Below are 47,663 nucleotides of genomic sequence, written 5' to 3' on the forward strand. Positions count from 1 at the left end.
AAATATCGCAGAATATCAATGGTTTTTAAAAATTTATTTCACGGATTCAGGTATAAACTAACAGACCGTGCCCGCAACGCGGCACGGCCTGCACCAGCACTACTCCTGCACACAGGTTACCCTGGTATACCCGCAAATCTCACAGCACCAGATCACTGCTTCCTGGCAGTTGACAAAGTCCAGATCGTATATGTCCACGATCATCTGCGGGCTGGCGGTTTTTACCGGTATCAGCCGGCTGCGGCAGTTTACACAAACCAATCTCCTGCTCACCCCTGTAGTGATGATTTTCACTTACTGCTATATTACCACAATGCCAGTCCAATGGCAAATGTGGTTCAACCCACCATGATCATAAACACCCGGCAGGCCGGGTCCTGACGCAGCTGGCGAACCAGTTCGGGCATTTCCCGGGCCGGATTCATATCGCTCAGCCGCACTGCCAGAAAACCTTCCCAGCCGGCATGGTAGCTGAAAGGCTCCTGCGGCCAGAGCACACTCTCCCGCCACTGCAGCGGCCAGTATTCCTCAAAAGCGCTCACCAGCTGCTCTATATTATCCGCATCAGCAGGCACCGGCCAGTAGCCCGTGATCTCGCCCCCGGCGAGAATGCGCCGGTCGTCATTTCACCCCGACTCGTAAAAGTATATGGCTACTTTGCGGGCCAGCCCCAGGGCCGCCTGCACCGCCTGCCCGTCCATGGTGGCAAAAGCCACCGGCAGACCCCGGACCTGGATCTCCAGGGCCCGCTGCCAGGACCGGCAACCCACCGCAGCAAAAATCACCGGCTGCAAATTCATCACTCTCCCCCAAATATACCCGTCAGTAACGTTATCTAACATGCTATAATAAAATAGTCTAAGTTAACAATATTTTCAGGAGAAGTTTTTTATGCACTGGAAAGATCTGCTCAGCCGCCTGCCCGGTTTGCTGATCCCGGCCGGGCCAAACACCGGCCGGCTGCTCATCGACGAGGAGCAGTACTATCACGCCGCCGTGCTGCTGCCCCTGCTGCGGTACGACAGCGGAGAGCCGGCCGTGCTTTTTGAGGTGCGGGCGGCCGAATTAAACCGCCAGCCCGGCGAAGTCTGTTTTCCCGGCGGCCGCCTGGAGCCGGGCGAACCGCCCCACCTGGCCGCCCGGCGGGAAACCTGTGAGGAGCTGGGCATAGCGCCGGAACAGGTGGAGATACTGGGTGAGCTGGGCCGGCTGGTCATCCCCTACGGCATACTGCTGCACCCTTATGTGGGCATCATCCACACCGCCGACTTGCGGCCCGCCCGTCAGGAGGTCGCCGAGGTGTTCACGGTTCCCCTGCAGCATCTGGCCGAAAATCCGCCCGGCATTTCCCGCTTTGAGGTGGCCACCCGCTATGCCGCCGACTTTCCTTTCCACCGTATTCCCAGCACCTACGGCACGGGCTGGCAGAAAAGAGCCGCTTTTCCCATGTACTATTTTACATACCGGGATTACTTTATCTGGGGCTTCACTGCCAAAATCCTCTTTCATTTCTGCCAGCTGCTCTGGCCCGCCCATCCGGTCTACAGTAGGAGGAGTTAAAAAGTGCTGAAACTGGTACTATGTTTAACCAAACCGGCCGGTGCCAGCTGCCGCCACATGCTTTACCAGGCCCTGTGCCTGGAGGAGGAGTTCGCCGGTCAGCTGGAAGTGGTGCTGGATGAAGTGAGTGCCGCCGATCTGTCTACCGACCTGTCCCTGCGGCCATATTATGTGCTGGGCGACCAGGTGATTGGCAAAACCGCCACCCTGGACAAACTGCGGGAAATTATCCGCCAGAAGCTGTCCGCCCAGCTGCCGGAAACCATCAAGGTGTCCCAAACCCTCAAAGTTTTTTGAACTCCTGCAGGATAAAACCAGGCCGCGGCGAAATCCAATGAACAGAATAATTACACCTGCAGGAGGTATCTTGTTGTGAGTAAAAAGATCGCCATTATCACCTGCGCCAAAATCCGCGACATCCACTGCATGGCCTGCCTGAAATGCTTCAAGGCTTCCGAGAAAAAAGACGGCGAATTTGCCCGCTACGATGACGATGTGCGCGTGGTGGCCATGTTTGGCTGCGGCGACTGCCCCGGTCTGGTCATGCCCAAATCCCAGCTGGTGATGGAAATGGCCGACTACCTGGATGTGGACATCGACGCCATCCACCTGGGCACCTGTATGGTCAAGGCCAACCAGACCGCTGCCTGCCCCATCAACCTGGAAAAAATATCCCAGATGCTGCAGAACAAGTTCGGCAAGCCGGTGGTCATCGGCACCCACAATTACTAATTTTCCACACCCGGCCCGGCCGGCCCGGGACAGGGCTTTTTTCAGCAACCAGGTTTTTTCAGCCATGAATAAAAGCACGGCAGCCTGTTCTGCCGTGCTTTTTTGTATTACTGTTCAGCCTGGCGGCGCAGCCCCAGCACCTCATCCCAGATCAGATGGGCCAGTTCCAGCTTGTCCATTTGCGGCACATCCTGCACCCGGCCGTCGGCGTAGAGCAGCTTGACTATGTTGGTATCACTGCCGAAACCGGCTCCCGGCACGGTCACGTCATTGGCCACAATCAGGTCCAGGTTTTTGCGGCGCAGCTTTTCCGCGGCGTTTTGCAGCAGGTCGCTGGTCTCGGCGGCAAAGCCCACCAGGGTAACACCGGGACGCTTGTGCCGGCCCAGCTGGCCCAGGATGTCCGGGTTTTTCTCCAGCTCCAGCACCAGCGCTGCCTCGCTTTTCTTAATTTTGTGTTCCGCCACCCGGGCCGGGCGGTAGTCGGCCACGGCGGCTGCTTTGATCACCACATCCATCCGCTCGTAAACGGCCAGCACCGCCTCCAGCATCTGCCGGGCGGTTTCCACTCGCACCACCTCTGCTCCCGGCGGGGGGATCAGAGCGGTGGGGGCGGTCACCAGGGTCACCCGCGCGCCGCGCTGCAGGGCGGCCTGCGCCAGAGCATAACCCATTTTGCCCGAGCTGCGGTTGGAGATGTAGCGCACCGGATCAATGGGCTCCCGGGTGCCGCCCGCCGTCACCAGCACCTGCAATCCGCTCAGGTCGCCCTGCGGCTGCAGCAGCCGGCAAATTTCCTCCAGAATCACGGCCGGTTCCGGCAGCCGGCCCTGGCCCACCGTGCCGCAGGCCATGCGCCCGCTGGCCGGTTCCAGGATGTGATAGCCGTAAGAGCGCAGTACCTGCAGGTTTTTCTGCACCGCCGGATGCCGGTACATGGCCGCATTCATGGCCGGGCAGACCAGCACCGGACAGGTGGCGGCCAGCGCGGTGGCGGACAGCAGGTCGTCGGCCAGACCGGCGGCCAGTTTGGCCAGCACGTTGGCGGTGGCCGGTGCAATTACCAGCAGGTCGGCCCGGCTGGCCAGATCAATATGGGGAATGGCAAAGTCCGGCGATCCGGCAAACAGATCCTGGTGAACCGGGTTGCCGGTCACCCCGGCGAAGGTCACCGGTCCCACAAATTTTGCCGCGGCGGCGGTCAGTATAACGTGCACCGCGGCACCCCGGGCAGTCAGTTTACTGGCCAGATCGGCCACCTTGTAGGCGGCAATGCCGCCGCTGACCCCCAGGGTAATCTGTTTCCCCTGCAGCATCATCACTCACATCCGTTATTTAATGCCCTGTCTGGTACGGCGGTAGGCGATCCGGCCCGCCATGATCTCTTCCAGGGCCAAAGTTACCGGCTTTTTTTTCACCGGCTGTTCCTCACCGTTTTTTTCGCTGTCCCGGCGCTCGGTCAGCATCCGCGCTCTTTTGGCGGCGACCACCACCAGCGTGTAGCGGCTGTCCACTTTGTCCATCAGATTGTCCAGACTGACCTGGTTCATGCTGCATGCTCCCCCCACGCTAAGGATTTTTCCAGCCCGCGGGCAATCTGTTTCTTACCGTCCGGCATTTCTCCGCCCTGATGATGCAGGCCACCGTTTCCACCGCCGTGGCCAGGTGGTCATTGATCACCAGATAGTCATAGCGGGAGATCAGTTCCAGCTCACCCAGCGCCACTCCCAGGCGCTCTTCCACCGCCCGGCTGTCTTCCGTACCGCGCCCCAAAAGGCGCTGCTTGAGGGTCTGCCAGTCGGGAGGAAGCACGAAAATCAGTACGGCGGCCGGATAAGCCTGCCGGACCTGCAGTCCCCCCTGCACATCGATCTCCAGCACCACATCGCGTCCCTGGGCCAGCATGGTTTGCACCGGCTCGCGCGGTGTGCCGTAGTAATTGCCCAGATAGGTGGCCCACTCCAGAAAGCCGCCAGCCAGCATGCGCTCCTCGAAGTCTTTCCGGCTGAGAAAGTAATATTCGCGCCCGTGCTCTTCGCCGGCCCGGGGCGGCCGGGTGGTGGCCGAAATGGACAGGCTGACCTGGGGATAGCGCTGGCAGAGATCGCGGCAGAGCGTGCCCTTTCCCGCTCCGGACGGGCCGGAAATTACCAGCAACAAACCTTCCGACATGGGTTATTCGTCCTCTTCACCATTGTGGTCATGGCTCTGGCTGGCTCCCACTTCCCTGGTGTACAGGCGATGGGCCACGGTCTCGGGCTGGACGGCCGAGAGTATTACATGCTCGCTGTCCGTGATGATCACCGCCCGGGTGCGGCGTCCGTAAGTGGCGTCCACCAGCATGCCCCGCTCGCGCGCATCCGAGATGATCCGTTTGATCGGGGCCGATTCCGGACTGACAATGGCCACAATCCGGTTGGCCGACACGATATTGCCAAAACCAATGTTAATCAGTTTAATCTCCACGTCTTCCACCTCAATCTTTGCTACTCCAGGTTTTGCACCTGTTCGCGGATTTTTTCCAGCTCGCTCTTGATTTCCACCACGGTGCGGCTGATCGGCAAATCAGATGACTTGGAGCCAATGGTATTAACTTCCCGGTTCATTTCCTGCAGCAGAAAATCCATTTTGCGCCCCACAGTCCCCTCCTGGTTCAGGATGACTCTGGCCTGCTCCAGGTGGCTGAAAAGGCGCACCAGTTCCTCGGTGATGCTGCAGCGCTCGGCATACAGGGCCACTTCCTGCATCAGGCGCTGCTGATCGGGCAGATTGTCCGGCAAAATCTCGGCCAGACGCTGTTCCAGGCGCTGGCGGTATTCGTCCACCACCAGCGGGGAGCGGGCCTGGATTTCCCGGGTGTAACCCGCCACCAAATCAAGGCGCTGCAGCAAATCAGCCCGAAGTTTATCTCCTTCCACGCGCCGCATTTCCAGCAGCTGCTCCAGCGCGCCCCTGACGGCAGTTTCCAGTACACCCCACAGTTCCTCCACATCCACTTCGGGCTCAATCAGGCTGAGCACTCCCGGACGCGAAAAAAGGTGCTCTGGCTCAATTGAGGAAGATATACCGAGCTCTGTCAGGGTTTCCCTCATTGCCTTATAATAAGCCGCCGCCAGTTCTTTGTCAACTTGCACGGCGGCATTTTTTTCCCCGATGTCTTCTACGGAAATATAGCCATCCACCCGGCCCCGGGCCACGGTCTGCAGAATCATGCGGCGGGCCCTTTCTTCCAGCACCAGGGAATTGAAATTGCGGGGAAAACGCAGGTGCACCTCCACATAGCGGTGGTTGACGGTTTTCAGTTCCACCACAAATTTTTTGCCGCACCCGCTGGCCTCACCCCGTCCATAACCAGTCATGCTGTAAGGCAATTGCATCACTCCAGTTTATATGATCAATTTTCCGGTACAGTGACGGTCCCGCGGCAAAGAAAAGTGCAGGAATTTAGAACAAACCATACTTCCTGCACTCCCGTTTCAGAAAATTATTTTATCCCTGCCAGCAGGGCGGCAATCCTTTCCAGGCCCTGCGCAATCTTTTCCATAGATGTGGCATAGGACAGACGGATAAACCGGTCATCACCAAAGGCCACACCCGGCACCAGGGCCACTTTGGCTTCCTCCAGCAGAAGATCAGCCAGGTCGGAAGCGTTTTGCACCACTCTGCCCCGGTAAGACTTACCGAAATAGCTGCTCACATTGGGAAAGAGGTAAAAGGCTCCCCCGGGCTGACGGCACTGCACACCGGGGATCTGGCGGATTTTCTCCAGCATGAAGTCGCGCCGCCGGTTAAACTCCACCAGCATTTCCTGCAGCGGCTGCTGGGTGCCCGTCAGGGCAGCCACACTGGCGGCCTGGGCAATCGAGGTGGGGTTGGAGGTGGAGTGGCTCTGCAGGTCGGCCATGGCTTTGGCCACAGCCGGCGGCGCCGCAGCATAGCCAATCCGCCAGCCGGTCATGGCATAGGCCTTGGAGACACCGTTGATCACCACGGTCAGCTCCTTGAGCTCGGGGCTCAAAGCGGCAATGCTCACATGCTCCAGCCCGTCGTAGAGCAGTTTTTCATATATTTCATCAGAAATAATGACTATGCCGTGCTTGACCAGCACCTCGCCCAGCGCCGCCAGTTCCAGCCGGGTATACACCGACCCGGTGGGGTTGGAGGGGCTGTTCAGGATGATCAGGCGGGTGCGGGGGGTAATGGCCGCTTCCAGCTCAGCCACCGTAAGTTTAAAATCGTTTTCCTGGCGGGTGGGCACAATCACCGGCTGCGCTCCGGCCAGTTTAATCTGCTCCAGATAGCTCACCCAGTAAGGTGCGGGCAGGATCACTTCATCGCCAGGCTGGCAGAGCACCTGAAAGGCATTGTACAGCGAGTGCTTGGCACCACAGGAAACCACTATCTGGCCCGGCTGGTACTCCAGGCCGTTGTCCTGCTTGAATTTGTTCACAATGGCCTGCTTGAGCTGGTCGGTGCCGGCCACGGCCGTATATTTGGTCATGCCCTTTTGCAGAGCTTCTATAGCCGCATCTTTGATGTGCTGCGGGGTATCGAAGTCGGGTTCGCCCACGCCAAAGTTGATCACATCCAGCCCCTGGGCGATCATTTTCTTGGCTTTGGCATCAATGGACAGGGTGGGAGAAGGGCTGATGCCCAGGGCGCGTTGTGCCAGGTTCATTTTATATGAGTCCTCCTTGCTGAATGATCATGTTTCCCCCAAATCTATTCTTAATGCAGCCGGTGGGCCGTTCCAGGGCCAGGTCCGCACCGGCTGCTAAAAGCTGACCGGCCCGATATGCTTCTTCAGGCGCTCCACCGCCTCTTGCAGGCGAACGGTGGGCAGGGTCAGAGACATGCGCACATACCCCGCCCCGCTGGGACCGTAGCCCGTACCGGGCGTGAGCACCACGGCGGCCTTTTCCAGCACGGCTTCGGCAAAACTTTCCGATGTGTAGCCCCGGGGCACGGGCGCCCAGATGTAGAAAGTAGCCCGCGGCTTCTCCAGCTGCCAGCCCATTTCATTCAGGGCGTCCACCAGCAGGTCGCGCCGCTCCTGATAAACCTTTTGCATCTGGAAAACAAAGTCCTGGGGCGCGGTCAGACCGGCCATGGCGGCATACTGCACGGCCTGAAACTGCCCGGAATCCAGGTTGGACTTGAGCCGGCCCAGCGCTTCCACCACAGCCGGATTGCCGGCGGCCCAGCCGATGCGCCAGCCGGTCATGTTGTAGGCTTTGGAGACCGAGTTGAACTCTATACCCACTTCGCTGGCTCCGGGGAACTGCAAAAAGCTGGGCGGCCGGTAGCCGTCGTAGGAAACCTCGGAATAGGCCGCGTCGTGGCAGACCAGGATGTTGTATTCCCGGGCGAATTCAATCACCCGCCGGTAGAAGGCCTCGTCGGCCACCGCGCCGGTAGGGTTATTAGGATAATTGATGAACATCATTTTGGCCTGCCGGGCAATGTCGGCGGGGATGGCCTCCAGATCGGGCAGGAAGCCGTTTTCCCGGGTTAAAGGCATGTAGTAGGGCCGGGCACCGGCCAAAATGGCCCCGCCCGCGTAGACCGGATAACCCGGATCGGGCACCAGCACAATGTCCCCCGGATCCAGGTAGCACCAGGAGATGTGGGCAATGCCTTCCTTGGAGCCAATCAGGGAAACCACCTGGGTTTGGGGATCCAGTTCCACCCCAAAGCGCTGTTTGTACCAGTCAGCTACTGCCTGCCGGTAGGAGAGCAGGCCCACGGAAGAAGGATACTGGTGATTCTCGGCCACCCGGGCCTGGCGGCAGAGCTCATCAATGATATAGTCGGGTGTGGGCAGGTCGGGGTCGCCGATGCCCAGGCTGATGATATCCACCCCGGCCGCTCTTTTGTCCGCAATCAGCCTTTCAATACGGGCAAACAAATACGGAGGTAGATTTTTGATGCGTTGCGCTTCGGCAAAGGGCAAGTTTGCTCATCCTTTCCTGCTAGATTTCCATTGGCCAGGCGACCGGCCAGGAGTGATATGACTGCGGCCAGTGTCAGCTACCAGCCCGCCCCTACACGCCGGGCAGCAGAGGATCGGTGTAATTGCCCGTAAATACAGCAGTGGCCGGTCCGGTCATATAGACACGCCCGTCATCGGCCCAGTGGATGTCCAGCGCTCCGGCCGGCAGGTTGACCCGGACACGCCGCCCGGTCAGGCCGTTCAAACTGGCCGCAACAGCTGTGGCACAGGCTCCGGTGCCACAGGCCAGGGTGGAGCCGGCGCCCCTTTCCCAAACCCGCATGCGCACCTCATCCCGGCCCAGCACCTGCACAAATTCCACATTGGTTTTGCGGGGAAAAGCCGGATGGTTCTCCACCTGCGGCCCCCATTCGGCCAGAGGCACCTGCGCCACATCGGGCACAAAAATCACACAGTGCGGGTTACCCATGGAAACGCAGGTAACTCTGAACTCCTGACCGGCGGCAGCCAGCGGTTCGTCCACCACCCGGCCGGCCGGTCCCTGCATGGGAATCTGCCCCCGCTCCAGACGGGGCTGGCCCATATCCACCCGCACGCCGCTGACACTGCCGTCGGGCGCAAGGACTATTTCCGGGCGCATGATGCCAGCTCCGGTCTCCACCTCCAACAGCCGCTTTGGCACCAGACCCTGGCTGTAGAGGTACAGGGCCACACAGCGGATGGCATTGCCGCACATTTCCGCCTCACTGCCGTCCGAATTGATGATCTGCATCCGCACATCGGCCGTTTTTGATGGGCGCAGCAGCACCAGGCCGTCCGCCCCGATCCCGAAGTGACGGTCGCAAACCCGCCGGGCCAGACCGCTCAAGTCGGCTTCCCGGCAGGGCGGTTCGGGCTGCCCCAGCCAGTTGACCACGACAAAATCATTGCCCAGACCATGCATTTTGATAAACTGCAAACTCGTGCCACCCCTTGTTCATAAAGAAAGACAGGACAGGCCGGCGCATGGACAACCCCGCCGTCCTGCCTGCTTTTTCCGGCTTGACATCCCTTTACTTTATTCATTAAAAATAGCCCGTTTCCTGCTTAATTATGTCCTTTTAGACCCGCAGATACATAATTTTTTCTCTCAGGCGTTTTTGCAGCATTTTGTATACTGTACCCAACAGAAGCGACAGTGCGGTCACCAGCAAGATCAACCCCCACTGGGCGGCAGGAAGGGGCACCACATGGAAAAGCCGCTGCAGCAGAGGAACATAGTTCACCAGCAACTGCAGTGCCGTGGAAACCCCTACCGCCAGCAGCAGGTAGGGATTGCTGGTCAGGCCCACTTCCCAGATACTGTGATGCTCCGAACGGCAGCTGAAAACATAGAACAGCTGGAAGAAAACCAGTGTATTGAAAGCCATGGTGCGGGCCAGATCCAGCTGGTGGGTTTGATACCAGGCCAGGACAAAGATCAGCAGTGTGCCCGCGGCAATCAGCATGCCGCTGCCCAGAATCCGCCAGCCCAGCCCCCCGGCAAAGATGCTCTCCCGCGGCCGGCGGGGCGGCCGGTACATGATGTCCCGGTCGTAGGGATCCATACCCAGGGCCATGGCCGGCAGGCCGTCGGTAACCAGGTTCATCCAGAGGATCTGCATGGGCAGCAGGGGCAGCGGCAGGCCGGCCAGCACCGCCACAAACATCACCAGCACTTCACCCACATTGCAGGACAGCAAATAGCGGATGAATTTGCGGATGTTGTCATAAATCCCCCGCCCTTCTTCCACCGCGGCCACAATGGTGGAGAAATCGTCGTCGGCCAGCACCATACCGGCCGCCTCCCTGGTCACATCGGTGCCCGACTGGCCCATGGCAATGCCGATATCGGCCTTTTTCACCGCCGGCGCATCGTTGACACCGTCCCCGGTCATGGCCACCACGTGGCCGTTTTCCTGCAAAGCCCGCACAATGCGCAGTTTGTGCTGCGGTGACACCCGGGCGTACAGGCTGACTTTATCGGCCCGGGCACTCAGCTCCTGATCGGATAGTCGGTCCAGTTCCTGTCCGGTGAGAATCTGATCTCCCCGTCCCAGCAGCCCAATTTCCTGGGCTACCGCCTGGGCCGTCAAACTGTGATCCCCGGTAATCATCACGGTCTTGATACCAGCCCTACGGCACAGCGCTACCGCCCCGCTCACCTGGGGCCGCGGTGGATCGTACATGCCGGCCAGACCCAGAAAGACCATCTCGCGCTCCACAGTATCCGGCGAATACTCCCCTTCCCCGGACGGCAGCGGGCGCCAGGCAAAAGCCAGTACGCGCAGGGCCGCGGCGGCCATCTCACTGTGCTGTTGGATAATTTCTTTCCTGATTTCATCGGTGAGCGGGACTATCTGCTCACCCCGGCAGACCTGGGTGCACAGCTCCAGCAGTACATCGGGCGCCCCTTTGGTGTAGGCCACCGGGCCGGTCTTTTCCCGCACCAGCACGGTCATCCTCTTTCTTTCCGACTCAAAGGGCAGCTCGGCCAGGACATCTTCCGGCTGGAGCAGCTTTTCCCGCCAGTAGCCACAGCGGGCCGCCATCACCAGCAGCGCCCCCTCGGTGGGATCGCCCTGCACCTGCCAGCCATCGGCCATTCCGGCCGCCCGGCTGCGGAAAAAGCCGCCTATGGACAGTCCGCCCTTTTTCAGCAGCGCATTGTTGCAAATTGCCGCCGCCTGCATTAACAGCTGCCAGTCCCGGCCTTCCCGTCCCTGCAGCAGTTTTACCCGGCCGCGCGGCTCATATCCCTGGCCGGTGATTTCGGCCCGGGTGCCGCCCGCCGTCACCACCTGCCGCACCTGCATCTTGTTCTGGGTGATGGTACCGGTTTTATCCGCGCAGATCACCGTGGCACAGCCCAGCGTTTCCACGGCCGGCAAACGGCGCACGATGGCCTGGCGGCGGGCCATGCGCTGCACTCCCACCGCCAGCACTACAGTAACAATGGCCGGTAGCCCTTCAGGAATAGCCGCCACCGCCAGGCTCACCCCGGCCAGGAACATATTGTAAAGCGGCGCCCCCCGGTAAACCCCCAGCACTACCACAGCAGCACAGATCAGCAAGCAAAAGGCCACCAGGTAGCCACCCAGCTGCGCCAGCCGGCGCTGCAGGGGCGTGGACTCCTGCTGCGTCCCGGCCAGCAGGCGGGCTATCTGCCCCATTGCGGTAGCCAGCCCGGTAGCCACCACCACCCCCCGGCCGCGCCCCCGGGTGACCATGGTGCCCATGAAGGCCATATTGCGGTGCTCACCGGCTCCGCTGCCAGCGACCGCCGGGTCCTTGCGCACAGGCATTGACTCGCCGGACAGAATGGACTCCTCCACTTCCAGCTGCGCCGCCTGCAGCAGCCGCAAATCGGCCGGCACCCTGTCCCCGGCCTCCAGCAGGACAATATCGCCCGGCACCAGGCGGGCGGCCAGAATTTTTTTCTCCATACCGCCGCGCAGTACCCGGGCTTCGGGGGCGGTCAATTTCTGCAGAGCGGCTAGAGACTTTTCCGCCCGGTATTCCTGCAGCACCCCCAGCGCGGCGTTTAGCACCACAATCAGCAAAATGGTCACTGCATCGGCATATTCGCCCAGCAGACCGGATATGGCGGTAGCGGCCAGCAGCACCAGCACCATGAAATCCCTGAACTGGTGGAAAAACATCTGCCAGAGGGGGACACCCTGCTGGCGGGGCAGATCATTGGGACCCACCTCCCGGTAGCGGGCCTCGGCCTCTTTTTCCCCCAGGCCCTGGGCCGGGTCCACTGCCAGCAGGCGAGCCACTTCCCCACCGGTAAGCGTATGCCATTGACCGGGCATAGACCAACACTCCTTTATTTACCATCATTTGCCTGTCAAAATAATGTTTATGCCTGTCCCTCCAAAAAATAACCTCCGGTTGTCCACCGGAGGCTGTCAGGGTCCAAAACATAAGCGCAGGCATATGCTGCCGTCAGTTCCAACGGCAAACACCAGGCCGGGATAAGTTTCAAGATTTAATATAGCGCACATTGATATGCGACCAGGGCAGCCGGATCAAATCGCCGGGAACATAGACCTTCTCCCCGGCATCCACGGCAATAATACGAAAGGTCACCCCGGCCGCTTCCACCTTTTCCACCCGGGCGTACTTGGCATAGGTGTCACCCGGCCACAGGCGCACCCGCTGCCCGGGCACCAGATGCACGCCTCCCCTGCCATAGCGCACAGCCGACTCACTCCCGCACCGTCTGATTTTTCACCGACCAGTTATCTAAGATGAACCGCCACTGATCACACATACCCGCTGGGCCATTTTCTTGGCCCGGGTGGAAGCCAGACTGGCCGCATTGATGATTTCACCCAGCAACTCATCAGCAGAACCCCGGCCGCCCCGGCCGGCCCAGTGGCTCACCCCGGCGCTGCAACTTAGCTGCACACCATAATCCCAGCTCTTCTCCCGGCATTGCTGAATAATCCGACGGGCCAGAAAAGCCGCCGCATCCAGGGTGCGGGATGTCAGAATAACAAACTCATCGCCGGCATAGCGGGCCAGTTTGTCTGTATGCGGGTCAATGGTTTTTTGCAAAAAAGCAACAAAGCTTTGCAGCAACCGGTCGGCCTGCACATGCCCGATACTTTTATCAATTTGACCAAAGTTGTCCAGGTCGAGGAAAATAACCGAAAACGGCTGCCGCTTTTTCAGACAATTGCCGGCAGCGAAATAAACATAGGGTAGCCTGGGAATACCGGTCAGCCAGTCAATTAATGTAGCCTGCAATACCCGCAGCTCATCCCGGGTAACCATGCCCACCAACCGGTCACCCTGAACCACGGGCAATTTTTCCACACTCTTTTCGGTAAATAGCTGCAGGGCTTTCTCCAGAGTATCATCCGGAGTTACGCACAGCGGGTCTGCCGTCATGGCGTCGGCCACCAAACGGTTGGGGTGGGCGTTGCGCACATCGCGGGCGGTAATGATGCCCACTAGGCGTCCATCTTCCAGCACCGGCAGACAGCTGATGTTGTGCTCATCCATCAGCCGCACAGCAGACGCCACGCTTACCCCGGAATCCACAGTAATAACCTGTGTGTTCATCAAATCGGCTACCATCATGACAGATCCACCATCTTGCTGACCAGAATCTCAATATTGACCTGTACTCTTAACACGCTGTCCACCGTCCCCACCCGGGACCCCTCGTCCAAAAGCAGAGCCAGCAGTTTATCCTGGGGCATCAAGTTCAGCAATATTTTACGGATAACCACCGCTTCAAAGACTTCGTGATCAATGCGCAGAATCTGGTACTGCTCTGGTGAAAGGGCATCCACCATCCGCCGGGCCGCTTCCGGGCCAATGGGCGCCCGCCGGCCCACCAGCAGGGCATCCTGCATGGGCGGGATCTCAAACTCGGACAGGCGCAGGCGCACCTCGGCGGTACGGTTGGCCGGTTGTTCAAAAATTTTACTAGTTCCGCCAACAGACACTCTCTCGACATCCTTTTTATTATTTAGATATTATTTTCCATATTACTAATTTATCATTTTATCTAAAACTCTGGCAATATCCAGACTGTAAACACCCATAATTTTAACAATATTACCATTGGTTATTTTAAAATACTGTCATGATAATTAGTAACATTAAACTGTTCGAAAGATAAGCTCAAACAGGTTGACACTCGCCGGAAGGAAATATTATACTGACCTCGCACTGGCTGTAAACCGCCCGTCCGGCTGGCGGCAAGGTAACAGCCACCATACGGAAAAGAGGAATGACCATGCCTTACGACTCTCTGGTGATGGCCGCCATCTGCCACGAACTCAATCAAGCCATTGTAGGATACCGCATTGAGCGGGTATTCCAACCCGACAGCAGCGAGGTGCACCTGCTGCTGCATTCGCCCCGCGGGGATAGCCGTCTGCTGCTTTCCGCGCACGCCCGGCTGGCCCGGGTGCACCTGACCCGGCACAGCAAAACCAATCCGGTAAATCCTCCCGCCTTTTGTATGCTGCTGCGCAAGCATCTGGAAGGCGGGCGCATCACTGGCATCCAGCAGCAGGGGCTGGACAGAATCATGCACATCACCATCGAGGCGCTGGACGAGCTGGGCCGCCTGGCGGAAAAAAGGCTGGTCTGTGAAATCATGGGCAAGCACAGCAACCTGATCCTGCTGGACGACCGGCAGCAGATCATCGACGGGATCCGCCGTTACTCCCACAGCGTCAGCCGGCACCGCGAAGTGCTGCCCGGCCGGCCCTACATCGCCCCGCCCGCTCAGCCCAAAGCCAACCCCGGGCAGGTGAGCGAAGAGCGGTTCGCCGCCCTGCTGCTGGAACAGGAGTGGCAGTTGCCCGTGCCCACCGCCCTGCAGCAGATCCTGAACGGGGTCAGTCCGGTGCTGGCCCGGGAGATCTGTTTTCGGGCCGGACTGGAACCCGGGGCTAAGGTGGAGCAGTGCGGCCAGTATGAAATAACCTCGCTCTGGCGCACCGCGCGGGAAATTTTCACTTCTGCCGCTGCCGGCCGGTTTGCTCCCTGCCTGGCCTGGCAAAAAAACATACCCAATGATTTCGCCGCTTTGCCCCTCACCCATCTTGACGGCTGTCACCTTGTGCAGGGTGCCAGTATGATGGAAATAGTGGACTTATATTACCACTGGCAGAAAAAACAGGAACAAACGGCCAGCTTAAAACAGGCACTGCTGGCGGTCACCCGGCGGGAAATTTCCCGGCTGGAGAAAATCATTGCCCTGCAGGCCGAAAGCCTGCAGGGCGCCGCAGATGCGGAAAAATGGCGCATTTACGGGGAACTGGTTACTGCCAACCTCTACCGGCTGCAGAAAGGGGATGCGGTGCTGGAGGCGGAAAATTACTATGAACCCGACAGCCCGCCGGTGAGCATCCCCCTGGATCCGCAGTTGACGCCGTCCCAGAATGCCCAGGCCTATTTTAAAAAATACAACAAGGCCCGGGCCACCCGGCAGGCGGCCACCGCCCGGCTGGAGCAGTCCCGCCAGGAACTGGCCTACCTGCAAGAGGTAGAAACCTCGGTACAGCTGGCCGAGGAGCCGGAAACCCTGCAGCAAATCCGCCGGGAACTGGTGGATGAAGGCTACCTGGCACCGGAGCGCGCGGAAACCGGAGCCCGGAAAAGTGACAAAACGCCACCCCGGGAGCCCCAGCCGTTAAAGCTGCTCCTGCCCGGAGATTACCAGGTGCTGGTGGGCAAAAACAACCGGCAGAACGACCATATCACCATGCGCCTGGCCCGGCCGGAGGACATCTGGCTGCACACCAAGGACATTCCCGGCGCCCATGTGCTCATCCGCACTGCCGGCCGGCCCGTACCCGAAGATGTCCTGCTGCAGGCCGCCTGTCTGGCCGCCTACTTCAGCCGGGCCCGGGAGGCCACCTCGGTCCCCGTGGACTATACGCTGCGCAAGCATGTGCGCAAGCCCAAAGGCGCCAAACCGGGTTATGTCATCTACGAGGAGCAAAAAACTCTTTATGTCCGCCCGGATCCCGAACTGGTGGAAAAACTGCTGAACAGCTCCGGCACACCGGATTAACTGCCCGGCTGCTGCCGGCTGCCCGGCTTGACCACGGGCAGCTCTTGGCGGCAGAGCGGACAATCGTCCGGCGCATAGCTCTGCACCTTAAGCTGCACCAGCGACCACAGCGGCACACCGAAGTCCACCCGGCCGCCGCTGCGATCCACCAGCGCGGCCACGCCGGCCACCACACCGCCGGCCTCACGCACCACCTGCATCACTTCCCGCACCGAACCGCCGGTGGTCACCACATCCTCCACCACCACCACCTGTTCCCCCGGGCTGATGCTGAAGCCGCGCCGCAATGTCATGCGGCCGTTTTCCCGCTCGGCAAAAATGCTGCGCACTCCCAGCGCCCGGGCCACTTCGTACCCGGCAATCACCCCGCCCAGTGCCGGTGACGCCACCGTCTGAATGGCCGGCAGTTCTATGCGCTCGGCCAGCGCCCGGGCCAGACGGGAGGCATATTCCGGATATTGCAGCACCAGGGCGCACTGGAAATAGCGGTCGCTGTGCCGGCCCGAGCTGAGCAGAAAATGGCCCTCCAGCAGGGCACCGGTCTGGTGGAATATTTGCATAATCTCCTCGGTACGCACGATCATCATCCTTTCGCAAAACAAGCGGCTGCTGCCAGCCGCTTATCTTTCGATTTTGTTATAGAAGATCACCGGATATTTTTCTATTTTTTGCACATCTTTGCCGGCCATACTGGCCGCCTCTTTATGGCCCAAATACACGCCCTCGTACAGGAGCTTCTTCTTTTCGGTTTTAGTCTCTTTGACAATCACGGAAATGAAATTGCGCTTGTCCATCTGCTTGCTGATATAGTCGGCAAGCACCTTTTTGGCCTGCTCCTCGCTGAAACCCTTGACGTTTACCGTGGCCCAGACCGCTTTAACCTCCTGATCCCCCACTTTTTGCTCATGGAAGACCTCACCGCTGACCTGATAGTTGGGAATGTCCTTGCTGCTCACACCCAGCTGTTTATACGGGTTGTACTTGCCACAGCCGGTCAACAGGGCCATCAGCAGCAGCAATATTCCCACACTTTGCCAGATGCGCCGTCTTTGAATCACTCATCCTCGCCTCCTGGTGCAATTTGTAAGCAAAGTTTGCCGCTATGTTGTATGATACACATATTATCATAACCAGGCAAGCGGGGAATATTTTTGTACTTTTTTTTTCCGCACAGGTAGACATACTATATTTGCAGCCGTGGCTGATTAATCAAAGGAGGGCTGGCCGATGAGCAGGCGCCGCAACCGGGTGATGTCCGACAGGCTCAAGTTTGAGCTGGCCAAAGAACTGGGGGTTGCCGATATTGTAGCCCGGGAAGGTGACTTTGGTTCGGTGAGCTCGCGTGACTGCGGTAACCTGGTAAAGCTGGCCATTCAGCGGGCCGAGCAATCTCTGCTGCAGGTTTAACAGCCGCGGCAGCGGCCGGAAGGAAAACTTCCGGCCTTTTTGATTGGGATCGACAGGCATTGGACTGGCGCACCGGGCAGCAGCACTATACCTTCCGCGACACCGCCCGGTGCATCTCCTCCAGGATCTGCCTGACGGCCGCCACCGGATCGGGTGCCTGCAGGACGGGCCGCCCCACCACCAGATAGTCGGCCCCGGCGGCAACGGCCTCCCCGGGCGTCAGGGTGCGCTTCTGGTCGCCCGGCGCACTGCCGGCCGGCCTGATCCCGGGTGTGACCACCAGAAAATCCCGGCCGCAGTGGGCCTTGATCAGCTCAATCTCCCGCGGTGAAGCCACCACGCCCTGCAGGCCGGCCTGCCTGGCCAGCCCGGCCCAGTCCCGCACTTTTTCGCCAATGCTGCGGGCAAAGCCCACTTCCTCCCGCCAGGCCCGCTCATCCAGGCTGGTCAAAGCGGTGACCGCGATCAGCAGCGGCCTCCGGGAAGCCTGCTGCGCCGCTGCCGCGGCGGCCTGGAGCATGGCCAGCCCGCCCGCGGCGTGCACATTGAGCATATCCACGCCCAGACCGGCCAGCACGCTCACCGCCCGGCCCACGGTGCGCGGGATGTCGTGCAGCTTGAGATCCAGGAAAATCCTGCCCCCCAGGTTTTTGATTTCCTCAATGATGGCCGGACCCTGGCTGTAGTACAGCTCCATGCCCACTTTGAACAGGCCCGTGTACGGGACCAGCATGGTCACATAATGCCGCACACTCGGCCGGTCGGGCACATCCAGGGCGATAATCAACTTTTCTTTAGCCTGAATCAATTTGTCAGCATCTCCCATCTTACCCGCTGTGGGCCACCCCCACCAGCTCCTTGATCTCTTTGACCCCCTGGGCCAGCATAAACTCGCGGATGCCCTCCAGCACTTCCTCGCTCACCCGGGGATTTACAAAATTGGCTGTCCCGATGGCCACGGCACTGGCCCCGGCCATGATAAACTCCAGGGCATCCCGGGCACAGCTGATGCCCCCCATGCCCAGGATGGGCAGGCGCACCTCCCGGTACACCTGCCAGACACAGCGCAGGGCCACCGGTTTGATGGCCGGCCCGGAGAGACCGCCCAGCACATTGCCCAGCACCGGGCGCCGGGTGTGAATGTCTATGGCCAGGCCCGGCAAAGTGTTGATCAGGGACAGGGCGTCCGCACCGGCCTCAGCCACCCGCCGGGCCAGTTCGGTGATGCTGGTGACATTGGGTGAGAGTTTGACAATCACGGGCCGCCGGGTGTGCTCTTTCACCGCCCGGGTGACCCGGGCGGCCATTTCCGGATCGCTGCCGAACTGCAGGCCGCCTCTGTGGACATTGGGACAGGAAATGTTCACTTCCAGCCCGGCCACCCCCTCCACCTGTTCCAGACGGGCGGCCAGAGCGGCGTATTCCTCCAGCGTATTGCCGGCAATGTTGACAATCACGGGCACACCCAGCGCCTGCAGATCAGGCAGGTACTGCTGCACAAAGGCCTCCACTCCCGGGTTCATCAGGCCGATGGCGTTGAGCAGACCGGCCGGTGTCTCCACCAGGCGGGGCGGCGGATTGCCGGGCCGGGGCTCCAGGGTGGTTCCCTTGACAATGATCGCCCCCAGCCGCTCCAAATGAACCAAACCGGCATACTCCCGGCCGTAACCGAAGGTGCCCGAAGCCACGGTGACCGGATTGGCCATGGCGATGCCGCCCAGGTTTACAGTTAAATCAAGGTTCATTTTTCTCCCTCCGCCCACCGGTCAGACTCTTGGCCGGACACCGGGAAGACCTCCCGGGCGTCAAAAACCGGGCCGTCCGTGCAGACCAGGCTGTAGGAGGGCGACTCCTGCCCGCCCGCCCCGCTAGCGCCAACCTGTCCGTCCCCCCGGTAGGTGCGGCAGGCACAACCCAGGCAGGCCCCCACACCGCAGGCCATTTTTTCTTCCAGGGAAACCTGACAGGGCAGATTATGCCGCGCCGCCAGTGCGGCCACCGCCTCCAGCATGGGGCGCGGCCCGCAGCTGTAGATCACGCCGGCCGGGTGAGCGGCCAGATTGTCCGCCAGCGGCGCGGTAACCGGCCCGGCCCGGCCCCGGCTGCCGTCATCGGTGCAGATGATCAACCTGCCGGCCAGCGCCGCCAGGCGGTCCTGCAGCAGCAGCTGGCGGCCGGTGGCCGCTCCGTAATAGAAAATGACCTGGCCGGCCGGCAACTGGCTCTGCAAAGCTGTGGCCAGAAAGTGCAGCGGAGCCACGCCCATACCGCCGGCCACCAGCAGCACCGGTTCCCCGCCCCGCGCTTGCTCCAGATCAAAGCCGTGCCCCAGCGGTCCCAGCAGATCCACCCGGGTGCCGGGTGACAGCGCGGCCAGCCAGGCTGTTCCCCTGCCCACCACCCGGTACAGCAGAGAAACCGTGCCCTGCCGGTCATTGGCGGCAAAAATGCTCAAAGGACGGCGCAGCAGAGGGTCCTGGCTGCCCGGGGCCCGGCAGACCAGGTGCACAAACTGCCCCGGCCGGGCGACCGCGGCCACGGGCGGCGCCAGCAAAGTGAGCTCATAACAGTCCGCACCCGCGGGCCTTTGTTCCAGCACTGTGCAGGAAAGTTGATACTTCATGCCTTTACCGCTCCTGCTCCGCTCCCGGCATAGTCCTGCAGGGCCAGCACTTCTATGGGGTCGCCCTCCTGAATGGAACTGAGCACCTCGCAAATAGCCCAGGCCGTATCCAGCGAGGTCAGGCAGGGCACCCCGTACTCCACTGCCGCCCGCCGGATCTGGAAGCCATCCCGTTCGGGAGCCCGCCCCCGGGTCAGAGTATTCAGCACCAGCCGGATCTCTCCCGAGCGGATCAGGTCGATAATATTGGGCGTACCTTCGCGGATTTTATGCACATGTTCCACCGGCAGACCGCTGGCGCTCAAAAACTGCGCCGTACCCGTAGTGGCGTACAGGCGAAAGCCCATGCCGGACAGGCAGCGCACCAGGGGCAGCGCCTCCTGTTTGTCCTTGTCGGCCAGCGTCACCAGTATAGCCCCCTGGCGGGGGAAGGTATGGCCCGAGGCCACCAGCGCCTTGTACAGGGCCCGGGCGTAATTGCTGTCCGCGCCCATCACTTCACCGGTAGATTTCATTTCCGGGCCCAGCGTCACGTCCACCTGGGTCAGCTTGGCAAAGCTGAACACGGGTGCCTTGATGCCGTATACCCCCGGCGCGGGATGCAGGCCGCTGCGGTAGCCCAGATCGGCCAGCTTCTGACCCATAATCACCCGGGTGGCCAGATTGACAATGGGAATACCGGTGATCTTGCTCATATAGGGCACGGTGCGGCTGGCCCGCGGGTTGACTTCCAGCACATAGACGCTGCCCTGGTGCAGCACATACTGGATGTTGATCATGCCGCGCACATGGAGAGCTCTGGCCAGCCGGGTAGTGTAGTCCACGATTTGCTGCTGCACCTTGAAGGGCACGCCAGCCGGATAAACCGCAATGCTGTCCCCCGAGTGCACCCCGGCCCGCTCGATGTGGCGCATGATCCCGGGAATGAGCACGCTCTCCCCGTCGGCAATAGCGTCCACTTCCAGCTCTTCGCCCAGCAGGTATTTATCCACCAGCACGGGGTGCTGCGGGTTGACCTGCACGGCGTGCTGCATGTAACCGAGCAGTTCCTCCTGGTTGTAGACAATCTCCATGGCCCGTCCCCCCAGCACATAGGAAGGGCGCACCAGGACGGGATAACCGATTTCCCGGGCCACCTGTACCGCCTCATCCACCGAGAAAACCGTACGGCCGGGTGGACGGGGGATGTCCAGTTCGGCCAGCAGGGCGTCAAAGCGCTGCCGGTCCTCGGCGGTGTCAATGCTCTCCACCGAAGAGCCCAGAATGCGCACCCCGGCCTGCTGCAGGCGCCCGGCCAGATTGATGGGCGTCTGGCCGCCGAACTGCACAATCACGCCCAGCGGTTGCTCCTTTTCCAGCACGTGCAGCACGTCTTCGGCCAGCAGGGGTTCGAAATACAGCCGGTCGGAAGTGTCAAAATCCGTACTGACCGTCTCGGGGTTGTTGTTGATGATGATGGCCTCATAACCCATTTCGCGCAGGGCCCAGACCGAGTGTACGCAGCAGTAGTCGAACTCGATGCCCTGACCGATGCGGATGGGACCGCTGCCCAGCACCACCACTTTCTGGCCGGTTCCCGGTATGGCCTCGTCCTCCCCGTCGTAGCAGGAGTAAAAATAGGGCGTTTCGGCCTCAAACTCGGCCGCGCAGGTGTCCACCATCTTGTACACCGGCCGGATGGCGTAGCGGCTGCGCAGCTCCCGCACCTGCTCCTCCCGGCAGCCCAGCAGCTCGGCCAGGTAGGCATCGGCAAAACCCCACTGTTTGGCCCGGTACAGCAGCTCCTGGTCCAGCCCGGCCAGTCCCGCCTGCTCGATTTGCTTTTCCAGCTCCACCAGGTGGGCCAGTTTGCGCAGGAAAAAGGCATCTATGCCCGTCAGGCGCTGAATGCGCTCCAGGAGCATGCCCCGCCGCAGCGCCTCGGCCACCACCAGCAGCCGCCGGTCGTCGGCCTGCCGCAGGGCCACCTCCAGCTGCTCCTGGTTCAGGCGCTGCAATTCGGCGCTTTTCAGGCCGGCCCGGCCGATTTCCAGGGAGCGCACCGCTTTCATCAGGGCACCCTCCAGGCTGCGGTCTATGGCCATCACTTCACCGGTGGCCTTCATCTGGGTGCCCAGCAGCCGGTCGGCCTGGCTGAACTTGTCAAAGGGCCAGCGGGGATATTTCACCACCACATAGTCCAGGGCGGGCTCGAAGCAGGCGTAAGTCTGGCCCGTCACCGCATTTTTGATCTCGTCCAGATTCAGGCCCACGGCAATTTTGGCCGAAACCTTGGCAATGGGGTAACCGGTGGCTTTGGAGGCCAGCGCCGAGGAACGGGAAACCCGCGGATTGACCTCAATCACATAATAGTTGAAGCTGTGGGGATCCAGGGCAAACTGCACATTGCAGCCGCCGGCCACCTGCAGGGCGCGGATGATGTCTATGGAGGCGCTGCGCAGCATCTGATATTCCTGATCGGTGAGGGTCTGAATGGGGGCCACCACAATGCTGTCGCCCGTGTGGATGCCCATGGGGTCAATGTTTTCCATGCCGCAGATAGTGATGCAGTTGTCGGCGTTGTCCCGCATCACCTCAAACTCAATTTCCTTCCAGCCCACCACGCTGCATTCAATCAGGCACTGGCCGATGGGGCTGGCTTTCAGCCCCCGGCTGGTTACGGCCACCAGCTCTTCCTGGTTGTAGACCATGCCCCCGCCGGTGCCGCCCAGTGTATAGGCCGGACGCACCACCAGCGGGTAACCCACACTGCGGGCGAAATCCAGCGCCTGCTCCACGCTTTCCACCACCAAACTGGGCGGTACCGGCTGGCCAATGCTCTGCATGGTGGACTTGAAACCTTCCCGGTCTTCGGCCCGCCGGATGGCTTCCAGGGGGGTGCCCAGCAGTTCCACACCGTACTGCTCCAGCACCCCGCTCTCGGCCAGATATTTGGCCATGTTCAGCCCCACCTGGCCGCCCAGACCGGGCACCAGGCCGTCGGGCCGTTCTTTGGCGATCACCCGGGTGACAAATTCGGGCGTGATGGGCTCGATATACACCCGGTCGGCCATATTCCCGTCGGTCATGATGGTGGCCGGATTGCTGTTGATCAGCACCACTTCCAGCCCCTCTTCCTTCAGGGCCCGGCAGGCCTGGGTACCGGCATAGTCGAACTCGGCGGCCTGACCAATCACAATGGGCCCCGAACCTATGACCATCACTTTGCGCAGATCCCGGCGCAGCGGCATGCTTTAACCCTCCCCGTTCATCATCTGCAGAAACTGGTCGAAAATATAGGTGGAGTCGTGGGGCCCGGGTGCCGCCTCGGGGTGATACTGCACCGAGAATACCGGCAAACTGGTATGGCGCATCCCCTCCACCGTGTGGTCATTCAGGTTGACATGGGTGACCACCAGACCGCAGCCGGCCATACTGCTCTCATCCACGGAAAAGCCGTGGTTGTGCGAGGTGATGTACACCCGGCCGGTGGTCAAATCCTTCACCGGGTGGTTGGCGCCGCGGTGGCCGAACTTCATCTTGTAGGTCCGGGCTCCCAGGGCCAGAGCCAGCACCTGGTGCCCCAGGCAGATGCCGAAAAGGGGTTTTTGGCCCAGCAGCTGGCGCACCGTTGCAATAGTCTGGGGCACATCCACCGGATCGCCCGGGCCGTTGGAGAGCAGAATCCCGTCCGGCTGATAGGCTAAAATCTCCTCCGCCGAACTGTGGGGCGGCACCACCACAATCTCGCAGCCCCGCTCCTGCAGGGAGCGGATAATGTTGCGCTTGGAACCCAGGTCAATCAGCACCACCCGCTTGCCCGGGCCGGGCAGGGTATAGGCCTCGGCAGTGGCCACCTCGGGCACCAGCTGCTGACCGGTCAGCTGCGGGCAGCTTCTGGCCTGCTCCACCAGAGCGGCCACCTCGCCCCCCTCGGTGCTGAGTACGCCGCGCATGGTGCCGTGGTTGCGCAGGTGCCGGGTCAGCGCCCGCGTGTCAATACCGGAAATGCCCGGTACGCCTTCCCGGGCCAGAAAATCGCTGATCCGGTAGCTGGCCCGCCAGTTGCTGGGCAGGTCGCAGTCCTCCCGCACCACAAAGCCGCGCACAAAGGATCTGTGCGCTTCAAAATCCTCCCGGTTGATGCCGTAGTTGCCAATCAGCGGGTAGGTCATCACCACGATCTGACCGCAGTAGGAGGGATCGGTGAGTATTTCCTGGTAACCGGTCATGCCCGTATTGAAGACCACTTCCCCCCAGCGGGTGGTGCGGGCCCCGAAAGGCTTGCCCGTAAAAACAGTGCCGTCCTCCAGTGCCAGTATGGCCTGCATAGTTTCATTCCCCCTTATTCCTTGCCCTGACTTGATTCTGTCCATTTACCACATATATTGAGAGCGCTGCCGGAGCGCTTTGCCCTCCATCACAGCGCTGCTTCCGTCGCGCTGTACACTACCCGTCCCTCCACTATGGTCATGGTCACCCGGCCCTGCAGCCGGCGGCCGGCAAAAGGCGTGTTGCGGCTCTTGCTGGCCAGGCGGTCCGGGTCCACCACCCAGACGGCCGCCGGATCGAACACCGTGATGTCGGCCGGACAGCCGGGCTGCCAGTTGCAGACCGGCAGATGCAGGATGTCTGCCGGCGCCGCCGCCATTCTGGCCGCGGCCCGGAGCACATCCAGGTGCCCGGGCAGCACCAGCTCGGTCCAGACCAGGGCCAGCGCGGTTTCCAGGCCGATAATGCCGAAGGGAGCCAGATCATACTCCACTTCCTTCTCCTGCCGGGCATGGGGAGCATGATCGGTGGCAATGGCATCAATGGTACCTTCGGCCAGACCCTGCCGCACCGCCGCCACATCTTCCGCGCTGCGCAGGGGCGGGTTGACTTTGGTCGAAGTATCATACCCCTCCACGGCCGAATGGGTGAGTGTGAAATGATGCGGGGTGGCATCGGCTGTCACGGGCAGGCCCCGCTTTTTGGCTTCCCGGATCAGGCGCACCGACCCCGCCGTGCTGACATGGGTAAGGTGCAGCGGACTGCCGGTCAACTCGCAGAGAATGATATCCCGGGCCACCATCACTTCTTCGGCCGCCGCCGGTATGCCCTTGAGGCCCAGCCGGGTGGACACATATCCCTCATGCATGACCCCACCGGCGGCCAGTTCTTTATCTTCGCAGTGGGAGATGATGGGCCGGCCCAGCATACCGGCGTACTGCAGGGCCCGGCGCATTACCGCCGCACTGCGCACCGGCTGCCCGTCATCCGAGAAAGCCACTGCTCCCCCGGCGGCCAGTTCGGCCATTTCCACCAGTTCTTCCCCCTGGCTGCCTTTGGTGATGGCCGCCACCGGATAAACCCGGGCCAGGCCGGCCTCCCGGGCCCGCGCCTTGATCAACTCCAGCACCGCCAGATTGTCGGCCACCGGGTTGGTGTTGGGCATGCAGGCCACGGCCGTGAAACCGCCGCGCACCGCCGCCGCCGTGCCCGAAGCAATATCCTCTTTGTACTCATAACCGGGTTCGCGCAGGTGCACGTGCAGATCAATCAGGCCGGGCAGAAGGAGCTGGCCGGTCACATCCAGCACCCGCGCCCCCCGGGCCGGCAGCCTGGCCTCCACCGCGGCCACCCGGCCGTCCTCCAGCAGCACATCGGCCCGGTGCACCCGGTTCTGCCAGGGATCCACCACTTCACCGCCCCGCAGGATCACTTTCATTACCGCCACCTCCCCCGATCAGCAGATACAGCACGGCCATGCGCACGGCCACTCCGTTGGTCACCTGCTCGTTGATCACCGATTGGGCGCCGTCCGCTACATCGGCGGCAATTTCCACGCCCCGGTTGATGGGGCCGGGGTGCATCACCAGCGCATCCGGTGCGGCCAGGCCCAGTCTTTGCCGGCTCAGGCCGTACAGGCGGGCATACTCGCGCAGGGAGGGAAACAGGCCCTGCTGCTGCCGCTCCAGCTGCAGGCGCAGCATCATCACCACGTCGGCCCCGGCAATGGCCCGGTCAAAGTCGTGATATTTTTCCACGGGCAGCTGCTCCAGGCCGGACGGCAGGAGCGTCTCCGGCCCGCACAGCCGCACCCGGGCACCCAGTTTGCTCAAACCCCAGATGTTGGAGCGGGCCACCCGGCTGTGGGCAATATCGCCCGTAATCACCACGGTCAGGTCGGCCAGCCGCCCTTTCTTTTCCCGGATGGTAAACAGGTCCAGCAAAGCCTGGGTGGGGTGTTCATGGGCTCCGTCACCGGCATTGATTACAGCACAGTCCACCTTTCGGGCCAGCAGGTGGGGCGCTCCGGCCATGGGGTGGCGCAGCACCACCGCGTCGGCCCCCAGGGCCCGCAAAGTGGCGGCCGTGTCGATCAGACTCTCCCCTTTGGTCACACTGCTGGCCGCGGTGGCAATATTCACACTGTCGGCACTGAGGTGCTTGGCGGCCAGCTCAAAAGATGTGCGGGTGCGGGTGCTGGCCTCGTAAAAAAGGTTGATCACGGTCTTGCCCCGCAGCGCCGGCACCTTTTTAATGGGACGCCCCAGAATCTCCTTCATGGAGGAGGCAGTGTCCAGCACCAGGTTGATTTCTTCCCGGGTCAGCTGTTCCAGACCCAGCAGGTGCCTGCTTTTCAAAGGCATGGTTTTCACCTCTCCAGCATGAACTAAAAGGCATAAAAATAAGCCCCGCCACCGGCGGTATCGCACCGCCGGCAGCCGCAGGCCGGCAAAAGGAATAACGATCATCCGCCCCCCTTGCCGGCCTCTCCGGACCGTCTTTAAAGGATGGGTCATCCCGGTATTTCCATAATCTGCACCATGTCCTGTCCGTCAATTTCGGTCAGGTTTACGGCGACCACTTCCCGGGAGGAAGTGGGCACGTTTTTGCCTACATAATCGGGCCGGATGGGCAGTTCCCGGTGTCCCCGGTCTACCAGCACCGCCAGCTGAATCAGGCGGGGCCGTCCCAGATCCACCAGCGCATCCAGCGCCGCCCGCACCGTCCGGCCGGTAAAGATCACGTCATCCACCAGCACCACTTTTTTGCCGTCAATGGGAAACGGTACCTCGGTGCTGTGCACCACCGGCTGGGTGGCCAGAGTGCTCAGGTCGTCCCGGTACAGGGTGATATCCAGGATTCCCACCGGTACTTCCCGCCCCTCGATCTCCCGGATGCGTTCGGCCAGCCGCCGGGATAGCGGTACACCGCGCCGCCGGATGCCCACCAGCACCAGATCCGCCGTGCCCTTATTGCGTTCAATAATTTCATGGGCAATGCGGGTGATGGCCCGGCGGATGGCCTCTTTGTCCATGATCTGCGCCTTGGGAACCAGGTTGTGGAACATCATTTCTCACCTGCAATCAAAAAGCCTGCTTACCGCCGGTAAGCAGGCCAGACTAACCTTGCTCTGTTCATACCTTACCGGCCTCACGGGACCGATGTTAAAGGAGTATATAGGCATTTGTTAAAGGGTACCATATCAGCAGCAGAGCTGTCAAACATAAAATAATTTAAGCTGCTGATTGCTAACATCAATATTATTTGATATGATATAGCCATGTTGAACAGCCAGAAAATAGCCCGTGCCCTGAGCGACCCGCTGCGTTATCAGATTTTACTGCTGCTGGCCCGCACCAGTCCGAGCTGCTGCCCCGCCCCGTTCGGCGCAGACGGCGCTGCTGGCCTGTGCAACTGCGAAATCATGGCCAGGATGAACCTGATTCAGTCGCGGGTTTCCTATCACATGAAAGAACTGGTGGAAGCCGGCCTGGTCACCGAAAAACCCAGCGGCAAGTGGAAGTATTATTTTTTAAACCGGGAGGTGCTGCAACAATTCATCCGCCAGCTCCAGCAGGATTTTGATCTGGAGTAAATTTTTTTGGGCTTACACATCAATAAAATTTGATGCGTAGAATAAAATACCAACCCACGGGAGGTACTTGTTTAATGAAAGAAGACATCCGCAACTTCGTACGCCGCAAATACGCCGGTGCCATCCAGCAGAAGCAGGGATGCTGCAGCAGCACAGCAGGTGGTTGCTGCAGCGGCGGCGAGTTCTCCTGCGACCCGATCACCGCCGGCCTGTACCAACCGGAGGAAATTGCCGGCCTGCCCGAGGATCTGATCGCCTCCTCCTTCGGCTGCGGCAACCCCACCCTGCTGGCCGACCTGCAGCCGGGCGAGGTGGTGCTGGATCTGGGCAGCGGCGCCGGCCTGGACGTGCTGCTCTCGGCCCGACGGGTAGGTCCCACCGGCAAGGTCTATGGCCTGGACATGACTGATGAAATGCTGGCCACCGCCCGGGCCAACCAGCAGCGGGCCGGGGTGGACAATGTGGAGTTCTTGAAAGGTTACATTGAAGACATCCCCCTGCCGGATAACAGCGTGGACGTGATTATCTCCAACTGTGTGATCAACCTTTCCGCCGACAAAGACCGGGTGCTGGCCGAAGCCTACCGGGTTTTGAAGCCCGGCGGCCGGCTGGCGGTGTCCGATATTGTGCTCACCCGCCCCCTGCCTCTCCAGGTGCAGCAGGATCTGCTGGCCTGGGCGGGCTGTGTGGCCGGCGCCCTGCTGCAGGAAGAATACAGAGAAAAAATGGTGCGGGCCGGATTTAAAGACATCTCCATCCAGATCACCCGCACCTATGATTTCACCGACCCGGCAGCCGCCAGCATTCTGCCCAACCTGAGCGAAGCCGAGAGGCGGGATTTAAACGGTGCCGTGGCCAGTGCCTTTATCCGGGGCTACAAATAACTCAGCTTAATTCGGCCGCTTTGTCCCTGTCCACGTCGGATACGCCGGCATCCTGGAAGCTGGCCATGCGGGTGAGCATCCCCACGGCGGCTTCCAGCAGGGGCATGGCCAGGGCGGCCCCGGTACCCTCTCCCAGGCGCATATCCAGCTGCAGCAGCGGCTTTAAGCCCAGGTGTTCCAGCATCAGGCGGTGTCCCTGCTCTCCCGAGAGGTGAGCCGGGATCAGATAGTCCCGGCAGGCCGGGGCCAGGGTGGCGGCAATCATGGCGGCGGCGGTGGAGATAAAACCGTCCACCAGCACGGGTTTGCGGTGGGCCGCTGCCGCCAGCACCACTCCGGCCAGGCCGCCGATCTCCAGTCCGCCCACCCTGGCCAGCACATCCAGGCCGTCGGCCGGGTCGGGCCGGTTTACGCGCAGCGCGCTGTCCACGGCGGCAATCTTGCGCGCCAGCACTTCATCATTGACAAAGGTGCCCCGCCCGGTGGCTTCCGCCGCCGTAAGTCCGGCCAGGCAGGCCAGAATGGCGCTGCTGGGCGTGGTGTTACCAATACCCATGTCACCCAGTGCCAGCACATCGGCGCCGGCCGCCACCTGCTCCCCGGTTACCCGGATGCCCACCTCCAGGGCAGCCACCGCTTCCTCCCGGCTCATGGCCGGACCACGGGCGATATTGTCCGTACCGCTTTTTACTTTTAATGATAACACACCGGGAATATCCACCGGCACTTTGACGCCCACATCCACAATGACCAGCCTGGCTCCCACCACCTGGCTGAAGACGCTGACACCCGCCACCCCGCCGGCAAACGCCCCCAGCATCTGGTAGGTGACCTCGGGCGGGGCAATGCTCACGCCTTCCTCCACCACACCGTGGTCGCCGGCCATCAGCACAATCACTTTGTTTTGCACCGGCGGCCGCAGACTGCCGGTAATGCCGGCCAGCTGCACCGCCAGTTCCTCCAGGCGGCCCAGACTACCGGGCGGCTTAATCAGGCTGTCCACCCGCTGCCGGGCTTTTTCCATGGCCGCGGCATCCAGCGGGGCAATGGCGCTGATAGTTTCCTGAAGCAATGACATAGCAGTTACCTCCCCTGTTAAAAATAAACAGTCCACGGCTACAGCTAGCCGTGGACTTTACCATCATCCAGCGGATTACACCGGCAGGCAGGTCTCCTGACTTCCGGATCCACGCGCCGCGCCGCCTTCCCGGCCCGGCACGGCCAGTGGCTGTAAATGGCGCTTTGCTCCCCGGTTACAGTGGCGGGTCCGTCCGGGATTTGCACCCGGTTCCCTATTCTCTGTCCTGAAAGGACAGCACCTGCCGGTGTTAGATATTGTATAATGATCAGGCTGTTTTTTACTTTCTACAGAGACCGGTTTTTTCCTGCTCGGCCAGTAGATCTTTTTTGCCCCAGCGGGTGATATCCACCCCTCGGGCCGCCAGCCATCCGGCGGTGGCACCGGTAATCACTAGCGGCAAACGGGCCAGTTGTTCCACCCGGGCGGCGCCGAGCAAAAACATCACCCGGCGCATGCCCAGGAGCAGATCATCAACATAAGCGCAGAGGGACTCCTCGGAATGGTAAACCGCCTGCAGCAGCGGACGGGCCATGCCCACCAGCCGGGCCCCGGCCACCAGCGCCTTGACCATATCCAGGCCAGTGCGCACCCCGCCCGAAGCAATGATGGTCACGGGCAGTTGCAGGTCCAGACACTCCAGCAGAGCCGCCGCCGTGGGAATACCCCAATCGCCCAGCTCGGGCCACAGCGCACCCCGCCGGGCCAGCTCAATTTGCAAGAAGTTGGTACCACCCCGCCCGGCAATATCAAAACAGGTGATACCGCCGGCATACAGGCGGCGCACCACATCCCGGGAAAGACCCGACCCCACTTCTTTGACGATTACGGGTACGGTCACCTCCCGGGCAATCCGGAAGATATTCTCGGCCACCCGTCCGAAATTGGTCTCCCCTTCGGCCATGGCCAGTTCCTGGGCCGCGTTCAGGTGCAGCTGCAAACCGTCCGCCGCCAGCATTTCCACCGCCTGGCGGGCCTCTCCGGGATGGCAGGTGGCGCTCAGGTTGGCCAGCACCACCCCGGACGGGTTTTCCTGCCGCACCACCCGAAAAGTGTGGACAACCGCCGGATCCTCCAGGGCGGCTTTCTGGGAACCCACCGCAATGGCCAGGCCGCGGCGAGCGGCCAGCCGGGCCAGGGCCCGGTTGATGGGCAGTGTTTTTTCGTGCCCGCCGGTGAGGGCGTTGATCAAAAGCGGTGCGTCCAGCCGTTTACCCAGAAAGGAGCAGGAGAGATCAACATCGGCCGGTTCTATTTCCGGCAGGGCATTGTGCACCAGCAGCAGGTCCGGAAACCCGCTGGTACCGGCTTCCTCCGGCTGAGCCAGCGCCTGTTCGATATGCTGGATTTTACGGTGCTGGCGGTCCAATCATCTCGCCCCCCGGTGAGTTCTGACCACTGCTGCCGGCAGCACCCTGCTCCGCCTGCTCCGCCGCCTTGCCCAGGCCCTTTTGCAGAATACGGTTGATCACCACAGCGGTTTCCGCCCGGCTGGCATTTTGCTGCGCGTGCACTTTGTTCTCGGCATCACCCCGGATCAAGCCGGCACTGCCGCAGGCCAGTATGGCCGGACGCGCCCAGGCGGGAATGGCGGCCAGATCGGCAAATGCCGGGGCGTCCGGGCTGGCGGCAGGCAGCTGGAGCACCCGGTTCAGCACTGCTGCCATCTCGGCCCGGGTGAGCAGGCGGTCGGGCTGAAACGTACCGTCGGGAAAACCGGTCAGGTATTTTTGTCCGGCAGCAAAAGCCACATAGGGTGCCGCCCAGTCCGGTATCCCGGCCCGGTCCTTAAAGGGCAAAGCGACACCTTTTCCGCCGGACTGGTTCTGCTGTCCCCAGCCCAGAGCCCGGCCCAGCATGGTCACAAACTGGGCCCGCGTCACTTTTTCCGCCGGCAGAAAGAGTGTTGCACTCACACCGCTGACCACCTTCAACTGGTACAGGTTGTACACTGCCGGATAGGCCCAGTGTTTTTCCTCCAGATCAGTAAAAGGCAGGGGAGCCTTGATGGTAAACGGAACAGTTATCCTCTGGCTGCGAAAACCTATCTTTATTTCTCCCTGCCCGGACTGCTCTCCAGCTGTAACCAGGCTGCCCTGCACACCCACCAGATCGCTGCTCGTGGTGATTTGCCAGTAAGCCGCAGGCACCTCATGGAGCTGTCCGGAAGGATCGCGCAGGCTGACCTTGATTTCCCCCTTCTGGCCGGGCAGCAGGTTCAGGGAAGCCGGCTGCACCACCAGCTGCAGTTGCTCATCCCTGTACACCTGCACCTGTTTTTGCGCCACTACTCCCTGGTACTGAACCTGCAGGGTGACCGTCCCCGGCTCCCCGGGCAAGAACTCACCGGCTGCCAGCTGTTCCCAGCCCGGCCCGGCCTGCCAGTCCACCTGGTCCCGGATGACCGGCAGGGGGTTGTAATACTCATCGTAGGCTTTGACAGTATACTTCACCGGCAGACCGGGTACTATGCGTTCGGGTCCCGCAATGATCAACCCCTGCAGCGCCCCGGGCGGGGCAGTGGAAAATACACCAAGGGCCACCGGCACCGCCCGCTGGGCTCCCTTTTCCGGCAGGTTGAGCAGCACCGGGCTCTGGTCGCCCAGCGGCCGGGCCACCAGGCTGGTGGAACCTCCCCCGTCCAGGTTGATGGCGGTGTGCACGCCCAGCCCCAGCATGAACTCGGCCAGCTCTTTCTGGGTCATGCCCCGGCTGCGGCTGCTGTTCTCCACGGCCACCAGATACAGCTTGCTCTGCTCGGCATCATACCCGGCCGCGGTGCGGGCGTGGTAACCGACAATCTCCTGGGAAAAGTAGGTGGGCAGGTGCCCTTCGGTCAGCAGCAGGGCCTGCCCACCGCTGGCGCTCATGACGGCGCCGATATCGGGCTGCACCTGGTAGGAAAGCTGCACCGGGTCCCCTGGACGGAATTTTTCCAGCAGAAATCGCGCCGCCTGTCCCTGCCCCCGCAGCACCAAGCCATCTGCCGGCAGCGGCATGGGGTCGCTGTTGCTGTAGAGCTGTTCCACCCTGCCGCTGCGCACCAGCATTTCCACCAGCGGGGGCTCAGGCGCCGCGTATTTACTGCCCCGGCTCTTTTCCCCCCAGGCCGCCGTATACATGTGCAGGGCATTGCTGTCCGAACTGGTGGCATCGGGCAGCAGATAGGCCGGTTTGTTGATGCCGGCCAGAGCATAACTGCTGCCGTCCGGAGCAGTTACCTGGCCGCTGAAAGTAAAAAGGCCGATATAGGGAGTCCTGTCCTGCCCAATGGCGATGGTATACATGTCCCGGCGCAGCGGCGGGCTGCTGAGCAACTGCCCCTGCCGCACCGTCATGCCAATGGGCCGGCCGCTGTCCTTCATTTGAAAAAAGTCAGCATTTACCGCGGCCACCGCCCCGCTGCGCCGGGCCATATTGAGCACGGTATCGTTCTTTTGCCAGGTATCATCCGCACCCAGCAACACCCGCAAATCAATGTAGGGATCAAGCAGATCTACGGTCAGCACGTAGACTATAATCTGGCCATCGTCAGCCTTGAGGGTGTATGTATCCTGATTCACTCCCCGGCTGATTATTTGACTGGTATGTTCCTGTACAGGGTAGGTCTGGGCCCGGGCCACACCAGCCAGCGGTCCCAGATAAAGGACCAGTCCCAGTATCAACAGGTAGAAAACCCCGGGCCACGTTCCTGACTTCTTCCAGAGCGCTTTTCCTGCTGCAATCAATGATGTTGTGCCTCCCTGTGCCCGTAATCAGCTTAACTTTTGACCGGCCGGTCAAAGAAAATATTCTTGCTGTAACCCGCTATGGGCACCCCGATGGCGATAGCCCCGCCGATCAGGCCCATTTGCCGGGCTACCACCCCGGCCCGGTACATCACCCGGTTGTCCGCGTTGAGCATACTGGCAGTCTTGACCGCCGAACCCAGGGCTATCCCCAGATCAATCACCCGCCAGGCGCAAAGCGGCCCGACAAACTCCGGACCTTCCCGACCGCTCAGCTGGTCACACCGGTCACAGCCGCAGGCTCCGCAGTTCAACCCCAGCGGTTTGTTTTCTTTCAAAGACAGCAGCAGTACTGCTGCCGCCTGGCGTACCCCGGCCGCATCCCGGTCGAAATTCACCTTGCCGGTCCGGCGACCATACTGCTCCATGGCGTCGGCCAGCCTGTGCAGATCTTCCCCGCTGACAATTTTTATCTCCACGTAGTCCTGCCCCAGAGATTTGGGCGCTGTCCTGGCCGAAAGGGCCATCAATTCCGCCACCATTGACAGTGCATTTTGCATGGCTGGTTCCCTCCCGTTAATTTTCATTGTATAATCATTATGGTTAATCTGTTGAAAATACTTCTTTTTCTATTTATTATTACATAATTCTACTTCAGGTTGCTTTTTCCTGCTGCAGAAAATAGCGGAAATTGCCACTGCAGACCAATTGACAGGCTGGTGATCAACATGTCCCCCTTTGACCCGGGCGAAAATTTATCCCGGCTGGTGATCTACCGCCGGCTGCTCGATGATCCGGTTCTGGCCAGCTGGCGGCAGCTGCAAAAAGATGCCGGCAGTTGCCAGCATTTGGCCCGGCTCCTGGAGCAGGTCCAGCCATGCCGCCATCCCCGGCTGCCGGAATGCAGCTGGTGGCAGAACCACCTGCTGGACCTGATCATGCTGGACGAAAATACCGCCAGCCGCAGCATGGCCACTCTCCCGGCCAGCAGTAACCCCGGGCAGCCCCTGGTTCCCGAAAGGCTGGCCGCCCTGCTGGAAAGAGAGCTGGCCGTCCTGCAGGCCCTGTACCACTGGCAACCCGACCCTGGCCAGCTTCCGGCAGACCTGGAGGGTTACTGGCAGTACATCTGGCATGCTGCCCCGGCAGCCACCCCGCCCCGCTACCCGGATCAGCAGGCCTTTTATGAGCACAAGCAAGCCCTGGCCGCTGCATTTGCCGAAAACCCGGCCGCCATTTTGCACGCGCTGGCCAGCTTCCACAGCAGCCTGGGCTGCGGTATCTTCAGCCGCTATTTTTGCTTTACCTGGCGGGAAGACCTGGAACCGGTCACCCACCCCGACATTCTGTCTCCCGACGCCCTGCACGGTTATCAGCAGGAAAGAGAGGCGTTGCGGGAAAATACCGCCCGGCTGACCGCCGGCCTGCCGGCCGCCAATATTTTGCTGTACGGCGACCGGGGCACCGGAAAATCTTCCGCCGTAAAATCCCTGCTCCACCGGTTCGGCCGGCAGCGGCTGCGCCTGCTGGAAATAGACCGGACCCACCTGGCGCGGTACAGCTCTCTGCTGCACCGGCTGGCCGAACTGCCCTACAAGTTCATTGTCTTTCTGGATGATCTGTCTTTTGAAGAACCGGAAACCGAATACAAACAGCTCAAGGCCATGCTGGAAGGCAGTGTACACCGCCGACCGGAGAATCTGGTTATCTACGCCACCTCCAACCGCCGCCACCTGGTCAGTGAATCCTTTCGGGACCAGGACAAACATCCGCAGGACAGCGTCCAGGAGAAACTTTCTCTGGCCGACCGGTTCGCCATGTGCTTGATGTTCTCGGCCCCCGGCGAAAAGGCCTATTTGGAAACAGTGCTCCACCTGGCCCGGCAGGCCGGACTGGACTGGCCGCAGGAGACTCTGCTCCATCAGGCCCGGCTCTGGGCCATGTGGCACAACGGCTACTCCGGACGCACGGCCCGCCAGCTGGTGGACTACCTGTATGGACGTTCGCCGGGACAATTTTAGTTGTCCAAATACCTGGCCGGCAGCAGGATATTTTTTTCACGAAACGAATTAGTAATTTAACTGAAAAGCCAAACAATAGCTACAGGAGGGATCTCTTTGTATTACCCGGGAGAAATCAAAACACCAGGCCTGGAACTGATGCTGGTGCTGGTACGGGTTGTTTACTTTGTCGCCCTGGTTCTGATTACCGCCGGAGCCGGTATGGTGGCGGGGCTGCCCCCCGTGGTCAGCGGCACCATCGGCGGGCTGTTCGGCTTTTTCCTGCTGGCCTGTGGGCATCTTTTTGAGGTGGTAAATGTAACCTGCCCGCACTGCGGACATCGCACCCGCTCTCTGCGCGACTATGGTTCTTTCCGCTGCCCCAACTGCCAGCAGACAAGCTTTGTCCGGGAAGGAAAAGCCGGCCAGGATTAACAATCTACCAAACAGCAGCATAGCCCGGTGCGTCCGGGCTATTTATTTTTTGGCCACGCATGTACAAATTATTTTCATTTTATTTTGAATTGTGTATAATATTAATAAATTTTCAGCTACTTACAATGACACCGCTCCGTCCGCTGCGAGGAACAGATTATAGGAGTGAGGTGTGAAAGATGCGCGTGCTGATTGTGGGGGATAAAATCATCAACGCAGACACGGAAGAGGTAATCGACAGCGGTTATACCATCTTCCGGGAAGCCATCCGCTACTGCCGGCGCCAGGGCTGGAAGTGGTATCTGTGCCTGAACGATGAAATCCTGAGCGAAAGGGAATCCATCCGGGAGTTTGGGACCAACCTCTTTCCCCGCCTGCCGGAACAATACTGCTTCGACCAGAAACTGCACAAGGCCATCTACACCGTGCTGGTGAAATACAGTTCGGGCTACGTACCGCGACCTTATGTCACGGCCAAGCTGGTCGTCCGCGATCTGCGCCGCCGCGGTGAAGGCACTTTCTTCGGTCTCTGGTTTGTGTACGACGGTTTTCGGGTCTGTTACGGCACCGAAGGAGAAAGGGTAAAAATACTCTGGGCTCCCGCCTAGCTACACCTCACCGGCCCGGCCCCGCCAAAGATCTCCATAAGACCCATTTAGAAGCACAATCACCGGTGCTTCTTTTTTTGTCGGGTTTATTTGACCAACAATTTGATATATTATATTAACATCAGCAGTTTCCGAACCGGGACACCCCGGTCAAACCAAAAGGCGAGGCGATGCTTTTTTGCTATCCACCAGCTTGTTTCCCGCCGGCATCACCGGCAATTCCTCCCTGCTGGCCTGCATCAGCGCCAGCGGCAGCCTGCAGCGCATCTTCTGGCCCTTTGTTGACGGCGGACAGCACCTGGGCATACTCAAAACCGGCCTGCTGCTGCCCGACAATCAGACCATCTGGCTGGATGACCCGGCCTGGGCCGTCCGGCAGTATTATCTGCCCGGCAGCGCGGTTTTTGTCACCGAGCTCGCCCATCCCGGTCTGGAGGTCAGCGTCAGCCAGCACGACTTTTGCCTTCCCCACCTGGACGTGTTCTGCCGCTGGCTGAAAATTACCAACCTGCGTCCGGGCAGCCTGGCAGGCCGGCTGGTAATCTATATGTCTTTGAACATTGACGAGTCGGTACAATATGATGGCATGTACATCGAAAACAACCTGCTGGTACAGCACCGGCGCCGGGTTTTCGCCGGGCTGACCATCCCCGGGCGTGTGCTGAGCGGCTTTCACTGCGGCCGCCGCCACACCCCTTCTGATCCCTGGGCGCCGGCCTTAAGGGGCGAGTTCTGGGGCGGCCGGGACAACATCAAAGAGGGGGCGGCGGCTCTGGCCTGGGAACTGGGACCGCTCCAATCCGGCCAGACAGAGGACTTCCCCGTCCTTTTGCTCTTTGCCGAAAATGCACGGCAGCTAGCGGATTTGCTGGACCGGGCTGCCTCCACCCCCGCCGGTGAGCTGTTCCAGGAAACCCTGGACTACTGGCGGACCTTTTTAACCGGCACTCCCCAACCACCGGAGCACGTTTCTATTTTTGCTCCATCACTGATGGTCATGAAACTGCTCAGTGAAAAAAAAACCGGCGCCTCCATCGCCGCCCCCGAATTCGATCCGGCCTTCCAGGCCAGCGGCGGATACGGTTATTGCTGGCCCCGGGACGGGCTTTATGTGGCCCTGGCCCTGGACCTGGCCGGCAAACACCAGGAAGCGGCCGATTTTTACCGCTTCTGCCGCCGGGTACTCAACCCGGACGGCAGCTTTCACCAGCGCTATTTCGTGGACGGTAGCTGGGGGTCCAGCTGGGGCCAGCAGCGGGATCAGGTGGGCGCCGTACTCTGGGGCTGCGCCGCCCACTACCGGTTAACCGGTGACCGGACTTTTCTGGAAGAAATCTGGCCCCTGGTGCAGAGCGGAGCGGAACACATCCGGCAGAGCCTGGGAGAAGATTTTCTACCCGCCCCCAGCATGGACCTGTGGGAGGATCAGTTTGGCCAGAGCACATACACTGCGGCCGCCTGCTCCGGCGGCCTGGCCGCCGCCTCTTTTCTGGCGGACACCATGGGAGAGGAACAGCAGGCAGCCGATTGGCGCAGCGCCGCCCGCAATATCCGGCAGGCCGTGCTCGACCGGCTCTGGAGCCCCAGTAGGCAGAGCTTTGTGCGGGGACGCCGGCACAATCCGCACAGCTGCTACCTGGACGAACGGCTGGACAGCGCCGTGCTGGGCCTGTGCTTCCCTTTCGCCCTGCTCCCTCCGGACCATCCCCTGATGCAAAAAACCGTGGCCGCCCTGGAGTCCTGTCTCTGGAACCACAGCGCGGGCGGCCTGCACCGCTACGAGGGAGATGGTTACGCCGGCGGCAACCCCTGGGTGCTGCTCACCCTGTGGCTGGCCATCTATCACACTCTGGCGGGCCACCCTGCCCGGGCCCGGGAACTGCTCGGCTGGGCGGAAAACAACGCTTCCCCCACTGGTCTGCTGCCCGAACAAATCCACAAAGACAAAGGCGGACCGGCCTGGGTGCTGCCTCTTAACTGGTCGCACGCCATGTATGTACTGGCCGCGCTGGCCCTGGCCGGCCGATACAATTTTTCCAGTCTGGAATTCCGGGTGTGAAGCACCATTTATTTTTATCCAGCACGGCAGGAATTTTTGCGTAAATCGTTGAATGTTAATTTACTTATTATAAAAATTATACGGACGTGATTCCTTTGCCCCCCATGATTGATATTGACCGCTTTGTGCAGGAACACCAGGTGGAAATAGAAACCCTGGTCAACCTGGCCCTGAACAAAGCGGGCCGGACTGTAGAAAGCAAAGTGGCCAGCGGGGAGGTTTCCCCGCGCCTTACCGATGTACTGCCTCTGCTGCTCTATGAGGCACTGTTGACCAGCACTGTGGCCACCCTGCGCCTGGCAGCAGAAATGTTCAATGACTCAATGAGGAGCGAATAACCCTTGCTGACAACCAGATCCTATATCTTTATCGCTTTTCTCGCCGTAGTGGGAATAGCCGCCTTTCTGGTGGGCTTTTTCTCCAGGCGCAGGTAAAAATGCAGGCTGTACCGGGGTGACGCAAGTGAGCTTGGGAGACCGCATCAAAAAGATCCGGCTCAACAATCAGCTGACTGTAAGGCAACTGGCGGAAAAAGTAGGCGTATCGGCCAGCTTTATTTACCAGCTGGAGCAGAACAGGGTTTCCCCTTCGTTTTCTACACTGAAATCGCTGGCCCAGGTGCTCAATACCAATATCAGCCTGCTGGTGGAGGAAGACCTGCCGGAAGAGTGGCTGGTGGTCAGGCGGCAGAACCGAAAGAAAGTGGTTACCGACAACCCCGGACTCAGCCTGGAACTGCTCACCTTTCTGGGGGCGCGGGAAAAGCGCATGCAGCCTTTCATCTTCCGGCTGGAACCGGGAGCGGTATACGATGAATTCAAGATGTTCAGCAGCGAGCGGGAAGATTTTTTTTATGTTCTTTCTGGCAGCCTGGAGATCTGCCTGCCCGGAAAAAATTACCGTCTGGAAACCGGTGATGCGGCCTATTTCATTTTTGACCATCCGGTCCTGCTGAAAAACCCCGGCCCGTCACCGGCGGAAGTATTCTGGATCATCAGCCCGCCCATGTAAAAACAGCCCTGGCGTCAGGGCTGTTTTTATACTTGAAATAGCTTGTCCCATAGCTTAGCGGGTAAAAACCATCTGGCCCGCTGTGAAACAAACAGGCCGGCTGAGCAGAAAACTGTTGGTAATCCCCCGGGAATAAAAATACAGCGCCCCGTTTGTCGGATCGGCCCCCGCCAGCACCTCGCTGGCCGCCTTTCTGGCCTGGTCGGTAGCCGGCCGGTCAATCCACCCGTTCAGTACGGGGGTGAACTGGTAATGGCCGTCCTCCACCTGGTAGATCACCGCCCGGATGGAATCCGGAAAAAGATCGCTTTTCACCCGGTTCAGCACCACAGCCCCCACGGCCAGCTGGGCCTGATACGGCTCTCCTCCCGCCTCGGCTGTAATCAGGCGGGCCAGCAGATCGAAATCGCTGCGGGACACCTCACCCGTATTTAAAGCCGCACGGCTGATTGTCTGGTTGATTGGTGAACTGGTGACTTTGGCAGCTACGACTTGCTTACTGGCCGCCGCTGCACTGCGGGAATCAGTTTTGACCACCAGCTTCTGTCCCGGATAAATCAGGTTGGATTTCAAGTGATTAATTGTTTTGAGAGACTGGACAGTGCTCCCATACCGCAGGGCTATTTTATAGAGCGAATCGCCGGGCTTTACTTTGTAAACAACCTGCCCGGCCAGACAGGCCGAAGGAAAAAGCAACAGCAATACAAACAGACTTACCCATACGGGCCATCTTTTGACCAGCTTATGCAATTTTTTCTCCTCCTCTGGCAGCCTCCGGAGTTAGTTGACGGGTTCGGGTTGAGGACTACCCGGCTGCGGTGTGGCAAATGCACCTCCCGACCAAACCGCCGCTTCACCCCAAAAATTAGTTCCCCCGTACATTGTTCTTAGAACAATGATTCGGCTTTTGATTTACTAATTATTATAATAGCTGGTCAACGCATATATCCAGCGGTAATATCTGCCACGGGTTCAGTCCACCAGATCGTACCTGTCCCGCAGCAGAGCGGACACCTGGCGCAGGGTGGCGAAGGAACGTTCTACGGTCAAATAACCGTCAGTATTGATTAAACAGCAGCGGGCCGGTGCCAGCCAGGCCTGAGCCAGGATCTGCTTCAGTGTTATCCCTTTTCCAACCAGATTACTCCAGATCTCCTCCAGCCGCAGCACCAGCTTCTCCACACTTTCCTGCCCCAACTCTTCACTCAATGTAGGCACAATTCCCCAGCAAATGATATTGCCTCCGTCCAGAAATTCTCTGATCGCATCGGTGTAACGGCTGAAGATCTGGCCCAGGCTGTAAGCATCAATGGAAAGGATGTTCAAATCCAGGCCCTGGAGCAGAAAAGACCAGTCCGGATTGCCGCACAGATGCACTCCCCGGGGACCCTCCAGGCTATCCAGGAAGGCCCGCATGTCCCTTTTGGCCCGCTCGCTGCTGTAGCCGCTAAACGAACCAAAGATAATTTCCAGCCCCGGCTCGTCCACCCAGATAAAGGGAGCAGCGTGCGCTTGCTGGAGCTGGCGGTACTGCACATTGATCTTGCGGGCGATGAAATCATACATGAATTCCCGCACGTCATCATTGTAAATGATCGGTTTCAGGTTTTCATCAACGATCTTGTGACCGAAACTGATCGGCCCAATGCTCTGCCCCCGAACCAGCCGGTAGGAGGTAATGTCCCGGGCCAGAAAAGCATCCAAGGCCACCGAATACCGGGGTGACAGCTTGAATATCGCCTCGCTGTCGCTTTTCTCGGCATATTCCACCAGCTCCTCCAGAAAGCGCCCCGTATCCAGTGTAATCCGCTGCTGTCTTTCATCAATCTGAATACCGGGAAAATGCTCACTGACCTGCACATACATGTCCTCGTAGTAGCTGAAGCGGGGCAGTTGCGGCCAGAAGGGAATATCCAGCGTCAGGGCCAGATCGATGGCCCGCTCCACCTCCTGATGGGGCAAGATGCCCATGGCCGTAGTGCGGCAGTTGCCGGGTAATGGCATATAGCTCACCCTCCAAATTTTTAAATTTAAACGAATATTGTTTAGATTATAGATTATTCTAGAAATGCAAAAGCTGGCCGGCAAAATTCCCGAAGGCCAGACATAATAAAGTACCGCATCTAAACCGGCAAGAAAAGAAGAAAAAGTGCTCACCTGCACCCAAGATAGTCTAGAAGTCACCAAATTGCCCCGCCTGAACCAACGGCAACCGGAAAACGCACTTGTTTTAAAACAGGCTGGTGATAAGATTTATTACATGCACATATCAGAGCAATGAAGCGCCGGTGACAAAAGTGAGAAATATTTTTTCCAACAGAAGATTTAACCCGAGTCCACACCGGGTACTGGTTACCGGCTTTGCCGCCACCATCCTGCTGGGAGCCATTCTGCTGAGCCTGCCTTTTGCCTCGGCCCAGCACCAGGCTACCAGCTTTTTGACCGCCCTTTTCACCGCTACATCGGCCGTTTGTGTCACCGGTCTGGTGGTCGTGGATACGGGTACCTACTGGTCCACTGCCGGACAGGTGATTATCCTGGCCCTGATTCAGGTTGGCGGCCTGGGATTCATGACCATGGCCACGTTTATGTTTTTGCTGCTGGGAAAAAAAATCGGCCTGAAAACCCGGTTGCTGATGCAGGCCTCCCTCAATCAGAACCACCTGCAGGGCATAGTGAACCTGGGCAAATACGTCCTGATTTTTACTTTCGCCACGGAGTTCTTTTTTGCCGCTGCGCTGGCCTGGCGCTTCAGCCTGGACATGCCCCTGCCCCGGGCCCTGTGGTTCGGCCTGTTTCACTCCATATCGGCCTTTAATAATGCCGGGTTTGATTTGTTCGGCCAGTTCGGTTCTCTGACCGGTTATGTCCAGGACAGCACGGTAAACCTGTGCATCACCACGCTGATTATTCTGGGCGGTATCGGCTTCAGTGTCATTGTCGATCTGACAAACTGGCGGCAACACCGGAAGCTGACCACGCACACCAGGCTGGTGCTGCTGGTCTCCACCGGTCTTCTGGTCAGCGGAACCTTGCTCTTCTATCTGTTCGAAAGTGACAACGTGCTCCAAAACTATAGCTGGACGGGTAAAATTCTGGCCTCTTATTTCCAGTCCGTAACCCCCCGCACTGCGGGATACAACACTGTGGACATCGGGTCACTGCACAGTTACACGCAGATGCTCCTCATTGTACTCATGTTTATCGGAGCCTCGCCCGGTTCCACCGGCGGCGGCATCAAAACCACCACCTTTGCCGTCCTGGGATCCGCCATACTTTCACTGGCCCGGGGCAACATTGATGTGACCATCTTTCGGCGGATGGTGCCGCGGGATCAGGTGGCCAAATCACTGGCTATCCTGCTCCTGGCCATCGCCCTGGTGCTGGTGGCCAGCACGGCTCTTTTATATACCGAGCACCAGGACAACTTCCTGCTCACCCTTTTTGAAACGGTGTCGGCCTTTGGCACGGTGGGCCTGACCATGGGCCTGACCCCGCATCTTTCGGAGGCCGGACGGGTTATTATCATTCTGACCATGTTCCTGGGCCGGGTGGGCACCATGACGGCGGTGCTGGCCTTTGCCGCACGCACCAGAGCCACACTGCCCATCAAACATCCGCCGGGCAACATTCTCATCGGGTAATACTTTGGTATATTATACAAAATCTAACTTCGACCGGAGAAAGGAAGAAGATGCTGTGAAACAATTTGCCGTCATCGGCCTGGGCCGTTTCGGTTCCAGTCTGGCCCGCACCCTGATCAGGATGGGCTATGAAGTGCTGGCCATTGATACTAACGAAGCCAACATCAATAACATGGCCGATGTGGTCACACACGCCGTGCAGGCCAATGCCCTGGAGGACGGTGTCCTGAAGTCGCTGGGCATCCGCAATTTTGATGTGGTCATAGTGGCCATTGGGCAGGACATCCAGTCCAGCATCCTGGTCACCGTGATGTTAAAAGAAATCGGCGTCAAAAAAGTGGTAGCCAAAGCCACCAACGAGCTGCACGGCAAGGTGCTGGAGCGGGTGGGTGCCGACATTGTGGTTTTCCCTGAAAGGGACATGGGCGAGCGGGTGGCCCGCTGGCTGGTGTCGCGCAACATCATTGACCAGATCAACCTTTCGCCCGATTACAGCCTGATTGAAATGGCCACACCGGAGAAATTCCTGGGCAAGACCCTGCAGGAGGCTGACTTGCGCAAAAAATACGGTGTGACCGTTCTGGCCATCCGGCGCAACGGCGAATTCATCATTTCCCCCGGCGCCAGACAGGTGCTGGAGAAAAATGATATTTTGATAGTCATTGGTCAAAATGAAAAATTAAAACTGTTTGAGACCACGGATTGAACCCTGTTGAACGCCCGTCCCTTTTGGCTCTTTCTCCCTCTCCGGCCGGCGCTGTGCTCAATGCCAAACGCTATCCTGCCACCCGAAACATTGACACTGCCTGTTTGTTTTTGCTATAATAAACATTGCGCCAGTCATTAATTACTGCTGTCCCAGTAGCTCAGCTGGATAGAGCAACGGACTTCTAATCCGTAGGCCGGGGGTTCGAATCCCTCCTGGGACGCCAGCAAAAGCCAGGCCCCGCAAGCATTTGCGGGGCTTTCGATTTATAGCGAATTCTGCAGAAAGGCCCTTTGGGGAACAAACTGGTGCCACCCATCTATTCTGGAGTAAAACTTTGCTTAATAAATAATTCTCTGAACTGCACATAATATAAAAAACTGTGAAGGAGACCAGGCAGCATGACCGAGAAAAAAACCTCACCCAATATCGCACCCGGCAGTGCTGAAGAACTGGAAAGAAGCGCCAGCGAAGAGGAACGCCGCCGGGGCGACTTTACCCGGGTTACCCGCCTGTCCTATGACGAAGTGGACCCTACCTGACAATAACGGGGGCATTTTTATCCCCGGCGGTTTCCGGCGGCAATAGACCGGCCAGATAGCGATACAGCCTTTCCTTTTCCTGGTCGCTGTCAGCCAAGCTGGCCCGGCCCCGGCGCAAAGTTCCTGGCTGCAGGGTTATAGCGCTGATTTTTTTATGCTCAATCTGCACGTCCAGTACCAGAATATGCCCCTGACTGCTTTGATAACGGCTGGTCACATGCCCCAGACCGTAAAAGATGTACCTGTCACCGTACCTTTCCACCCGCTGCGCCGAGAGCGGATGGGTACCGACAACCAGGTCCGCCCCGGCATCAATCAGGCGGCGGGCCAGCGCCGTCTGGGCGGCCGCCGGCTGCCGGTCGAAGGTGGTACCCCAGTGCATCAGCACTACCAGCAGATCCACCAGCTGGCTGGCCTGGCGCACAGCTGCCAGCATGTTTTTCTGGTCGTAAGCGTGGGCCACGCCAAAATGGCGGGGCCCCGCTTTCCAATCGGCCTGCGGCAGGATGGCTGAAAAAGCCAGCATACCCACTTTACCCTGCGGACTATCAATTATCGCCGGCCGGTAACATTCCGGGCTGGAACCCAAACCCAGGACAACCAGACCATGCTGCTGCAGCAGTTCCAGCATACCCCGCACCTGATCCCGCCCGGCATCCAGGGCATGGTTGGTGGCCAGATTTAAAATGATCCGATCTGCCTGCCGACTGCGCCTGGCCAGCCATTCCGGCAGTCCCGACCGGTCTGTCAGCGCAGTAATTGTGTATACCTGCACCAGGTTTGCCGCAGGAGTAGACACATCAGGCGGAGGCTGTTCCCAGAGCGCATCCCCGTATAAGCGCATGACCAGGGCCTGCTCGGCCTGGCCGGACGGCCCAATACCCGGTGATGACGGTTGGTCCTGCCCGTTCCCGGCGGACTGCAGAACAGAGTCCTTAGCCCCGGCTTTTGCATCATCATGCGGGAGAGATTGTTCCATAACGCGACCGGTCGTATTGCTGTTAAATATTCGTCCGTTAATTGTATAGGCAACCGCTGCCCAGATAAATACCACTACCAGGAAAACCGCAACCAGCTTGCCCAAAATGTCCCGGGCTTTGCCCCTCCAACCTGATCCGGCCCCGAGCAGCTGATCCGCCGTCACGCCATAATAACTCAACAATGCTTCAATTTCCTGCACGGAAAGCCTGGCCTGACCGTTTTCAAAATCCCCGAGTTTTTTCCAGGGCATTTTACAGGCCAGGGCTACTTCCTTCAGATCCAGTTTTTGCTGCAGCCGCCAGTCACGTAACCTCTCGGCCAGCAGATCCGGCGAAGGTACAAGCATGTTTGCCCACTCCAACAAAATTTTTACCGACAGGCACCGGAAATGTTTTTCCAGGCCAGGCTGGCCGCTCCGATTACTCCGGCCCGCTCGCCCAGGTGAGCCGAAACCACCTCCACCTGGCGGGCATGTTCCGGCATGGCCCTCCGGCAAAGCGTATCGCGCATGGGCCCCAGGAGCACTTCACCAGCTCTGGCCACCCCGCCGCCCACAATAACCAGCCGCGGGTTGAGCAGCGTAACCGCTGTAGCCAGAGCCCAGCCCACCAGTTCTCCGGTTTCCCGCCAGATTTCCAGGGCCAGCCGGTCACCCTGTCCGGCTGCCCGGGAGAGCACGGCGGGATCAATCAGTTCCGGCTTACCGCCCACCAGCTCAGCAATCACCGACTGTTTACCGCTCTGTATTGCCTCCCGGGCCCGCCGGGCAATCCCGGCGGCCCCGGCATAGACCTCCAGACAGCCGCGCCGGCCGCAGTTGCAGGGGGGACCATTCGGATCCAGACAAATATGCCCGATCTCGCCGGCAATATCCCCGGAGCCGCGCAACAGGCTTCCCGCAACAAAAATACCCGCCCCCACGCCGGTACCCAGCGCCACGCAGATTAAATCTTCCACACCCCGTCCGGCCCCGAAAAACTTCTCCCCCAGTGCCGCGCAGCGCACATCATTTTCCACGAACACGGGCGCTGAAAAATGCTGCTGGACGATTTTTTTCACCGGCAGATCGTGCCAGCCCAGATTGGGGGCATGCAACACCAGCCCTGTCCCGGACTCCAGCGGCCCGGGCACCCCCATGCCGATGCCCCGCACGACCAGCCCCCGGCCCGCCGCCTGCCGGAACAAATGCCCCGCCACCATCAATACCCGTTCCATCACCGCCTCGGGCCCTTTCCAGGACTCCGTGGGCAAAGTATATTCCTCCAGCAGACAGCCGGCCTCATCCACCAGAGCGCCGGCGATATTGGTGCCGCCAACATCCAAACCCAGGCCCACAGCCCGGTTTTTTTTCCCCATGCCCTGCACCACTCCCGTTTGGTTAAGGTACCTTACCACATTATACCACAAAGCGGCCCGCCATTTCAGCAGACCGCTTGCTATCTCTCTGATAACCGGTATAACAGGCAACCGGACAATACTATCATCACCAAAAGCCCCCCGGCCTATGCTCAACAGGCCGGGGGGCTTAACTAAATCTTACTGCTCACCAGCTTGTTCGCCAGCCTGTTCACCGGTTTGCTCGCTGACCGGTTGGTTTTGCTCATTATTTTGTTCATTTGATTCCTGAACATCATCTTCTTCAATCCCCAGTTTTTCTTCCACAACACTGGTTAACCGGGCCAGCAATGCCGCAAACTCCGCCCTGGTGATGGCGCTGTTGGGATTAAACCGTCCATCCGGCGTGCCCTTGACCACACCGGCCTCATACAGAGCAATGATATAGCCCGCATCTTCTTTGGAGAGCAGTACTGCATCTTTGAAAACTAAAGACACCGGTTGTACCGGCTGCAGGCCCAGCGCCCTGGCCAGCATCACGGCTACCTGAGCCCGCGTGGCCTGCACCTGACTGTGAAAACGGTTTAAATTGATCATCTGGCTGGCCAGCGCTTTTTGCGCCGCAGCTTTGGCCCAATCAGGGAATTGTGCCAGGGACTTGCCAGCATCTCCGGTTAATTTTTTGCTGGTGGGATTATCACCATATACCTCGCCGGTAACCGTTTCCGCCAGCCGCACTGCCACAACCATTGCTTCCACGCTGTTGATGGGAGCTTCGGGCTTGAACAATCCATCCTCATAACCGTTCATCAAGCCCAGAGCTTGAGCTCTGGCAATATCATTTCTGGCCCAGTGAGCCGCCGTGTCTTTAAACTCTTTCTTTACCTGCCCCTTGAGCTTGTTTTTAATTTTTTCCTGGATCCGTGATACCATCTCACCAATAACCATTTTCAGGCATAATCTG

At 59.8% G+C, this 47,663-nt stretch carries 50 protein-coding genes, 1 tRNA gene and 2 riboswitches; of the genes, 17 read left to right on the forward strand and 34 right to left on the reverse strand.

Going from position 1 to position 47,663, the window contains the following annotated elements:
• Positions 1-99: 99 nt before the first annotated feature.
• The 3 genes from ACUVTU_RS06470 to ACUVTU_RS06480 form a co-directional block, all read right to left on the reverse strand.
• The gene (locus ACUVTU_RS06470) at positions 100-261 is read right to left on the reverse strand and encodes a hypothetical protein (RefSeq protein ID WP_445889143.1); all 162 of its coding nucleotides are present in this window, start codon (positions 259-261) and stop codon (positions 100-102) included.
• A 77-nt stretch (positions 262-338) separates the two neighbouring features.
• Positions 339-575 carry a hypothetical protein gene (locus ACUVTU_RS06475; protein ID WP_445889144.1) on the reverse strand — a complete coding sequence of 79 codons (237 nt, stop codon included), beginning with the start codon at positions 573-575 and terminating at the stop codon, positions 339-341.
• A gap of 51 nt (positions 576-626) precedes the next feature.
• Positions 627-800 carry a hypothetical protein gene (locus ACUVTU_RS06480; RefSeq protein ID WP_445889145.1) on the reverse strand — a complete coding sequence of 58 codons (174 nt, stop codon included), beginning with the start codon at positions 798-800 and terminating at the stop codon, positions 627-629.
• A gap of 91 nt (positions 801-891) precedes the next feature.
• Here ACUVTU_RS06480 and ACUVTU_RS06485 point away from each other — a divergent pair, with 91 nt between their 5' ends.
• From ACUVTU_RS06485 to ACUVTU_RS06495, 3 genes are all read left to right on the forward strand, one after another.
• On the forward strand, positions 892-1,560 hold the full coding sequence (locus ACUVTU_RS06485) for an NUDIX hydrolase (protein ID WP_445889146.1): 669 nt from the start codon (positions 892-894) through the stop codon (positions 1,558-1,560).
• Positions 1,561-1,563: 3 nt separating this feature from the next.
• The gene (locus ACUVTU_RS06490; protein ID WP_445889147.1) at positions 1,564-1,857 is read left to right on the forward strand and encodes a hypothetical protein; all 294 of its coding nucleotides are present in this window, start codon (positions 1,564-1,566) and stop codon (positions 1,855-1,857) included.
• 75 nt (positions 1,858-1,932) lie between these two features.
• Positions 1,933-2,292: a CGGC domain-containing protein gene (locus ACUVTU_RS06495; protein WP_445889148.1), complete on the forward strand. Its 360-nt coding sequence runs from the start codon at positions 1,933-1,935 to the stop codon at positions 2,290-2,292.
• A gap of 107 nt (positions 2,293-2,399) precedes the next feature.
• On the opposite strand, the gene coaBC is transcribed toward ACUVTU_RS06495, so the two are convergent.
• The 12 genes from coaBC to ACUVTU_RS06555 all read right to left on the reverse strand — a co-directional run bounded on the left by coaBC (position 2,400) and on the right by ACUVTU_RS06555 (position 13,728).
• A complete protein-coding gene (gene coaBC, locus ACUVTU_RS06500; protein ID WP_445889149.1) occupies positions 2,400-3,608 on the reverse strand; it encodes a bifunctional phosphopantothenoylcysteine decarboxylase/phosphopantothenate--cysteine ligase CoaBC in 1,209 nt (402 codons plus the stop codon).
• 15 nt (positions 3,609-3,623) lie between these two features.
• The gene (gene rpoZ / locus ACUVTU_RS06505; protein ID WP_445889150.1) at positions 3,624-3,842 is read right to left on the reverse strand and encodes a DNA-directed RNA polymerase subunit omega; all 219 of its coding nucleotides are present in this window, start codon (positions 3,840-3,842) and stop codon (positions 3,624-3,626) included.
• Positions 3,843-3,861: 19 nt separating this feature from the next.
• Positions 3,862-4,464 (reverse strand): guanylate kinase, encoded by a 603-nt coding sequence (gmk, locus tag ACUVTU_RS06510; protein ID WP_445889151.1) that lies wholly within the window; start codon positions 4,462-4,464, stop codon positions 3,862-3,864.
• Between the two features lie 3 nt (positions 4,465-4,467).
• Entirely contained in the window at positions 4,468-4,758 is a 291-nt protein-coding gene (gene remA, locus ACUVTU_RS06515) for an extracellular matrix/biofilm regulator RemA (protein ID WP_445889189.1), read from the reverse strand.
• Positions 4,759-4,778: 20 nt separating this feature from the next.
• Positions 4,779-5,663, reverse strand: coding sequence for a YicC/YloC family endoribonuclease (locus ACUVTU_RS06520; protein ID WP_445889152.1), 885 nt, complete (start codon positions 5,661-5,663; stop codon positions 4,779-4,781).
• A gap of 113 nt (positions 5,664-5,776) precedes the next feature.
• Positions 5,777-6,970, reverse strand: a complete 1,194-nt coding sequence (locus ACUVTU_RS06525; RefSeq protein WP_445889153.1) for a pyridoxal phosphate-dependent aminotransferase — start codon at positions 6,968-6,970, stop codon at positions 5,777-5,779.
• Positions 6,971-7,066: 96 nt separating this feature from the next.
• On the reverse strand, positions 7,067-8,245 hold the full coding sequence (locus tag ACUVTU_RS06530) for an LL-diaminopimelate aminotransferase (RefSeq protein ID WP_445889154.1): 1,179 nt from the start codon (positions 8,243-8,245) through the stop codon (positions 7,067-7,069).
• 91 nt (positions 8,246-8,336) lie between these two features.
• Positions 8,337-9,203 carry a diaminopimelate epimerase gene (gene dapF, locus ACUVTU_RS06535; protein ID WP_445889155.1) on the reverse strand — a complete coding sequence of 289 codons (867 nt, stop codon included), beginning with the start codon at positions 9,201-9,203 and terminating at the stop codon, positions 8,337-8,339.
• A 142-nt stretch (positions 9,204-9,345) separates the two neighbouring features.
• Positions 9,346-12,081 carry a calcium-translocating P-type ATPase, SERCA-type gene (locus ACUVTU_RS06540; RefSeq protein ID WP_445889156.1) on the reverse strand — a complete coding sequence of 912 codons (2,736 nt, stop codon included), beginning with the start codon at positions 12,079-12,081 and terminating at the stop codon, positions 9,346-9,348.
• A gap of 169 nt (positions 12,082-12,250) precedes the next feature.
• Entirely contained in the window at positions 12,251-12,469 is a 219-nt protein-coding gene (locus ACUVTU_RS06545; RefSeq protein WP_445889157.1) for a hypothetical protein, read from the reverse strand.
• A 45-nt stretch (positions 12,470-12,514) separates the two neighbouring features.
• A complete protein-coding gene (locus ACUVTU_RS06550) occupies positions 12,515-13,357 on the reverse strand; it encodes a GGDEF domain-containing protein (protein WP_445889158.1) in 843 nt (280 codons plus the stop codon).
• Positions 13,354-13,728, reverse strand: coding sequence for a hypothetical protein (locus ACUVTU_RS06555; RefSeq protein ID WP_445889159.1), 375 nt, complete (start codon positions 13,726-13,728; stop codon positions 13,354-13,356). Before ACUVTU_RS06555 ends, ACUVTU_RS06550 begins: the two co-directional genes overlap by 4 nt.
• 293 nt (positions 13,729-14,021) lie before the next feature.
• Between ACUVTU_RS06555 and ACUVTU_RS06560 the strand changes: the two genes are divergently transcribed.
• Positions 14,022-15,812: an Rqc2 family fibronectin-binding protein gene (locus ACUVTU_RS06560; RefSeq protein ID WP_445889160.1), complete on the forward strand. Its 1,791-nt coding sequence runs from the start codon at positions 14,022-14,024 to the stop codon at positions 15,810-15,812.
• Here ACUVTU_RS06560 and pyrE read toward each other — a convergent pair.
• Positions 15,809-16,396 carry an orotate phosphoribosyltransferase gene (pyrE, locus tag ACUVTU_RS06565; RefSeq protein ID WP_445889190.1) on the reverse strand — a complete coding sequence of 196 codons (588 nt, stop codon included), beginning with the start codon at positions 16,394-16,396 and terminating at the stop codon, positions 15,809-15,811. The genes ACUVTU_RS06560 and pyrE overlap by 4 nt on opposite strands.
• Positions 16,397-16,432: 36 nt before the next feature.
• Positions 16,433-16,870, reverse strand: a complete 438-nt coding sequence (locus ACUVTU_RS06570) for a hypothetical protein (protein ID WP_445889161.1) — start codon at positions 16,868-16,870, stop codon at positions 16,433-16,435.
• A 169-nt stretch (positions 16,871-17,039) separates the two neighbouring features.
• Here ACUVTU_RS06570 and ACUVTU_RS06575 point away from each other — a divergent pair, with 169 nt between their 5' ends.
• The gene (locus ACUVTU_RS06575) at positions 17,040-17,219 is read left to right on the forward strand and encodes a small, acid-soluble spore protein, alpha/beta type (protein WP_018084917.1); all 180 of its coding nucleotides are present in this window, start codon (positions 17,040-17,042) and stop codon (positions 17,217-17,219) included.
• An 85-nt stretch (positions 17,220-17,304) separates the two neighbouring features.
• Here ACUVTU_RS06575 and pyrF read toward each other — a convergent pair whose 3' ends face one another.
• From pyrF to pyrR, 8 genes are all read right to left on the reverse strand, one after another.
• Positions 17,305-18,027, reverse strand: a complete 723-nt coding sequence (gene pyrF / locus ACUVTU_RS06580; protein ID WP_445889162.1) for an orotidine-5'-phosphate decarboxylase — start codon at positions 18,025-18,027, stop codon at positions 17,305-17,307.
• 19 nt (positions 18,028-18,046) lie between these two features.
• A complete protein-coding gene (locus ACUVTU_RS06585) occupies positions 18,047-18,964 on the reverse strand; it encodes a dihydroorotate dehydrogenase (protein WP_445889163.1) in 918 nt (305 codons plus the stop codon).
• The gene (locus tag ACUVTU_RS06590; RefSeq protein WP_445889164.1) at positions 18,961-19,842 is read right to left on the reverse strand and encodes a dihydroorotate dehydrogenase electron transfer subunit; all 882 of its coding nucleotides are present in this window, start codon (positions 19,840-19,842) and stop codon (positions 18,961-18,963) included. Before ACUVTU_RS06590 ends, ACUVTU_RS06585 begins: the two co-directional genes overlap by 4 nt.
• A complete protein-coding gene (gene carB / locus ACUVTU_RS06595; protein WP_445889165.1) occupies positions 19,839-23,072 on the reverse strand; it encodes a carbamoyl-phosphate synthase large subunit in 3,234 nt (1,077 codons plus the stop codon). Before carB ends, ACUVTU_RS06590 begins: the two co-directional genes overlap by 4 nt.
• 3 nt (positions 23,073-23,075) lie before the next feature.
• Positions 23,076-24,152, reverse strand: a complete 1,077-nt coding sequence (carA, locus tag ACUVTU_RS06600) for a glutamine-hydrolyzing carbamoyl-phosphate synthase small subunit (RefSeq protein ID WP_445889166.1) — start codon at positions 24,150-24,152, stop codon at positions 23,076-23,078.
• 89 nt (positions 24,153-24,241) lie between these two features.
• The gene (locus tag ACUVTU_RS06605; protein ID WP_445889167.1) at positions 24,242-25,531 is read right to left on the reverse strand and encodes a dihydroorotase; all 1,290 of its coding nucleotides are present in this window, start codon (positions 25,529-25,531) and stop codon (positions 24,242-24,244) included.
• Positions 25,506-26,456, reverse strand: coding sequence for an aspartate carbamoyltransferase catalytic subunit (locus tag ACUVTU_RS06610; protein ID WP_445889168.1), 951 nt, complete (start codon positions 26,454-26,456; stop codon positions 25,506-25,508). Before ACUVTU_RS06610 ends, ACUVTU_RS06605 begins: the two co-directional genes overlap by 26 nt.
• 149 nt (positions 26,457-26,605) lie before the next feature.
• Positions 26,606-27,163, reverse strand: coding sequence for a bifunctional pyr operon transcriptional regulator/uracil phosphoribosyltransferase PyrR (pyrR, locus tag ACUVTU_RS06615; protein ID WP_445889169.1), 558 nt, complete (start codon positions 27,161-27,163; stop codon positions 26,606-26,608).
• 210 nt (positions 27,164-27,373) lie between these two features.
• On the opposite strand from pyrR, the gene ACUVTU_RS06620 reads away from it, so the two are divergent.
• Both ACUVTU_RS06620 and ACUVTU_RS06625 read left to right on the forward strand, forming a co-directional pair.
• On the forward strand, positions 27,374-27,688 hold the full coding sequence (locus ACUVTU_RS06620) for an ArsR/SmtB family transcription factor (RefSeq protein ID WP_445889170.1): 315 nt from the start codon (positions 27,374-27,376) through the stop codon (positions 27,686-27,688).
• Between the two features lie 74 nt (positions 27,689-27,762).
• Positions 27,763-28,572: an arsenite methyltransferase gene (locus ACUVTU_RS06625; protein ID WP_445889171.1), complete on the forward strand. Its 810-nt coding sequence runs from the start codon at positions 27,763-27,765 to the stop codon at positions 28,570-28,572.
• A gap of 1 nt (position 28,573) precedes the next feature.
• On the opposite strand, the gene cobT is transcribed toward ACUVTU_RS06625, so the two are convergent.
• The 4 genes from cobT to ACUVTU_RS06645 form a co-directional block, all read right to left on the reverse strand.
• A complete protein-coding gene (cobT, locus tag ACUVTU_RS06630) occupies positions 28,574-29,650 on the reverse strand; it encodes a nicotinate-nucleotide--dimethylbenzimidazole phosphoribosyltransferase (RefSeq protein ID WP_445889172.1) in 1,077 nt (358 codons plus the stop codon).
• Positions 29,651-29,719: 69 nt separating this feature from the next.
• Positions 29,720-29,910, reverse strand: a riboswitch (cobalamin riboswitch).
• Positions 29,911-29,930: 20 nt separating this feature from the next.
• Positions 29,931-31,019 carry a type 2 isopentenyl-diphosphate Delta-isomerase gene (gene fni / locus ACUVTU_RS06635; RefSeq protein ID WP_445889173.1) on the reverse strand — a complete coding sequence of 363 codons (1,089 nt, stop codon included), beginning with the start codon at positions 31,017-31,019 and terminating at the stop codon, positions 29,931-29,933.
• Complete coding sequence (locus ACUVTU_RS06640; protein ID WP_445889174.1) at positions 31,000-33,378, reverse strand: S-layer homology domain-containing protein; 2,379 nt, start codon at positions 33,376-33,378, stop codon at positions 31,000-31,002. The genes fni and ACUVTU_RS06640 overlap by 20 nt, the downstream gene beginning before the upstream one ends.
• A gap of 32 nt (positions 33,379-33,410) precedes the next feature.
• The gene (locus ACUVTU_RS06645; RefSeq protein ID WP_445889175.1) at positions 33,411-33,938 is read right to left on the reverse strand and encodes a ferredoxin domain-containing protein; all 528 of its coding nucleotides are present in this window, start codon (positions 33,936-33,938) and stop codon (positions 33,411-33,413) included.
• A 168-nt stretch (positions 33,939-34,106) separates the two neighbouring features.
• Here ACUVTU_RS06645 and ACUVTU_RS06650 point away from each other — a divergent pair, with 168 nt between their 5' ends.
• From ACUVTU_RS06650 to ACUVTU_RS06675, 6 genes are all read left to right on the forward strand, one after another.
• Positions 34,107-35,399 (forward strand): ATP-binding protein, encoded by a 1,293-nt coding sequence (locus tag ACUVTU_RS06650; protein ID WP_445889176.1) that lies wholly within the window; start codon positions 34,107-34,109, stop codon positions 35,397-35,399.
• A 96-nt stretch (positions 35,400-35,495) separates the two neighbouring features.
• Positions 35,496-35,813, forward strand: coding sequence for a hypothetical protein (locus ACUVTU_RS06655; RefSeq protein WP_445889177.1), 318 nt, complete (start codon positions 35,496-35,498; stop codon positions 35,811-35,813).
• A gap of 179 nt (positions 35,814-35,992) precedes the next feature.
• Entirely contained in the window at positions 35,993-36,421 is a 429-nt protein-coding gene (locus ACUVTU_RS06660) for a hypothetical protein (RefSeq protein WP_445889178.1), read from the forward strand.
• A 178-nt stretch (positions 36,422-36,599) separates the two neighbouring features.
• Positions 36,600-38,480 carry a glycoside hydrolase family 15 protein gene (locus ACUVTU_RS06665; RefSeq protein ID WP_445889179.1) on the forward strand — a complete coding sequence of 627 codons (1,881 nt, stop codon included), beginning with the start codon at positions 36,600-36,602 and terminating at the stop codon, positions 38,478-38,480.
• A 104-nt stretch (positions 38,481-38,584) separates the two neighbouring features.
• A complete protein-coding gene (locus ACUVTU_RS06670) occupies positions 38,585-38,818 on the forward strand; it encodes a hypothetical protein (protein ID WP_445889191.1) in 234 nt (77 codons plus the stop codon).
• 124 nt (positions 38,819-38,942) lie between these two features.
• A complete protein-coding gene (locus tag ACUVTU_RS06675) occupies positions 38,943-39,491 on the forward strand; it encodes a helix-turn-helix domain-containing protein (protein WP_445889180.1) in 549 nt (182 codons plus the stop codon).
• A gap of 54 nt (positions 39,492-39,545) precedes the next feature.
• Here the strand turns inward: ACUVTU_RS06675 and ACUVTU_RS06680 are convergent, their stop codons facing one another.
• Positions 39,546-40,241 (reverse strand): cell wall hydrolase, encoded by a 696-nt coding sequence (locus ACUVTU_RS06680; protein WP_445889181.1) that lies wholly within the window; start codon positions 40,239-40,241, stop codon positions 39,546-39,548.
• Positions 40,242-40,245: 4 nt separating this feature from the next.
• A riboswitch (cyclic di-AMP (ydaO/yuaA leader) is annotated at positions 40,246-40,407 on the reverse strand.
• A 56-nt stretch (positions 40,408-40,463) separates the two neighbouring features.
• On the reverse strand, positions 40,464-41,495 hold the full coding sequence (locus tag ACUVTU_RS06685) for a hypothetical protein (protein ID WP_445889182.1): 1,032 nt from the start codon (positions 41,493-41,495) through the stop codon (positions 40,464-40,466).
• 293 nt (positions 41,496-41,788) lie between these two features.
• Here ACUVTU_RS06685 and ACUVTU_RS06690 point away from each other — a divergent pair, with 293 nt between their 5' ends.
• The 4 genes from ACUVTU_RS06690 (at position 41,789) to ACUVTU_RS06705 (ending at position 44,383) form a co-directional block, all read left to right on the forward strand.
• Positions 41,789-43,135, forward strand: a complete 1,347-nt coding sequence (locus ACUVTU_RS06690) for a TrkH family potassium uptake protein (RefSeq protein ID WP_445889183.1) — start codon at positions 41,789-41,791, stop codon at positions 43,133-43,135.
• A gap of 55 nt (positions 43,136-43,190) precedes the next feature.
• Positions 43,191-43,841: a potassium channel family protein gene (locus tag ACUVTU_RS06695; protein WP_445889184.1), complete on the forward strand. Its 651-nt coding sequence runs from the start codon at positions 43,191-43,193 to the stop codon at positions 43,839-43,841.
• Positions 43,842-43,990: 149 nt separating this feature from the next.
• Positions 43,991-44,067 (forward strand) — tRNA-Arg (locus tag ACUVTU_RS06700).
• A gap of 175 nt (positions 44,068-44,242) precedes the next feature.
• Entirely contained in the window at positions 44,243-44,383 is a 141-nt protein-coding gene (locus ACUVTU_RS06705; RefSeq protein ID WP_445889185.1) for a hypothetical protein, read from the forward strand.
• Here ACUVTU_RS06705 and ACUVTU_RS06710 read toward each other — a convergent pair.
• From ACUVTU_RS06710 to ACUVTU_RS06720, 3 genes are all read right to left on the reverse strand, one after another.
• Positions 44,376-45,710: a CapA family protein gene (locus tag ACUVTU_RS06710; protein WP_445889186.1), complete on the reverse strand. Its 1,335-nt coding sequence runs from the start codon at positions 45,708-45,710 to the stop codon at positions 44,376-44,378. The genes ACUVTU_RS06705 and ACUVTU_RS06710 overlap by 8 nt on opposite strands.
• 23 nt (positions 45,711-45,733) lie before the next feature.
• Complete coding sequence (locus ACUVTU_RS06715; protein WP_445889187.1) at positions 45,734-46,720, reverse strand: ROK family protein; 987 nt, start codon at positions 46,718-46,720, stop codon at positions 45,734-45,736.
• 180 nt (positions 46,721-46,900) lie between these two features.
• Positions 46,901-47,663 (reverse strand): S-layer homology domain-containing protein (locus ACUVTU_RS06720; protein ID WP_445889188.1); only part of this gene is annotated, 763 nt, incomplete at its 5' end.

The organism is Desulfurispora sp. (assembly GCF_052744395.1).

What these genes read in the sequence shown, in the direction of transcription:
- ACUVTU_RS06480 (WP_445889145.1), bottom strand. Translation starts at nt 800, where the DNA reads ATGAATTTGCAGCCGGTGATTTTTGCTGCGGTGGGTTGCCGGTCCTGG.
- ACUVTU_RS06485 (WP_445889146.1), top strand. Translation starts at nt 892, where the DNA reads ATGCACTGGAAAGATCTGCTCAGCCGCCTGCCCGGTTTGCTGATCCCG.
- coaBC (WP_445889149.1), bottom strand. Translation starts at nt 3,608, where the DNA reads ATGCTGCAGGGGAAACAGATTACCCTGGGGGTCAGCGGCGGCATTGCC.
- rpoZ (WP_445889150.1), bottom strand. Translation starts at nt 3,842, where the DNA reads ATGAACCAGGTCAGTCTGGACAATCTGATGGACAAAGTGGACAGCCGC.
- gmk (WP_445889151.1), bottom strand. Translation starts at nt 4,464, where the DNA reads ATGTCGGAAGGTTTGTTGCTGGTAATTTCCGGCCCGTCCGGAGCGGGA.
- ACUVTU_RS06525 (WP_445889153.1), bottom strand. Translation starts at nt 6,970, where the DNA reads ATGAACCTGGCACAACGCGCCCTGGGCATCAGCCCTTCTCCCACCCTG.
- ACUVTU_RS06540 (WP_445889156.1), bottom strand. Translation starts at nt 12,081, where the DNA reads ATGCCCGGTCAATGGCATACGCTTACCGGTGGGGAAGTGGCTCGCCTG.
- ACUVTU_RS06550 (WP_445889158.1), bottom strand. Translation starts at nt 13,357, where the DNA reads ATGATGGTAGCCGATTTGATGAACACACAGGTTATTACTGTGGATTCC.
- ACUVTU_RS06560 (WP_445889160.1), top strand. Translation starts at nt 14,022, where the DNA reads ATGCCTTACGACTCTCTGGTGATGGCCGCCATCTGCCACGAACTCAAT.
- pyrE (WP_445889190.1), bottom strand. Translation starts at nt 16,396, where the DNA reads ATGATCGTGCGTACCGAGGAGATTATGCAAATATTCCACCAGACCGGT.
- ACUVTU_RS06575 (WP_018084917.1), top strand. Translation starts at nt 17,040, where the DNA reads ATGAGCAGGCGCCGCAACCGGGTGATGTCCGACAGGCTCAAGTTTGAG.
- ACUVTU_RS06585 (WP_445889163.1), bottom strand. Translation starts at nt 18,964, where the DNA reads ATGAACCTTGATTTAACTGTAAACCTGGGCGGCATCGCCATGGCCAAT.
- ACUVTU_RS06590 (WP_445889164.1), bottom strand. Translation starts at nt 19,842, where the DNA reads ATGAAGTATCAACTTTCCTGCACAGTGCTGGAACAAAGGCCCGCGGGT.
- carB (WP_445889165.1), bottom strand. Translation starts at nt 23,072, where the DNA reads ATGCCGCTGCGCCGGGATCTGCGCAAAGTGATGGTCATAGGTTCGGGG.
- carA (WP_445889166.1), bottom strand. Translation starts at nt 24,152, where the DNA reads ATGCAGGCCATACTGGCACTGGAGGACGGCACTGTTTTTACGGGCAAG.
- ACUVTU_RS06605 (WP_445889167.1), bottom strand. Translation starts at nt 25,531, where the DNA reads ATGAAAGTGATCCTGCGGGGCGGTGAAGTGGTGGATCCCTGGCAGAAC.
- ACUVTU_RS06610 (WP_445889168.1), bottom strand. Translation starts at nt 26,456, where the DNA reads ATGCCTTTGAAAAGCAGGCACCTGCTGGGTCTGGAACAGCTGACCCGG.
- pyrR (WP_445889169.1), bottom strand. Translation starts at nt 27,163, where the DNA reads ATGATGTTCCACAACCTGGTTCCCAAGGCGCAGATCATGGACAAAGAG.
- ACUVTU_RS06620 (WP_445889170.1), top strand. Translation starts at nt 27,374, where the DNA reads ATGTTGAACAGCCAGAAAATAGCCCGTGCCCTGAGCGACCCGCTGCGT.
- ACUVTU_RS06625 (WP_445889171.1), top strand. Translation starts at nt 27,763, where the DNA reads ATGAAAGAAGACATCCGCAACTTCGTACGCCGCAAATACGCCGGTGCC.
- cobT (WP_445889172.1), bottom strand. Translation starts at nt 29,650, where the DNA reads ATGTCATTGCTTCAGGAAACTATCAGCGCCATTGCCCCGCTGGATGCC.
- ACUVTU_RS06645 (WP_445889175.1), bottom strand. Translation starts at nt 33,938, where the DNA reads ATGCAAAATGCACTGTCAATGGTGGCGGAATTGATGGCCCTTTCGGCC.
- ACUVTU_RS06650 (WP_445889176.1), top strand. Translation starts at nt 34,107, where the DNA reads ATGTCCCCCTTTGACCCGGGCGAAAATTTATCCCGGCTGGTGATCTAC.
- ACUVTU_RS06660 (WP_445889178.1), top strand. Translation starts at nt 35,993, where the DNA reads ATGCGCGTGCTGATTGTGGGGGATAAAATCATCAACGCAGACACGGAA.
- ACUVTU_RS06670 (WP_445889191.1), top strand. Translation starts at nt 38,585, where the DNA reads ATGATTGATATTGACCGCTTTGTGCAGGAACACCAGGTGGAAATAGAA.
- ACUVTU_RS06685 (WP_445889182.1), bottom strand. Translation starts at nt 41,495, where the DNA reads ATGCCATTACCCGGCAACTGCCGCACTACGGCCATGGGCATCTTGCCC.
- ACUVTU_RS06705 (WP_445889185.1), top strand. Translation starts at nt 44,243, where the DNA reads ATGACCGAGAAAAAAACCTCACCCAATATCGCACCCGGCAGTGCTGAA.
- ACUVTU_RS06710 (WP_445889186.1), bottom strand. Translation starts at nt 45,710, where the DNA reads ATGCTTGTACCTTCGCCGGATCTGCTGGCCGAGAGGTTACGTGACTGG.
- ACUVTU_RS06715 (WP_445889187.1), bottom strand. Translation starts at nt 46,720, where the DNA reads ATGGGGAAAAAAAACCGGGCTGTGGGCCTGGGTTTGGATGTTGGCGGC.